At 39.6% G+C, this 57,671-nt stretch carries 46 protein-coding genes (2 of these 46 running past the window's edge); 24 read left to right on the forward strand and 22 right to left on the reverse strand.

The annotated features are described in order from the left end of the window. Positions 1–515, forward strand: the 3' portion of a protein-coding gene (locus tag BM291_RS01870) for a class I SAM-dependent methyltransferase (RefSeq protein WP_092894472.1). 106 nt of this gene lie to the left of the window's left edge; 515 of the gene's 621 nt are visible here — the last part of the coding sequence; its start codon lies beyond the left edge, outside the window; the stop codon is at positions 513–515. Between the two features lie 24 nt (positions 516–539). On the opposite strand, the gene BM291_RS01875 is transcribed toward BM291_RS01870, so the two are convergent. Further along, complete coding sequence (locus BM291_RS01875) at positions 540–2,996, reverse strand: non-ribosomal peptide synthetase (protein WP_092894473.1); 2,457 nt, start codon at positions 2,994–2,996, stop codon at positions 540–542. Beyond that, complete coding sequence (locus tag BM291_RS01880; RefSeq protein ID WP_139229021.1) at positions 2,986–3,585, reverse strand: hypothetical protein; 600 nt, start codon at positions 3,583–3,585, stop codon at positions 2,986–2,988. Before BM291_RS01880 ends, BM291_RS01875 begins: the two co-directional genes overlap by 11 nt. Positions 3,586–3,973: 388 nt before the next feature. Here BM291_RS01880 and BM291_RS01885 point away from each other — a divergent pair, with 388 nt between their 5' ends. Continuing rightward, the gene (locus tag BM291_RS01885) at positions 3,974–4,576 is read left to right on the forward strand and encodes a trimeric intracellular cation channel family protein (RefSeq protein ID WP_092894475.1); all 603 of its coding nucleotides are present in this window, start codon (positions 3,974–3,976) and stop codon (positions 4,574–4,576) included. Between the two features lie 57 nt (positions 4,577–4,633). On the opposite strand, the gene BM291_RS01890 is transcribed toward BM291_RS01885, so the two are convergent. Next, the gene (locus BM291_RS01890; protein WP_092894476.1) at positions 4,634–5,212 is read right to left on the reverse strand and encodes a methyltransferase family protein; all 579 of its coding nucleotides are present in this window, start codon (positions 5,210–5,212) and stop codon (positions 4,634–4,636) included. Between the two features lie 157 nt (positions 5,213–5,369). On the opposite strand from BM291_RS01890, the gene BM291_RS01895 reads away from it, so the two are divergent. Continuing rightward, positions 5,370–6,578, forward strand: coding sequence for an NAD(P)-dependent oxidoreductase (locus BM291_RS01895; protein WP_092894477.1), 1,209 nt, complete (start codon positions 5,370–5,372; stop codon positions 6,576–6,578). Further along, positions 6,571–7,245 carry a deoxyribose-phosphate aldolase gene (gene deoC, locus BM291_RS01900; protein WP_092894478.1) on the forward strand — a complete coding sequence of 225 codons (675 nt, stop codon included), beginning with the start codon at positions 6,571–6,573 and terminating at the stop codon, positions 7,243–7,245. The genes BM291_RS01895 and deoC overlap by 8 nt, the downstream gene beginning before the upstream one ends. Here the strand turns inward: deoC and BM291_RS01905 are convergent. Next, a complete protein-coding gene (locus BM291_RS01905; protein WP_092894479.1) occupies positions 7,227–8,336 on the reverse strand; it encodes a Na/Pi symporter in 1,110 nt (369 codons plus the stop codon). The genes deoC and BM291_RS01905 overlap by 19 nt on opposite strands. Positions 8,337–8,579: 243 nt before the next feature. Here BM291_RS01905 and BM291_RS01910 point away from each other — a divergent pair, with 243 nt between their 5' ends. From BM291_RS01910 to BM291_RS01925, 4 genes are all read left to right on the forward strand, one after another. After that, positions 8,580–9,710 (forward strand): hypothetical protein, encoded by a 1,131-nt coding sequence (locus BM291_RS01910; protein WP_092894480.1) that lies wholly within the window; start codon positions 8,580–8,582, stop codon positions 9,708–9,710. Between the two features lie 11 nt (positions 9,711–9,721). Beyond that, a complete protein-coding gene (locus BM291_RS01915; RefSeq protein WP_092894571.1) occupies positions 9,722–10,165 on the forward strand; it encodes a nucleoside deaminase in 444 nt (147 codons plus the stop codon). 104 nt (positions 10,166–10,269) lie between these two features. Then, positions 10,270–10,881, forward strand: coding sequence for a superoxide dismutase (locus tag BM291_RS01920; protein ID WP_092894481.1), 612 nt, complete (start codon positions 10,270–10,272; stop codon positions 10,879–10,881). 206 nt (positions 10,882–11,087) lie between these two features. Next, positions 11,088–13,520 (forward strand): TonB-dependent receptor domain-containing protein, encoded by a 2,433-nt coding sequence (locus BM291_RS01925; RefSeq protein WP_092894572.1) that lies wholly within the window; start codon positions 11,088–11,090, stop codon positions 13,518–13,520. 48 nt (positions 13,521–13,568) lie between these two features. Here BM291_RS01925 and BM291_RS01930 read toward each other — a convergent pair whose 3' ends face one another. Further along, a complete protein-coding gene (locus tag BM291_RS01930) occupies positions 13,569–14,729 on the reverse strand; it encodes a hypothetical protein (protein WP_092894482.1) in 1,161 nt (386 codons plus the stop codon). Positions 14,730–14,855: 126 nt separating this feature from the next. Next, the gene (locus BM291_RS01935) at positions 14,856–15,320 is read right to left on the reverse strand and encodes a MaoC family dehydratase (protein ID WP_086500781.1); all 465 of its coding nucleotides are present in this window, start codon (positions 15,318–15,320) and stop codon (positions 14,856–14,858) included. 188 nt (positions 15,321–15,508) lie between these two features. On the opposite strand from BM291_RS01935, the gene BM291_RS01940 reads away from it, so the two are divergent. The 6 genes from BM291_RS01940 to mtgA all read left to right on the forward strand — a co-directional run bounded on the left by BM291_RS01940 (position 15,509) and on the right by mtgA (position 24,840). Beyond that, the gene (locus BM291_RS01940; protein WP_092894483.1) at positions 15,509–17,371 is read left to right on the forward strand and encodes a DUF3857 domain-containing protein; all 1,863 of its coding nucleotides are present in this window, start codon (positions 15,509–15,511) and stop codon (positions 17,369–17,371) included. Further along, a complete protein-coding gene (locus BM291_RS01945) occupies positions 17,364–19,289 on the forward strand; it encodes a DUF3857 domain-containing protein (RefSeq protein WP_092894484.1) in 1,926 nt (641 codons plus the stop codon). The genes BM291_RS01940 and BM291_RS01945 overlap by 8 nt, the downstream gene beginning before the upstream one ends. A 138-nt stretch (positions 19,290–19,427) precedes the next feature. Next, positions 19,428–21,359, forward strand: a complete 1,932-nt coding sequence (locus BM291_RS01950) for a DUF3857 domain-containing protein (RefSeq protein WP_139229022.1) — start codon at positions 19,428–19,430, stop codon at positions 21,357–21,359. Then, complete coding sequence (locus tag BM291_RS01955; RefSeq protein WP_092894486.1) at positions 21,356–23,275, forward strand: DUF3857 domain-containing protein; 1,920 nt, start codon at positions 21,356–21,358, stop codon at positions 23,273–23,275. Before BM291_RS01950 ends, BM291_RS01955 begins: the two co-directional genes overlap by 4 nt. 65 nt (positions 23,276–23,340) lie before the next feature. Beyond that, positions 23,341–24,135: a class I SAM-dependent methyltransferase gene (locus BM291_RS01960; protein WP_092894487.1), complete on the forward strand. Its 795-nt coding sequence runs from the start codon at positions 23,341–23,343 to the stop codon at positions 24,133–24,135. 9 nt (positions 24,136–24,144) lie between these two features. Beyond that, positions 24,145–24,840 carry a monofunctional biosynthetic peptidoglycan transglycosylase gene (gene mtgA, locus BM291_RS01965; RefSeq protein WP_092894488.1) on the forward strand — a complete coding sequence of 232 codons (696 nt, stop codon included), beginning with the start codon at positions 24,145–24,147 and terminating at the stop codon, positions 24,838–24,840. Positions 24,841–25,280: 440 nt separating this feature from the next. On the opposite strand, the gene BM291_RS01970 is transcribed toward mtgA, so the two are convergent. Together BM291_RS01970 and BM291_RS01975 are read right to left on the reverse strand one after the other, a co-directional pair. Further along, complete coding sequence (locus tag BM291_RS01970) at positions 25,281–27,008, reverse strand: chloride channel protein (protein WP_092894489.1); 1,728 nt, start codon at positions 27,006–27,008, stop codon at positions 25,281–25,283. Positions 27,009–27,128: 120 nt separating this feature from the next. Then, complete coding sequence (locus BM291_RS01975; RefSeq protein WP_092894490.1) at positions 27,129–28,058, reverse strand: M28 family peptidase; 930 nt, start codon at positions 28,056–28,058, stop codon at positions 27,129–27,131. 69 nt (positions 28,059–28,127) lie between these two features. Between BM291_RS01975 and BM291_RS01980 the strand changes: the two genes are divergently transcribed. Then, a complete protein-coding gene (locus BM291_RS01980) occupies positions 28,128–29,114 on the forward strand; it encodes an NTPase (protein WP_092894573.1) in 987 nt (328 codons plus the stop codon). A 200-nt stretch (positions 29,115–29,314) separates the two neighbouring features. On the opposite strand, the gene yjjX is transcribed toward BM291_RS01980, so the two are convergent. Then, positions 29,315–29,881 carry an inosine/xanthosine triphosphatase gene (yjjX, locus tag BM291_RS01985; RefSeq protein WP_092894491.1) on the reverse strand — a complete coding sequence of 189 codons (567 nt, stop codon included), beginning with the start codon at positions 29,879–29,881 and terminating at the stop codon, positions 29,315–29,317. Between the two features lie 24 nt (positions 29,882–29,905). Further along, a complete protein-coding gene (locus tag BM291_RS01990; protein ID WP_092894492.1) occupies positions 29,906–30,613 on the reverse strand; it encodes a YebC/PmpR family DNA-binding transcriptional regulator in 708 nt (235 codons plus the stop codon). A 145-nt stretch (positions 30,614–30,758) separates the two neighbouring features. Here BM291_RS01990 and BM291_RS01995 point away from each other — a divergent pair, with 145 nt between their 5' ends. Next, positions 30,759–32,090 (forward strand): NAD(P)/FAD-dependent oxidoreductase, encoded by a 1,332-nt coding sequence (locus tag BM291_RS01995; RefSeq protein ID WP_092894493.1) that lies wholly within the window; start codon positions 30,759–30,761, stop codon positions 32,088–32,090. 94 nt (positions 32,091–32,184) lie between these two features. Further along, positions 32,185–32,607 (forward strand): DUF4890 domain-containing protein, encoded by a 423-nt coding sequence (locus BM291_RS02000; RefSeq protein WP_175499633.1) that lies wholly within the window; start codon positions 32,185–32,187, stop codon positions 32,605–32,607. A 76-nt stretch (positions 32,608–32,683) separates the two neighbouring features. Here the strand turns inward: BM291_RS02000 and BM291_RS02005 are convergent, their stop codons facing one another. From BM291_RS02005 to mutY, 5 genes are all read right to left on the reverse strand, one after another. Next, positions 32,684–34,156, reverse strand: coding sequence for a glutamate synthase subunit beta (locus tag BM291_RS02005; RefSeq protein ID WP_092894495.1), 1,473 nt, complete (start codon positions 34,154–34,156; stop codon positions 32,684–32,686). A 1-nt stretch (position 34,157) separates the two neighbouring features. After that, entirely contained in the window at positions 34,158–38,648 is a 4,491-nt protein-coding gene (gene gltB / locus BM291_RS02010; RefSeq protein ID WP_092894496.1) for a glutamate synthase large subunit, read from the reverse strand. Between the two features lie 393 nt (positions 38,649–39,041). Continuing rightward, entirely contained in the window at positions 39,042–40,391 is a 1,350-nt protein-coding gene (gldE, locus tag BM291_RS02015) for a gliding motility-associated protein GldE (protein WP_092894497.1), read from the reverse strand. Between the two features lie 73 nt (positions 40,392–40,464). Further along, entirely contained in the window at positions 40,465–40,926 is a 462-nt protein-coding gene (locus BM291_RS02020) for a single-stranded DNA-binding protein (protein WP_092894498.1), read from the reverse strand. A 45-nt stretch (positions 40,927–40,971) separates the two neighbouring features. Further along, the gene (mutY, locus tag BM291_RS02025; RefSeq protein ID WP_092894499.1) at positions 40,972–42,045 is read right to left on the reverse strand and encodes an A/G-specific adenine glycosylase; all 1,074 of its coding nucleotides are present in this window, start codon (positions 42,043–42,045) and stop codon (positions 40,972–40,974) included. Between the two features lie 145 nt (positions 42,046–42,190). On the opposite strand from mutY, the gene BM291_RS02030 reads away from it, so the two are divergent. The 3 genes from BM291_RS02030 to BM291_RS02040 all read left to right on the forward strand — a co-directional run bounded on the left by BM291_RS02030 (position 42,191) and on the right by BM291_RS02040 (position 45,098). Further along, the gene (locus tag BM291_RS02030) at positions 42,191–42,499 is read left to right on the forward strand and encodes an HU family DNA-binding protein (protein WP_057937110.1); all 309 of its coding nucleotides are present in this window, start codon (positions 42,191–42,193) and stop codon (positions 42,497–42,499) included. Between the two features lie 18 nt (positions 42,500–42,517). Then, the gene (locus tag BM291_RS02035) at positions 42,518–43,345 is read left to right on the forward strand and encodes a tetratricopeptide repeat protein (RefSeq protein WP_092894500.1); all 828 of its coding nucleotides are present in this window, start codon (positions 42,518–42,520) and stop codon (positions 43,343–43,345) included. A gap of 181 nt (positions 43,346–43,526) precedes the next feature. Further along, positions 43,527–45,098, forward strand: coding sequence for an Rne/Rng family ribonuclease (locus tag BM291_RS02040; RefSeq protein WP_092894501.1), 1,572 nt, complete (start codon positions 43,527–43,529; stop codon positions 45,096–45,098). A gap of 116 nt (positions 45,099–45,214) precedes the next feature. On the opposite strand, the gene BM291_RS02045 is transcribed toward BM291_RS02040, so the two are convergent. The 5 genes from BM291_RS02045 to BM291_RS02065 all read right to left on the reverse strand — a co-directional run bounded on the left by BM291_RS02045 (position 45,215) and on the right by BM291_RS02065 (position 51,280). Beyond that, positions 45,215–46,342, reverse strand: coding sequence for a DUF4221 family protein (locus tag BM291_RS02045; RefSeq protein ID WP_092894502.1), 1,128 nt, complete (start codon positions 46,340–46,342; stop codon positions 45,215–45,217). A gap of 186 nt (positions 46,343–46,528) precedes the next feature. Further along, positions 46,529–47,281, reverse strand: a complete 753-nt coding sequence (locus tag BM291_RS02050; RefSeq protein ID WP_092894503.1) for a LytR/AlgR family response regulator transcription factor — start codon at positions 47,279–47,281, stop codon at positions 46,529–46,531. A 42-nt stretch (positions 47,282–47,323) separates the two neighbouring features. After that, entirely contained in the window at positions 47,324–48,397 is a 1,074-nt protein-coding gene (locus BM291_RS02055) for a sensor histidine kinase (RefSeq protein ID WP_092894504.1), read from the reverse strand. A 76-nt stretch (positions 48,398–48,473) separates the two neighbouring features. Then, a complete protein-coding gene (locus tag BM291_RS02060) occupies positions 48,474–49,118 on the reverse strand; it encodes a hypothetical protein (RefSeq protein WP_092894505.1) in 645 nt (214 codons plus the stop codon). A 2-nt stretch (positions 49,119–49,120) separates the two neighbouring features. After that, the gene (locus tag BM291_RS02065; protein ID WP_092894506.1) at positions 49,121–51,280 is read right to left on the reverse strand and encodes a TonB-dependent receptor; all 2,160 of its coding nucleotides are present in this window, start codon (positions 51,278–51,280) and stop codon (positions 49,121–49,123) included. A gap of 275 nt (positions 51,281–51,555) precedes the next feature. On the opposite strand from BM291_RS02065, the gene BM291_RS02070 reads away from it, so the two are divergent. The 4 genes from BM291_RS02070 to recQ all read left to right on the forward strand — a co-directional run bounded on the left by BM291_RS02070 (position 51,556) and on the right by recQ (position 56,672). After that, positions 51,556–52,134: a YceI family protein gene (locus BM291_RS02070; RefSeq protein ID WP_092894507.1), complete on the forward strand. Its 579-nt coding sequence runs from the start codon at positions 51,556–51,558 to the stop codon at positions 52,132–52,134. A gap of 16 nt (positions 52,135–52,150) precedes the next feature. Further along, entirely contained in the window at positions 52,151–53,413 is a 1,263-nt protein-coding gene (locus tag BM291_RS02075; protein WP_092894508.1) for a hypothetical protein, read from the forward strand. 67 nt (positions 53,414–53,480) lie between these two features. Further along, a complete protein-coding gene (locus BM291_RS02080; protein ID WP_092894509.1) occupies positions 53,481–54,074 on the forward strand; it encodes a YceI family protein in 594 nt (197 codons plus the stop codon). 483 nt (positions 54,075–54,557) lie between these two features. Continuing rightward, positions 54,558–56,672: a DNA helicase RecQ gene (gene recQ / locus BM291_RS02085; RefSeq protein ID WP_092894510.1), complete on the forward strand. Its 2,115-nt coding sequence runs from the start codon at positions 54,558–54,560 to the stop codon at positions 56,670–56,672. Positions 56,673–56,799: 127 nt separating this feature from the next. Here the strand turns inward: recQ and BM291_RS02090 are convergent, their stop codons facing one another. Together BM291_RS02090 and BM291_RS02095 are read right to left on the reverse strand one after the other, a co-directional pair. Then, complete coding sequence (locus tag BM291_RS02090) at positions 56,800–57,186, reverse strand: VOC family protein (protein ID WP_092894511.1); 387 nt, start codon at positions 57,184–57,186, stop codon at positions 56,800–56,802. A gap of 14 nt (positions 57,187–57,200) precedes the next feature. Further along, positions 57,201–57,671 carry the end of a M14 family metallopeptidase gene (locus BM291_RS02095; RefSeq protein ID WP_092894512.1) on the reverse strand. Its footprint extends 1,332 nt past the window's final position, so 471 of the gene's 1,803 nt are visible here — the last part of the coding sequence; its start codon lies off the right edge, out of view; it ends in the stop codon at positions 57,201–57,203.

Here is a 57,671-nt window from a genome sequence, read left to right on the forward strand (position 1 = left end):
GTTGTGGAGAAGGAAGAAATGCTGTTTATTTCATCAATGAGGGCTACCAACTATTCGGAGTTGATCAGAACGAAACTGCGATTCAGTATTGTAGATATATGGCAAAAAGTCTGGATAAGAGTTATGACGCCCATAGATTTCAGGTAGCTGGTTTGGAAGAAATCCCATTTCATCCCCAAGCCTTTGATGCTATTATTTGTTCAGCGGTTCTTCACTTTGCGAAGGATGAGACCAATTTCTGGCAGATGATCAATGAAATGCTTCGTGTCTTAAAACCCGGCGGGATTTTATGGTTTCGGATGACGACAGCTTTTGGGGGCATAATAGAAAAAAGCCAAGAACTTGGAGGAGGAAAATATTTGCTTCCAGACGGGTCTGGAAGGTTTTTACTGACTGAAACTCATGTGGATAAATTGCAAGAAATGGGCTTGAAATTTCTGGAACACCCCAAATCTGTCTTGGTACATGAGCAACGGGCGATGGGAGTTTTTGTGATGGAAAAGGCGCTAGAATAAGTCTTCAGTTCTTCTTTAGATTTTTTATAAGGCAATCCCAGCTAGAAACTCATTAATCTTTCGTGCTACCAAATCACTATTAGCTTCAGATAAAGCATCTAAATGATCACCTAGAATATCTACAGCTGAAAAGCTACTGTCAGCGATTTTTTTCCAGTTTTCAACATCTTTCTTCGAAGTCATTGCAGATCCCGTTGAATAAAAATACACAAGGTTGGAGATTTTTGTTGGATGTACTGATTGGGATACAAAGAGACTAACACTCCGTTCAAAAGGACTTATTAAGCCTTTTTTAGGAGTTGCTTTTTTTATCCCATATCCTAAAATTAGTGATCCGACTTGCTGAATAGCTTGGCGAAATGGTAAGGAACGAAATCGATGATAGATAGGAAGGAGGCGATTTTGGATAGGGATTTTCACAAAGGCATCTTTCTTGTACCATGGCGAATCAATTAATATCAACGCTCCTCCAAGTTTTTGATTGATTTTGGCGGCTATGAATCCATTAAAACTAGTTGCTAAAAGTACTGGCGAAGAAAAGGGCTTCAGCACATCGAGAATTTCTTCCATGATTTTTTCCGAGTGATGACCTTGTAACACCTTGAAAAGATCGATTCTGAGGTATGCTAGGTTGTAGTTGTCAGAAGATATCTGGCTTGCCAGTAAATTTTTGAAAGAACTAAAATGACCTATTTCTATAAAAAATAAGTAAGGCAAATGAGCTTTTTGCTCAGAGTTAATCCAATCAATGAGTGGTAAGGGCTTTTCCTCATTTGTGTTGTTCAAGAATTGAGCAAGCTTGCTGATAGTTCTAAATTGAAACAGTAGATGACTTTCCAAGTCTTGATCAAACTTCCGGGCTAGTTCATCCACCACAAACAAACTAAGAAGAGAGCTACCTCCGAGATCTGTAAAAAAGTCCGCGTCTAAATTAGAAATACTCACTCCTAACTGCTGACACCATATCTGGTGAATCTGTTGAGTAATTGGGTCTTTAATCTGATCCGAGATGTTGGAGAATTCTTTGTCTTGAGCCATCTCGAGCATTTTATTTTTGTCGATTTTTCCATTTGCATTCAGTGGAAAATCTTTAAACTCAAGATAAAATCGTGGTAGAACTTCAGATTTGATTTGGGTATTTATTGAGTTACTAGGTGCGTTATCGGAGCCAAGATCCTTTACCTCCAGGCAAGCGATTAAATAGTCAAAGCCATTTTCATCTTTGTTCCTGAGGATTTTACAATTTAAGGAATGACTGACGAGGCAAATCATATTCTCCAGCTCATTAAAACTGACCCACTTACCATTTACTTTTTGCATGGAATGCGTCCTTCCTGTCAGTCGTATAGACCCATCTGTAGAGAAGAAACCACAGTCTCCCGTTCGGTAAACTCGGTTTTCACCTTCTTGTTTGTGTGGATGTAGCGTTCCATTATTGTAATAGCCTAAACTGATATAAGGAGAATAGATTACCAGCTCTCCTTCTTTTTCGGCAGGACAGTCTTTTCCATTTTGATCCAGAATCTTAATGGTTTTATTCCTTACCGGGAAACCATCATGGATTAATTCTAATGGAGTATTTTGATTGATTCGCAGTTGGCTTAGAGTTCGGGTCTCCGTACTGGCGTATGCTAATTGGATTTCAGAGTTATCTGGGAAATAAGATACGAAAAGCTGAAGATCACTTTCTAAAACAGGCTCTCCGCCCAAGCATAGAAATCTAATAGATTTCGTGAATGAGGCTAGGTTTAGGGTGCTGATTCGAGCCAAAGTTCTAAAAGCGGAACTGGTCAAGGTAGCGAAGGTTACTTGTTGATCTAGCCAAAACTGAGGAATGTCCTTTAGGTTTTTAGGGCTTAGATCGAAAATGGCAATACTTGCTCCGGAGATTAAAGCTGGAAAAATGCTTGCCAAGGACGAGCTAAAAGAAGAGGCGAATATGAAGTCTAATGTGTCTGACTCTGAGATTTTATTCTCATCCACTTGCCTATTGGTATCCTCTGCGATGGATTGGTAGTCATGGACTACATACTTTGAGCTACTTGTACTTCCAGAAGTACAATAGATACAAAAGAGCTTTTTAGCTATGTCTTCATGTTCCCACCATTGATCAAGCTCTGAGACTACGGTTTTTTTTATAGTATTGAAATCAAAAGCTGGAATAGCAGTTTTTTTTATCTGATCTCGATCGGTGATCATTAAGCTGACAGGAACCTGTTCCCACCAAGCGTCTTCAATTCCTTCTGGGATAAAAAAAAAGTGATTGTTAGAGAGTAATATTCCAATGCAGGAAATCAGTTCATCTGTTTTGCTTTTCAAAGAAATACCGATGCACATCTCTTTTATTCCTTGGTTTTGAATACCTGAAGAGACGACTGATGCCTGCTTCATTAATTCTCCATAGGTAAGAGAGTGGCCGTTAGCTTTGATCGCTATTCGGTCAGGAAATTGATTGACCTGATAGAGGAACCTATCCAGCATGTTGATAAATGAGTAATTCCTCAGAAACTGTCATACCGGTTTTCACCATGTTTTGGTAACTAATGCTATCCTTATAAGCCCATGAAAAAACAGGTTTACTCCCGTTGATGGCTTCTGATCTTTGGATTCTCCAAGAAAGTGCCGACTTGTGTATTCCTAAAAACCTATAGTCTTTTAGTATAGCTCCGACAGATAAAATAGTGAATTGAGGATGAAAATATAAACCAGTAATGCCAACAGGTTTGTTTTTATAGTGGATAAAATAAAACTCAAGACCTTCCACATTTAGTTTTAATCTAAAATTTTCCTCAACAGATTCTTCATGTCTATTTTCTGCTTCGAAACAAGACAGGTAAAGCCAAGCAAATTCTTTGATATTTTGCTTGGTAACAAGAACTAATTCCACCTCTGGAAGTATGGGGTATCCAGCAAAATTTTCTGGTATCAATTTCATAATAGAAATCTTTCCTTCAGGCTTATAATCAGGAGATTGTTGGATGATTTCACTAGATAAGTAATCCCCTGAATCAATCAGAATCTGATGTTTGTTTTCTGCAATATCGGAGTAGAATTTTTTGATATAATCCAATAATTCTAGACTATTGATTTTGCCAATACAATAGTTAAAATAGTTGATTGGAGTAAACTTAAGAAGTGTCAATTCACCGAAATCCTCTACAGCAATGTGGTTACGAATGGATAAATTGTTCTGAAATGCATCTAGCCTTAATAGGTCATAGTGTAGCAGAGTATTCATAGTGAAGCTAGTGTGAGGCTGAGACAGAATCTATTTCGTTCGGTCAAGTATTTTGCTCCGCGAAATACAAGATTTAATTAGTATCTATTTTAAAGAATTAGAAAAATATTTAGTGTTTTTGAAAGAAATTTGCTTCAATGTTCAGTTTCGAGACACTACTCTTGTACTTGGATGAGTTTTTGCGAAAGTTGTTTTTATGCTAAGGTTAAATATTTCTTAAATGGATTTACAATACGGATTAGAGCTGGTTGGGACATTTGTATTTGCGATTTCGGGAGCTTTAGCCATCCGTGAACAGGAGCATGATATGTTTGGGGCCGGGTTTACAGGATTTATTACTGCTATAGGAGGGGGAACTTTAAGAGATATTTTGTTGGATAGTTATCCACTTGTGTGGATCGGTGACGTAAATTTTCTCTATTCCATATTGGTTGGCGTTTTGGCGGCATTTACCTTTCCCAAATTCCTTAGCAAGCTTCGCCGGACTTTCTTTCTTTTTGATACCCTAGGTATAGCTTTTTTCACTGTTTTGGGTGTAGAAAAGGCCTTGAGTCTAGGAGTGAGACCAGAAATCGCTGCGATTATGGGGATGTTTTCTGCCGTAATGGGAGGTGTAATCCGTGATACCTTGACGAATACTTTACCGATCCTTTTCAGAAAAGAGGTTTATGCCTCAGCTTGCTTGGCAGGAGCAATATTTTACCTGATTCTCAATTCTTTTAATGTTCCAAGAGATATCAATCTGTTGGTTTCCATTGTAGTGATCATTGCCATTCGCATGCTTTCTATGAAATATAAACTGAGTTTGCCAAGGCTGGACTAGAGGAATTTTCAATAGACAAATTCAAGGCTCAATTTTCCTGACCAAACTTTGTAAAGCTTACCAGAAGCTTGGGATAAGTGAAGGTACTGCCAACTTGTATTTTTGGTATGCTTCGCCAAATTGGTTAACCAGCTTTTTTTCCTCAAAATATATCCCAAATGGTAAGTATAGAAGCAAGCAGGCTAGATGAACAATGGCTGTGACGGTTCCAGAAAACAGAAAATATCCAAGGAATATCAACACCAATCCTGCATAAAGTGGATGGCGAATTTTTGAGTAGAGCCCTGTCGTCACTAAGGTTTCATCTTCTTTTGTAGAAGGTTCAAATCCCAGAAAACGCTTCAAAGAGTAGTTTTTGCTCGATTTGGTAAGGATGATAGTGCCGAATCCCGCAAACATATAACCCAAGTAGTCTGTCAAATCCCCTTTGGGAAACAAAATGCTTTTGGGAATTAACAAGGCCTGGACCATGATGCCCAGGAATAGTAGTATCGAAACTAGGGTATACCCTAAGCGATACCATTTGTAAGCATTTCTCAATTTTCCCTCCAGAATTCTTTTTATCTTGGATGCAGCCAGAACAGAATGAAGAGTATAGAAAATGATCCAGCTGAGAGCCAGGAGTAAATAGTTCATCGAGGTATATTAAATTTCAGAGTAACTAATATTTTTATGAATTCGAGCATGACAAAGATCGTTGCACGCTGGAGTGATTATCTGCTATACGAGATTCCCCGTCCGACTGGCGTTAGCCGGGCTGGCATTTGGCCTTTGAAAATCAAATTATAAACACATGAAAATCGGAATAATCCGCGAAGGAAAAAACCCTCCTGACAAACGAGTTCCTTTTACTCCGGATCAACTTAGGGCTATTCAGAAAGAACATGCTGGTAAGATTACCATTCAGGTGCAATCCAGTTCATTTCGTGCGTTTTCAGACCAGGAATATCTTGATGCTGGAATTGATGTATTCGAGGATATTTCTGACAGTGATGTGCTTTTCGGTGTGAAAGAAGTACCCGTTGATCAGTTAATAGATGGTAAGACATATTTTTTCTTTTCTCATACTATCAAAAAGCAGAAGTCTAATAGAAAGTTACTGAAGGCAGTTTTAGAGAAAAATATCAGGCTGATAGATTATGAGGCCTTAAAGGATGAGGAGGGAAAACGCGTGGTTGCCTTCGGAAGATGGGCGGGGATAGTAGGAGCTTATAATGCTTTTTGGACCTATGGAAAGAAGACGGATCTCTTTGAAATCAAGCGGGCAAATGAATGCGTAGATCTTAAAGATCTTCATTTAGAGCTTTCCAAAGTGCAGCTTCCACCTGTGAAAATTATCCTGACTGGCTCTGGCCGTGTGGGAAATGGGGCAAAGGAAGTCCTGAATTCTTTGAAGATTCGCGAGGTATCTGCGCATGATTTCTTGCATATGTATTTTGATGAGCCGGTATATGTGAAGTTAAGTTCTGCGGATTACAATAGAAGAAAATCAGACGGAGGCTTCGATAAAGAAGAGTTCTACTCCTTTCCAGAGAAATATGAAAGTCACTTTCAGAAGTTTGCGGAAGCGGGAGAAATGTTGATTTCAGGAGCGTATTGGGATCCGGATGCTCCACGCTTGTTTGAGTTGAAGGATATAGCAGCCGAGGATTTTCAGCTTTCCGTGATTGCCGATGTGAGCTGTGATGTAGGAGGCCCAATACCTACTACGATTACTTCTTCTACTATTGCAGATCCAGTGTTCGACGTGGATAGGCAATCTGGGGAGAAGATTCAGGCATTCGGAAAGCAAACAAGTATTTCTGTGATGGCCATTGATAATTTACCCTGCGAACTTCCACGTGAATCAAGTAAGGAGTTTGGGATTCAGTTGTGCAATTGGGTGATTCCGGCACTTTTGGAAGAAAACTCAGGAATACTGGAGCGGGCAACCATTGCGCGTGATGGGGACTTGACTATAGAGTTTATGTACTTGACAGACTTTGTGACTGAGCATGAATAAGTTAAATCGATTTCTAGAATCCACACTTTTGAAGCCTACAATGACTGGCGGAGAGGTGGATATCCTAATCAGAGAAGCAATTGAAGAGCAATTTGTAGGCGTCTGTGTTCCTCCATTTTGGCTAAAAAAAGTAAGAAGAGACTTAGGAGAAGAGAATGTGCAATTGGTGACGGTGATAGGATTTCCCTTTGGCTATTCGGATACCGCTACCAAAGTGTTTGAAACCCAAGAAGCAATCCGACAAGGCGCAGACGAATTGGATCTCGTTTGGTCACAGACGGCCTATCTCTCCGGGATGAGCTGGCCAAAGATAGAAATCGCTCAAATCGCAAAGATTTGTCATGAAGAGGAGAGAATTCTCAAAGTCATTATCGAAACAGCTAATTTGGATGACAAGCAAATTGTAGAGGCATGCTTGATATGCCAGGATGCTGGAGTGGACTTTGTGAAAACATCCACTGGCTACGCGGCAACAGGGGCAAAAGTAGAAGACATCCAGCTGATGCGAGAGAATTTATCTTCATCTGTAGGCATCAAAGCTAGTGGAGGAATCAAAACTCTGGATTTTGCACTTGAGCTGATTAGCGCTGGCGCGGATAGAATAGGTACTAGCTCAGCTAAAGCTTTGATGGATTCCTGGAGAGGTTCTCAATCGTTGCTGAAATAGATCAGCAAGAAAGGAATAATAAAGAAAGTCAGAAGGATGTAGGCAAAACCCAAGAATCTACTTTTTACGGATTTTTTGCCCATATACATGGCCAAGATCACTGGGATGTTTCTCAGTTTAGGAAAAGGCAAGAAAATCAAAGCTCCTATAAAATTGAAAAGGAAGTGCACTATAGCTAGCGCTATGGCTGCTTCCGTCTTATAAATAGCGGCAATGGCTGCTGTAATCGTAGTTCCTATATTGGCGCCTATGATGAAAGGAAAGGACTTTTTTACAGATACTTTCTTGTTAGCGACCAATGGAACCACAAGTGAGGTAGTGACAGTGCTGGACTGTACGGCTGCCGTGAAAAAAGTCCCATAAATGAATGCCATGTATGGATTCTTGAAGATGAGCTTATTTATATCGTGAAAGCTATTCAGGATAAAAGCTTTATAAACAGCCGTTGACAATATCTTAATAGCAGCAAATACTAAGAAGATCGAAAGTATCATTGTCAGGAATGGAATATCTATGGTATTGGAGATCCATTCTGTGATTGGTCTGGTAAAAACCTTATTGTAAACGATGGGACCGGAGTATGCATCATCTTGGATAAAAAGGTGTGCTATGGAGATTGATAGTTTGGATAAGAAACCAAAATAGATCTCCAATGGTAACAATATGATAACAGTGAATATGTTAAAAATATCATGGAGCATACCAGCAGAGAGTGCTCTCTTAAATTCTCTCTTATTCATAATATAAGAAAGAGAGACAAGGGTGGAGGTCAAAGTTGTTCCGATATTGGCTCCCATTACCATGGGTACAGCCTGCTCCAGTGTAAGGTGCCCTGAGGCCACTACTGCTACGATGCTGGCAGTGACAGTGGAGCTGCTCTGAATTAGAGCAGTCATCAGCAATCCTATGAAAAGACTAACAAAGGGGTTTCTGGTAGCCATAAGGATACTTTCTGCTACCGCACTGTTCAGATGACTCATTGCCACAGTGAGCAAATCAATCGCGAAGATGAACAGCATAAGTGCCAAAAGCATCATGAGATAGCTTTTAGTCTTATTTACTTTATTTTTTTCCTGCTCTAAGCTCTCCATCTACCAGATTCAGAATTTATCCTGTTTTACTTATTTTATCTCAGGATTAATGGCTTATAAAAGAGGGCGGAACTATCCGAGAATCCAAATTTTTGATAAAATATTGGGCAAAAGTTGAAATTTTTTTGCGAAAAACAAGGCGAAACTAACTTTTAGAAGTGGAATTGTATTTACTTAACAATTTGATAACATGGGGAGAAGGATATCTTCTTTAATTTTGCGCCACCGACCAAAAGCCAAATCATGGCCAAGAAAAAAATAGACCAAAACATTAATCAGGATAAACTCTCCAAAGGAGCTTACTCACTGTTCGATTTTACTAAAAAAGAGAAATCTTTTCTAATAGTCATCTGTGTCCTGATTTCCATCGCAGGATTAATCACGCCATATACCTACGCTGCTATGTGGTTTGGGTTTGCGCTAGCTGCTTATTCTGCCATTGCAAATGATAGTATCCAGACCATTGGTACCTTCATAGCCTCAAACCACAACAAGAAGTGGTATTGGCTATGGTTATTTATGGGGGTGATCTTTGTAGGAACGGTTACTTATAGCTGGTTTACCTTCAATGGTGACGTCAGTTATCAGCGACTAAGTGTTCCAGGATTGGACAAAGCGCCAACTAGCTTTGTTTTCCTTCAGCTTGCTGCACCGATTGTGCTCCTTATTATGACTAGGCTGAGGATGCCAGTTTCTACCACATTCCTTTTGTTGAATGTATTCACTTATAAAGCAGGAACTATCGTAAGTGTGATGTTCAAGAGCTTTGTAGGATACCTTTTGGCTTTTTCTATCGCTATAGCGGTATGGTTTATACTTGAACGATTTGTCAAGAACTACCTTAAAGGGAAACCTGCTCCATATTGGATTTACTTGCAGTGGATCACTTCTGGTACGCTTTGGGCAGTTTGGATCATGCAGGATGCTGCCAACATTGCAGTTTTCCTTCCAAGACAGTTGAATGCAGTAGAATTCTCTGTATATGCTGGTTTTGTATTTATAGGATTAGGATTCCTTTTCTATATGAAAGGTGATAAAATCCAAGGTATCGTTAATGAAAAGTCCAGTGTGACTGATGTACGAGCCGCGACGATTGTTGATTTTGTCTATGCAATTATCTTATTCTACTTCAAACTTTATAGCCATGTACCAATGAGTACTACTTGGGTATTTATAGGTTTGCTTGGAGGTAGAGAAATAGCGATTGCACTTGGTAAACATGCCAAAGCAGAGAAGAGGAATGCTTGGTTGTTTAGAGCCTTTAAAATGGCTAGAAATGACGTGTCCAAGGCATTCATCGGATTGGTGGTGTCCTTGATTCTCGCATTCATTATCAATGATGGGGTGAGAAATGAGATTCTGGACTTTTTCTAGGCATTTTGGAAATAGAACTTTATAGTCACGAGTACTTCATGAATGAAGCCTTGAAGCAAGCTAAAAATGCTTTCGAAGAGGGGGAAATTCCTGTGGGTGCCGTGATCGTGTCTAAGAATAGAATTATTGCCAAAGCCTACAATCAAACGGAGAAGCTCAATGATGTAACTGCCCATGCAGAAATGCTTGCGATCACTTCTGCGGCGAATTACATGGGAGCAAAATATTTAAATGATTGTAGACTCTATGTGACCCTCGAGCCATGCGTAATGTGTGGCGGTGCACTTTTTTGGTCCCAAATAGGGGAAATCCATTATGGAGCATCCGATCCCAGAAGAGGGTATTTGCAAAGCAATCCGGGTATTTTGCACATAAAAACTAAAGTCTTTTCGGGGACGCTTGCCCAAGAATCTGAACAGCTTTTAGTGGAATTTTTCAAAAAACTGAGAAAATAGAAGGAAATTGGAGTCGTAAGAACCTTTTTCAATCTCACGTGGTTGCTAAGGCAGATTATTTGTATGATTTTTAATCAATCTTTTAACCTTAAAATTAAAACAAAATGGCTTTCGAACTTCCTTCTTTACCATATGCCACTACGGCTTTGGAACCAAACATTGATGCAAAAACTATGGAAATCCACCATGGTAAGCACCACAATGGATATGTAACTAACCTTAATAACGCTATTGCAGGAACTGACCTTGAAGGCAAATCATTGCTAGAATTGCTTCAAGTAGCTGGATCTAATACTGCTGTAAGAAATAACGGTGGTGGGCATTATAATCACAGCCTTTTCTGGAAAATCATGTCTCCAACAGGCGGCGGAGCTCCAACAGGCGATCTTGGAAATGCTATCAATGCTAAGTTTGGCAATTTTGATGCATTCAAAGAAGTTTTCAACAAAGCAGCAGCTACAAGATTCGGTTCAGGTTGGGCTTGGTTGATTTTGACTGCAGCTGGTACACTTGAAGTGGTTTCTACTGCAAATCAGGACAATCCATTGATGGATGTGGCTGAGATCAAAGGAACTCCAATCATCGGACTTGATGTATGGGAGCATGCATACTACTTGAATTATCAGAATTTACGTCCTAGCTACATTGCAGCTTTCTGGAATGTGATCAATTGGGATCAAGCAAACACGAACTACTCAGAAGCTTTGAAAAAATAAGCTTTGTAAGGAAAATTATAGGATCCTCGGGCAGCTTGTCCGGGGATTTTTTTTGTCCAAAGCTGAAATTTTACTGTTCGATTCCGATACAGTCGTTTTTAAGTAGAGTTTGAAAAGTTACTCCTAGAGCTAATTTAAGCACTTTTCAAGCCTTGGCATTTCTTTTTCAATAGGTGGCACAGAACGACACACAAAGTACTATTGAAATGAAAACTACCAACCTACTATTTTTAACGCTTTTCACTTACCTATTTGGTGTAAGTAATTTGGCGGCAAAAGATGTCAGCCGGATTACCGGTAAAATCATCGACCAAAATGAACAAGCAGTGCCTTATGCAAATGTGGCATTGATAGATGCTGTCAGCGGCCACCTTGTGGATGGAGCCGTATCTGATGAAAATGGAGTTTTTCTCATCGAATCTACGAAGACTGCCAAGGTGAAATTGGTGGTTTCTTCTATAGGTTTTACCTCTTTTGAATCGGAAGTATTTGCTCTGGCTCCAGGATTAATCAAGGCTTTCGGGGCAGTTTCTGTTCAAGACGAAATGACTGGATTAGATGAGGTGACAGTGAAATCTACGCGTCCGGAAATCATCATAGAAGCGGATAAGACCACAATTAATGTGGAGGGAACTGTAATGGCGGAAGGCTCAAATGCACTGGACGTGATCGGGAGATCTCCAGGGATCTATGTGGATCAAGATGGGATAATCAATCTAAACGGGCGTACAGGTGCTACAGTGATGATCAATGACCGACCTACCTACATGAGTGCCACTGATCTTGCCAACTTCCTTCGTGCTATGCCAGCCGATAATATCAAGAGCATAGAAGTGATCAATAATCCATCCGCTCGATTTGATGCGGAAGGTTCTGCTGGGGTGATTAATATCAAGCTGAAAAAGAATACGGTAGATGGTATGTTTGGAAATATTCAGGCTGGTTCATTGTATAATGGACAATGGCTACCGAATACTGGCGTAGCACTGAATGTGAAAAAAGGTAAGTGGAGTACGAATGCTAATTTGAATTATAATCACTTTGGAAACTTCAACGATTTGGAGATCAATAGAAATTTCAGCTTGCCGGAAGGGATTTCAAAATTCAGTCAAGATTCTAGAATTACTACCAGAAACAAAAATCTGTTTTTCAATGGCGCTGCCAATTACGAGATAAATGCGAATCAAAATATTGCGATAAATGTCCAAGCTTCCGGCTCGGATGATAGTGATGATAGTAAGTCTTTGACAGATATTATCACTCCTGGCCTGTCTGATGTTAGCTATTTGGATTCTCGAAATGACTCTAGAGGAACGGGAAATCGAATCTTTGCCAACCTTCACTACGATGCGAAGCTTGACACTTTGGGTACCAAGATTAGCTCAGACATTGACTTTACAAGGATGAATTCTGACAGTGAATCGTTGCTGACTAATATGCAATGGGTGGGAGAAAACACTTCTCAGATACTGAATAGTAAGATTTTGACCCTTAATGACATGTACTACAACATTTTCACTGCAAAGGTTGACTTTGTAAAACCTGTAGGAAAAGGAAATACCATCGAAACTGGAGTAAAAGGTAGCTGGGTGAAATCTGACAATAACCTGAACTTAAATAAATCTCAAGAGGAAGGTCCATTTATCCCAGATCCATCTAGCAATAGCTTTATTTACAATGAGAATGTGCTTGCTGCATACATCTCTTACAAAGGGAAATTCTCTGATAAGCTTTCGTATCAAGTAGGCTTGAGAGGCGAGCATTCTGATATCACAGGTAATTCGGTTACGTTGAATCAGGTGAAGAATCAGAAGTATTTCAACTTATTCCCAAGTGCTTTCATCCAGCATAAAATAAGTGACAATTATCAAATCGTCTATAATGTCAATCGTAGGATAACTAGACCGAATTATCGTTTGTTGAATCCTTTTGTGTACTACATAGATCCACTGACTACCGAAACAGGTAATCCTAATCTGAAACCACAGTATTCTAATAACTTCGAAATGAACCATGTGGTGAAAGGTATGTACCAATTCACCCTCGGTTATAGTGAGACAGAAGATGCATTTATGCAGGTATTTATGCAAAATGAGGATGAACGCACGACGACTACCTTCACTGATAATTTCGACAAGACAAGAAATGCCAATTTCAGAGCAATTATTCCGGTAGATATCAAAGAATGGTGGGCTGTATCCAATATGGTGCAGGTAAATTATAACCAATACAAATCTCAGATTGGCGATGATTACCTTAACAATGCCAATACCTCATTTATGGTACGCTCGCAGCATAACTTTACCTTGCCAATGGGCTTTAAGGCTGAAGTAATGGGGATTTATCTAGGTCCGCAGATTTGGGGACAGGGGCAGATCTCAGGCTTCGGCTGGGTAGACGCTGGTGTGACCAAGTCTATATTGAAGGATAAAATCACGCTCTCCGTTAATGGAACTGATATATTCCGGACGCAGGTGATTAAAGCCAAAATTGACTTTGCAGCTATAGATACCAATTTCCGACAGTATAGAAGTAATCAGGGAGTACGATTTACACTGAAATATAATTTCTCCAAAGGAGAAAGCTTCCGAGTAAAAAGTAACTCAGGAAGTTCTGAAGAGCGAAATAGATTGGATTGATATAATTCAAAAACGAGTGGGAGAGCCAGGTCTTAGACCTGGCTTTTTTCATTTTATCTTCACCTTATAAAGAGTGAAATAATCCTCTTCTATTTCAGGATTTACTTTACCCATAAACCATACTGCTCCTTCTCGACCAACGAACACATCCCCTAGCTTTTCAGGAATTTCAGAATCGCTCAGCAGTTTGCCATCCAGATCAAGAACCTGATAGCGGAGTTTATATTTATTAGCTATGCGGGTATTAAAAACCTTCCGTTCATCATTCGCCATTTGCTCATGGTATCGGAGAGCATCTTGAGCGTCATAGCCAGTATCATACGTGAGGACAAGCTTGTCTCCCACGATGACTAATTTATGAATAATGCCAAAAGAGGGGTCATAGCTTATGGCTCTAGGATCAGCTTTTTTGGGGTCTTCCCCTTGATTTAGTCTGTAATCTTTAAGCTGAAGCGGAATTCTTTTAACCTTGTTATAAGGAAAATCAAGCTCATAAATATTCAAAAATGGATCAGTTCCACTGATAACATAGAGCTCGTCATTTACCACTTCAAATGTTGTGGAGATAGTCGTTGGCTCATGGGACATGTCATTTTGGAAGATACTTTCAGGGTCAAGGTTCAGAAACTGCTCATAGTTTCCCGTCTTAGGATCTGCCTTAACAAGTTGTAAAAATGTATCGTAAAACTCCGGTTGAGTTTTGTTAAACTCTCCTCGTGCGACTGTGCCTGTTACGAGAATTTTTCCATTTACAAATTGGATCTCGCGCTTAGCGTCAATTCTTCCGCTGAAAGGCTTTATTTGATCTCGTGGAACTTTGGTGCTATTGAGCAAATTGCCCTCTAAGTCGTATTCGAATATTCCTGTGGCTGAAACGACTTGAATGTTTTTCGAAGCATTAAACTTGCCCGCACCCATAGGATAAAATCCGAATCCGTCTGGCGCATCTCGGTCTTTGCTGAATTCGCCCAGAATATTTCCTTCAAAATCCGTACTGACAAATTTCATGTTCTGTGGATCAAATAATAGAATCCTCTCGAATTCTGGATTGACATCCATCAGGTTGAGCTTGCCAATGTAGGCTACACGAATCGAATCTGTGATTTCTAATTTGAAATCTGACTTCTCATTAGTTTGTGAGGTCTTGGGTGATTCACAGCTGAAAAATGAAGTAACTAGTAGGGCGAGAAACCAGTGCGATAATTTCATTGAGTTGGAGATTAGTTCCAACTAATATATCTATTCACCTACCAATAATCCAATTGTAATGTTATGTCTTTCCAAAACTAGCCCATTTAGGGGATGGTTAATAGGTCGCCAAGCGCGGAAAACTGCCTATTGGAAATGGTATAAAAAGATCAGAACTCCTGTAAATGCTGGCTTTTTTTGATCTTTGATTTCGAGTTTCACTTCTACCTCAGCTTTCACGGTTCCTCGTAGGTTTGCTACATTTTTGAGCTTAGCGGCAAGTCGAACTTCACTATCTACCAATACTGGAGTAGCAAATCTTAAGGATTCGATTCCGTAATTGATCATCATTTTTAGATTTCTCACGTCTACGATTTGCTCCCAAAGATGAGGGACAATACTCAGTGTGAGGTAACCGTGTGCAATGGTGTTTCCAAATGCTCCTTCTACCTTAGCTCGCTCAGGATCGGTGTGAATCCACTGATGATCATGCGTAGCTTTTGCGAATATATTTATCTGTTCCTGAGTGATATGGAAATATTCAGATGTGCCTAGACTTTGTCCGTTATGTTGTTCGAACTCTTCAAAACTACCAATGATTACAGGGGACATGTGTTATTTTTTTTGGTAAAAAACCAAATTAGGGAAGTTTTAGCGGGATTTACAAGTGCATTAGTGAGTCAAGAAGTGAAATTAACTTTTAGTTGTTTAGGTAGATTTTACTAAAATTATATTTTAATATGACTTTAGTTTTACTAAAAAAAAGACATATTTTGTGTAAAAATACTTAACAGTTCAGCATGTCTATACTCTTTGTAGCTACCTATTTATTCTTTGGTTTTCAGGCTCCAATTGATTCTATTCCGAAAAAGGATACGACCCCTATTTATTCCATTCTTACAGAAAATCAGCGAATTGAAATTTCTGAAACCTATGAAGTAGTTCATAACATAGAGCGGAATTTTACTATCCTTTCTCCTGAGGGATTAGCTCATGCGTTTACTTCTGTTTTTTACGACAAGCTAAATAAAATAGAAAGTGTAGAGATAGAAATTACTGATCCTTTAAGTGGAAAAACTATTGAGAAGGCTAAGACAAAAGATATGACAGATGCGGCAATATATTCCAGTAGCAGCATTTTTGACGACAACCGACATAAGTATTTTGAAGTAAAAAGCAGCAAATTTCCAGTTCAGGTTACCATTAAGATTGAGACAACGTCTGCTAGTAATTTCCAATTGAGGGATTGGGTTCCTGTACACCGGTATAACCAAAAAGTGATTAAGTCTAAGCTCACGGTAGCATATCCTGAACATATTGGCTTGCGCTATAAAGCGGTCAATTTACTCGGAGAAAAGTCTGAAAATAAAGTTGATAATAGACTTGAAGTGACTTGGGAGGAAACAAATTTGCCTGTGCAAACTCCTGACATGAAAAAGGAAGACGATCACAAGCTTTTACTAGCCCCGGTCGGATTTGCTATGGGTGACTACGTGGGTAAAATGGAAGATTGGTCTGGGCTAGCTGCTTGGCAGTTCAAACTTAATGAGGGGCGAAAAGCTCTTCCCGCCAATTTCGAAGCTAAGCTAAAAGGAATGGTGGCCAATGTAGATACCGACTACGAGAAGATCCAAATTCTTTATGAATATCTACAAAAAAACTACCGCTATGTCAGCATACAGCTAGGCATCGGTGGGTGGCAAACTATGACAGCTACAGATGTGGTGAAATATGCTTATGGTGATTGCAAAGGATTGACAAACCTGATGCAAGCAATGCTAAAGTCAGTAGGGATTGTTTCCAACTACACACTGGTTCAAGCAGGAAAAGATGCTGATGATATCGAAACTGATCTTCCTTCCAATCAATTCAATCATGTGATTTTGCAAGTGCCTATGGGAGATGCAGCGAGTCCAGTTTGGTTGGAATGCACGTCAAATTCTCTTCCAGCAGGATTTCTAGGTGACTTTACCAAAAATAGGCATGTGCTCGTGATCGATGGACAAGGTGGCTATCTGACTAAAACCCCATCCTATAATTCCTTCGATTGGAATACAATTCACAGTAAAAATACGGTGAAAATAGACCTAGAGGGAAACGCTACTATTTCTACGAAAATCAAAGTGGATGGAAACTTTGCAGAGGATATGTTGATGGTCAAAAATTATCTTGACACCAGACAGCAGCGAGATTATTTCAATCGTAATTCACCTGTAGCCGGATTGATTATCAACCAATATGAGCTAAGTGTAGATCATAAAGATTCCCTCTTATTAGCGGATCTAAGCTATGAAGGGGTGATTCAGAAGTTTGTCCAAAACACTGCTAAGCGAATGATTCTAAAACCATTTCTTGGGAAACTTACCGATGAAATGCTGCTCAATAATTCTTTAAATCAGATTGATGAATATCAGATTGAGCTTCCAGAGGTGATGGAAGCAGAGAATTTGGCAGAAAATCTAATTCTCGAAGAAGAAGGTATTAAAGTGACTTTGAGGACATCTTTAGAAGGGAAAAGCCTTAGTGTAAATAGAGAAATTCATCTATCACTGGGGGAGGATATTTCTGAGGAATCTAAAACTGAACTCATCAAACGAATTAACGCCTTAGGATCTTCTAACTTTTATTTTATCAAAAACACAGCTGCACTTAGACATGATTAAATCTTCACTAACTCTTTTTTTTCTACTCCTTACTACGCTTACTTTTTCTCAATCTTATAAACTGGGAGAGTTTGATGATAATGAGATTTCATTGTCAGAAGTAGCTTATGAAACAGATGCTCCCGCAGTGATATTAGTATCCGAAGGGAATTCCAGGTTTTTATCAGGATTCTTAGAGACTACCTATTTTGTTCGCTTAAAAATACTTTCCGAAGCGGGAAAAGAGTATGCAGACATTCGTATTCGATATTACGCTGGGGATAATAACACGGAAAGCGTCAATGGAGTTAAGGCTCAAACCACAAATTTCGTAAACGGAAAACCAGAAACTGTCAAGGTGTCAAAAGATGGGATTTTTAATGTTGACCTTGATGATGGGTACAAGGAGATGCGGATATCTTTTCCAAATGTACAAGTAGGATCTATCATAGAATATCAATACAGGAAAACTGACAAAAACCTTACGTTTATCGATGGTTGGACCTTTCAAAGTAAACTTCCTACACTTTTCAGCAAGTACGGAATCAACATGGTTCCGACCTTAGAATACAAGGTGTTGGGTCAAGGTGAGAACTATAATGCGGGTGTGGAAAAAACCACCGACAATGATAAGTATAGCTGGACCTTGAGAGACTTGCATTCACTCAAAGAAGAGCCTTACATGAAGAATTATCGTGATTACGTTGATCGTATAGAATTTCAGTTATCACGTTATGAAGTGAGAGGTGATTATGGACCGAAATGGGAGTTTGTGCTTAATACTTGGGAAGTTCTTGGAGATGAAGTCATCTCCATGTATTCTCAAAAGGGTTTTTATAGAAGTAATCCCATTGAGAAAGAATTCTTGGATGTTGATTTGAAGGGCGATACACAGCTGGAAACTGCTGAAAAGGCTTATTATTTTTTGAGGAATAACTTTAGGGTCGTAGGGGAAGATTGGATATATCCAGAGCAGAATCTTAATCAACTTCTGAAATCCAAGGTAGGTAGCCCGGTAGAGCTAATGTTGACATTGATGGGTATTTTAAAATCTGAAGGAATTACCTGTGAGCCTGTATTAATCGGGAGTAAGGGATATGGACGAAGTGATATAGTGCCTTTTCCATTTCTTAATCAGTTTGATGAAATATTATTGCTTACTGAACTAGATGGGAAGAAGCATTTTATCGATTTATCTCAAGCTGATGCTCCTTTTGGTTATGTAGATCTAGATAAACACGTGACAGCAGGATTGTATCTTGAGAAGGAGAAGAGTAAGCTTGTGCCGATAGATATTCAGCATGCTTCCAATTCTATTTATTTCTCACAAGTGAGCATGAATGAAGATGGTCAGTTAGCAATTACAAATTCTCATAGAAGTTATAGATACAGCGGACTCAGATTGGCTCAGCAGATAGAAGGGATTCAAAAGAGAAATGAATCCTTAGAAAAGTTGTTTGATGAAGAGGAGGGAGTAGTTTTCGAGAATTTCAAGGTGGACAATTACCTGGAAGAAAAAGACGTTTTGATGGTTAATTTTGAAATGAAATTTCCTGAGACTGAAGGTCAAGAGATGATTCTTTTTAGCCCGCTCAAATTTTCCTCTTTTGCGGAAAATCCCTTTACCCAAGAATACCGCATGTTCCCGGTAGATTTTGGGTATGCATTTTCAGAAACATTTAATACCGTAGTGACTATTCCTGAAGGGTATGAGCTAGACGACTACCCATTAGAAGCTGGTTATACGATTGATGGAGAGTATGTTGTTTTCATATATTCTCCTACAATAATCGAAAATAGCCTTAAAATCGCAGCAAAATTTATGGTGAAGACGCCTCTTATCCCTGCAAGTGAGTATGAAAATCTCAAGTATTTCATGGAAAGTGTAGCTTCTAAACTTTCTGAACCGGTGATCTTAAAAAAGAAGATAAGTATATGATTGCAGAAATCATCTACTCACTTAGAGTAAGTGAAATCACTTTGGTAGAGTAAATGAGTAAGGTTTAAAATCAGGACTTTGGAAATACGTCTATTAGCAGCGCATGTTACCCTACTAAAACAGCCTCAGAAAACATTTATGAATAGAGCTTTATTCTTCCTCACGTTTGTTCTGCTTTCCTTTTCAGCTCTTGCCCAAACAGCTAAGATGGGACAAGCTAATCAAATTGAAATTTACCTCAATGAGGTCCCTTTCGAGCCAGATGCGCCAGCTGTGATACTAATGACACAGGGAGAATCTAAGTTTTTTGGGAGTGTTTTTGAGACCACTTATTTCGTTCGGATGAAGATTCTGGCCGAAGCAGGCAAGCAATACGCAGATGTACGTATTCGCTATTACGTCGGGGATAAGCGCTATGAAGAAATCAGTGGTGTCAAAGCCCAAACGGTGAATTATGTAAGAGGCGTTAAAACAGAAGAGATCAAAGTAGAGAAAGAAGGCATTTTTGATGTTGCGATGGATAATGGCTATCAGGAAATGCGTATCACCTTTCCAAATGTTCAGGTGGGTTCTATTATTGAGTATACCTATAAGAAAACTGATAAGAATATCACCTTTATAGACGGATGGACCTTCCAACAAAGCATTCCAACGCTTTTCAGCAAGTATCAAATTACTATGACTCCCTATTTACAATATAGAACAATAGGTCAGGGAAGTAATTATGCGAACAAAGTAGAAAAGACAGATTCTAATGGAACCTATAGTTGGACATTGAGAGATCAGTATTCTATCAAGGAAGAGCCTTTCATGAAAAACTTCAGAGATTATGTCGATCGAATAGAGTTTCAGCTTACTCAATATCAAACTCGTTCAGCTACAGCTGGAGTAGAGTGGGAAAAGGTGTTGAATACCTGGGAGGCACTGGGAGATGATATGATTACTTATTATTCTGATAAAGGGTTTTACCGAAGTAACCCAATAGAAAAGGAAGCATTAAATATTGATTTGTCAGGAGGGTCTCAAAAAGAGCAAGCAGCGAAGGCATATTATTATCTCAGGGATAATTATCTGATAAAGGGTGACGATTGGATTTATCCTAAACAATCGTTGAATCAGCTGCTGAAAAGCAAAGTTGGTAGCCCTGTGGAATTGATGTTGACTCTCATGGGAATTCTTAAGTCTATGGGAATAAAATGCGATCCGGTGCTGATTGGTAGCAAAGGTCATGGAAGAAGCGAGCTAGTCGAGTACCCTTTTCTAAATCAGTTTGACGAAATATTGCTATTGACAGAGCTTGATGGATCTCTCCAGTTTTTAGATGTTAGTGACCGAATGGCGCCATTCGGATATGTGGATCTCGACAAACATGTCTCTGGTGGGCTTTATTTGCAAAAGAAACAGAGTAAGCTAATTCCAATTGATATTCGTCATAATTCCAATACTGTCCATTTCAATCAGGTAAGTTTAAATGAAGATGGTCAGCTGCAGATGCAAAGTTCTTTTAGAAATTATTTTTATAAAGGACTTGATCTCGCGCATTTGATCGATTCAAAAGAAAGAAAAAGTGAACCTTTGGATAAAATATTCAAGGAAGAAGATCATGCCGAATTCAGCAATTTCAAAGTGGATGATGCACTTCGGGAGAAAAACTACTACACGCTGAATTATGAGGTAACTTATCCTAAGACTGCTAACAGTAACTTGCTTTCCTTTAGGCCATTGAAATTCTCTTCCTTTTCAGAAAATCCATTTTCAGAGGAATACCGTGTGTTCCCAGTTGATTTTGAATATGCATTCTCAGAGACTTATAATACCAATGTGATGATCCCTGAAGGATATGAAGTAGATGATTATCCGTTGCAGGAAAGTTTTACTATTGATGGGGGATATGTGACTTTTATGTATTCTCCGACCATGATGGATAATATGCTGAAAATAACGGCAAGATTTGAAGTCAAAATACCTTTGATTCCTGCCTATCAATATGAAAATCTCAAGTTTTTTATGGAAAGTGTAGCCTCTAAACTTTCTGAACCGGTAATCTTAAAAAAGAAGACCAGTCTATGATGAAACTGTTTTCTTGGAGGATTTCTATTCTCTGTATTCAGATCTTATTTATTCCCGTTTTGTGCCAGGCACAGCTGGTTTTTGGTGAGTATTCTGAAGAAGAGCTGGCGCTTGAAATTGTTTCTTTTGAGCCAGAAGCCAAAATAGTAGCATTGTATGAAGGTGGAGTTTCGAACCCAATAGTTGATGCTCAGCCAGGAAGAGTGAGTGTATTGGGAATCGCTACCCAGTACCATTATCGGTACAAAATTCTCCACGATAATGTGTTGAACTTTGGAGATATAAGAATTCCTTTTACGCGTGGAGGAGATTTAAATCTTGAGCAGATATTGGAAATACAAGCCCAGGTAAGTTATTTGGAAAATGGTCAACGAGAGGTAAGGGTTCTCTCTGATGAAGACATCAAATTGGTGAAGCTGGATGATGGTTCGGCAGAATACCGTCTTATTTTTCCCAATGCGAAAAAAGGCTCAATCTTGGAATGGAAATATGTCAAATTGGATCGAGTGTATTATTCGCTGGAAGGTTGGGCGTTTCAAGGTACAGTTCCCAAACTGAAAACGATGTTTTCTCTTCTGGTACCTAGTTTTCTTAAATACCAACTTGTGGTACAAGGAGCTCAGGTGCGCAAAGCGATGCAGGTTTCAGATGAGAGAGATACTTTTATTTGGGAGCTGGACAGTGTTCGATCCTTTCAGACAGAGCCATATATTCTTAATCCTTTAGACTATCTGGATCGTGTGGAGGGTTTTTTGTCCACGGATCTTACGCAGCAAAATTCGATTGTCTATTCTACATGGGAAGAGTTGGGTACGCAGATACAGTCGATGAAGGCTTTTGGGTCCTATTTCAAAAAGAATTCATTCAAAAAGATAAACATCGAAGATGATTTGACGGGTGCTACGCAGCTTGAGACTGCCAAGAATATTTATGCATTTGTCTCAAACCAATTTGAATTGATGCCAACAGTTTACCCTCTTCCAACACAGGATTTTAATTCACTTTTAAAGTCAAAAAAGGGAAATCACCTGGATATCAATTTATTGCTGCTAGTTGTTCTTCAGCAATACGGGGTAAATGCCAATCTGGTAATGATCAACCAAAAGGGTGAGAACAGGACTAATCTAATACCTAGCCCATATCTGGATCAGTTTTCCTCATCCTTAGTTAGAGTGGTGATTGAAGGTAAGTTATTTTGGCTAGACGGAACAGCGAAGGATATTCCCTTTGGATTGATCTCTCCGAATAAATTAATGCCTAAGGGATTCATGATCGATGGTGCAAATTCTAGTTTGATTCCTATTAGCCTGGCTCATACTTCCGGTTTTGAAATAGAGATTGGGCTCGGAAAGGATTCGGTAAATAACCTAGTCTATCAAAATTCCGCGAAGATCTTTGGCCTAAGTGTTCAAAGTTTGAAAGAAATACAGCTTAATCAAGAGCAAGAAGTAGATGAGGAATACAGCGCTTATGACGTAACGTTTGAGGATAGTTTCCTTGAAAAAGAAGTTGTGCAGTCTATCTACAAATTGCAGATTAAGGAGTCCAATGATCAGCTAATGGTGTTAACTCCATTCGAGCAATCGATATTCTTTGATAACCTTTTCATAGCCGAGACAAGAAAATATGCGGTTGAATTCGAGTATGGATTTTCGGAGCGTATTAGTTTCCGGTTGGATATTCCCGAAGGCTATGAGCTGGATGAGTATCCAGAATCGAAATCAATTTCAATGGGTTCGAATGAATTGGAATTCACTTTTCAAGTCACTGATAATGATGGAGTTCTTACTTTTGAAAGTAAGGTTTTGGTCAATCAATCTGAAATTCCAGTTTCCAAATACAAGGATCTCAGGAGATTCGCAATAGTCGTTTCTGAGCAGTTGAATTCGCCTATCGTGCTAAAAAAAGTACATTAAACTTTGAGGTGGCTAGGTAGATCATTGGATAACTTTGATAATTTCGATACCAAATACTCCAGCAGATGACAGCATATTTACATGGATTCATTCCCGAAGAGCAACAGCGATTGATGGATCAGGCAGGAGTGTTGGGTTCTCTTATTTATCCTCGAATTGATTTTGGTGGATGCAAAAAACTCCTCGAAATCGGGTCCGGAGTAGGTGCGCAAACGGAGACTTTGCTAAGATTATTTCCTGATCTGCAGATTACCTGTGTAGATTATTCCCAAAGTCAACTGGATCGAGCTAAGCAGAATTTGGCATTTGCTGGTGATCGGGTGAGGTTTGTCTGTCAAGATGCGAAGGAGCTCATTTTGGAAGAGAAATACGATTCGGTATTCATTTGCTGGGCTTTGGAGCATATCCCCAATTCTCATTTAGTTTTAGAAGCTATGAAGCCGTATTTGCTATCTGATGCAAAATTGTGGTTTACCGAGGTTTTCAATTCCAGTTTTTACTTCAATCCACCGCTGGAAGGATTGTCTAAATACTATGTTGCCTACAATGAATTTCAGCAATCCTTAGGGGGGGATCCTGATATTGGTGCGAACCTTGGTAATCTGTTGTTGCAAGCCGGATATAGCCAAATAGAATTGTTTCATGGAGGGTTTCATTTGGATCAGCGAAACTCTGAGGAGCTTAGAAAGATCACTCAGTATTGGAAGGGATTAATGAAAAGTGCTGGGTCTGGTATGATCACTGCAGGATTGATTTCTGATGGTGATTTACTGGCTATGGAAAAAGACCTGGATATAATTGCAGAGGATGATAATGCCGTTTTTTTCTATCATTTTGTACAAATAAGTGCTACAGTTTAATTTATAATTATGAAGCTTATTAAGAGGTTATGGCGTTTGGTCTGGAAAACTGCGATGTGGTTTTTGATTATTTCAGTTGGGTTGACTGTGGTCTATCGCTTCGTGCCTGTGCCGATTACTCCCTTGATGGTTATTCGTGTTTTTGAACAGGCATTTGATTCAGAGAAGGAAGTTAGACTTTACAAGGACTGGGTGCCTATGAGTGAGATTTCAAAGAATGCTCCTCAGGCAGTTTATGCTGCAGAAGACCAGAAATTCATGGCGCACGATGGTTTTGATATTGAGGCCATGCAAAAAGCTTGGGAAAATAATAAAAAAGGTAAGCGGGTAAAAGGAGCAAGTACGATCACTCAGCAGACCGTTAAAAATGTCTTTTTATGGCCATCCAGAAGTTATGTCAGAAAAGGTTTTGAAGCGTATTTCACAGTTTTGGTAGAGTTAATATGGCCAAAAGAGCGCATAATGGAAGTTTATCTGAATGTGATAGAAATGGGTGATGGTATCTATGGGATCGAAGCAGCATCACAGGCTTACTTCAACAAGCCAGCCTCCAAACTCAACCGTAACCAAGCTGCCGCAATTGCTGCTGTTTTGCCAAACCCAAGACGATGGTCTCCTGCCAAACCGACCTCCTATATTATCGGTCGTCAAGGTTGGATTCTAAGACAGATGAATAACCTAGCCCCACTGGAAATGGGTATTTAGTGGTTGGGTTTGTCCTGTTAAATTTGCACTATTCGGTGGTAAAGTTGGGGAAAAATTAAAAACACAGTGATTGGAGATGTTATGCTCAGGTTTTTCAAAGCGAAAAAAATAGTGTGCAAAATTTTCTATTCCAATTGGGCGATATCGGGCACTTTTCTATACTACGTTTCAGGGGTAAAGTTGAAATGAACAAGACTTGAAAATCGTTGTTTGGAGCGTCCATTTGAGGTTTAAAAAATGCAAGTGTTTTTTATCCACATTTTCGATAATTTATCCACACTCCGTAATATTGACATTCTAACTATCATTAAATCAGATAATTACATGCTGTTCTCTAAAGGTAATTTTGTGGATAAAGAAGGCTAACTTCAAAAATGTGTTCAAAAACTGTATGAGAAAAAGTGGATAAATTTCTCTTCCAAATATTATTCTTAAATCGATTAATCTTGCTTCTGTTTAATAAGACGTTTTCGGTAGGCATTAAAGATTCTTGACTTAGAAACGAAGCCTAAATATTTGCCCTCTTCGATTACAGGTAGATTCCAAGCTCCAGATAGCTCAAATTTTTCCATAGCTTTTTGCATATTCTCAGTTGCTAATAGGATTTCTGGAGGACTGTGCATCAGTTCCTTTATAAGCATTACTTCCTGCTTTTCTTTATCAAACATAATGTCTCGGATATCATCCAAGGTGACTATTCCTCGTAGAGCTTTATGCTCATCTACTACAGGGAAAATATTACGCTTGGATATTTTCACTAGACTTATCAAATCTTTCAGTTTTGAATCGGGATGTATAGGAAGCAAATCTCGTTCGATTACATTGGTAATCGTGATGAGTTCCAATAGTTCTTGATCTTTTGATTCGGGTAAGTGTCTTCCTTTTTCCTTCAGTTGTATCATGTAGATACTGTCTTTCTGATAGGCTGTTTTGGTCACATACGAGATGGCGGATACAAACATTAAAGGAATGAACAGCTCATACCCCCCAGTGATTTCTGCTATTAAGAATATAGCGGAGAGCGGCGCGTGCTGGGCACCTGCCATTACGCCGCACATGGCTACTAGAGTAAAATGAGCCAAAGGAAGAGGAATAGTGAAATTAAAAAGATTACTAGAATAGGCGAATAAGAATCCCAAAATTCCCCCTACATAAAGCGAAGGTGCGAATATTCCACCACTACCACCTGCCCCTAGAGTAACGGCGGCAGCTATAGGTTTCACTAGAATTATAAACGCCAAGAAAATAATGATCAAGTAAGGATTCTCAATCAGTGAGAAGAATGGACTTTTTTCGAGCAATTGACTGGAGTTTCCATCAATCAATGTATTAAGCGTATCATAGCCCTCTCCATAGATTGGGGGCAGGAAGAAAACCATAATACCCAATATAGCGCCACCATAAAGAATACGTAACGCTTGGCTATCGAGGCTCTCCATGAGTGATTCAGTTTTTCTTACAGCTTGGCTGAAGTAGAGAGAAACCAAACCACATGCAATCCCCAGAAGCAAATAATAAGGCATGTGAGAAGCTTGAAAGTTCTCCGTCAGTTTGAAATTGAAAACGGAGTCTTTCCCAATAAGAATCATGGAAGTCAGTGATCCTGTCACACTGGCTATCAGCAGAGGAATAAAGCTCGCTGTGCTGATTTCCATCATGATTACCTCAATGGCGAAAATCACTCCACCGATAGGAGCTCCGAAAATGGATGATATCGCTGCTGCAGCACCGCAACCAATGAGTAGGGTCCGTTTCTTTGCATTTAGATGAACCAGAGAGCCTACGTTGGAGCCGATGGCCGAGCCTGTTACTAGCATGGGAGCTTCCAAACCTACTGATCCACCAAAACCAACAGTAATTGCTGAAGTGAAAACACGGCTGTAGGTCTTTACACGTTTGATGATACTCTGTTTTTTGGATATTGTAAACAGAATATCAGGAACGCCATGCCCTCCTATGTCTTTAAAAAGGAATTTCCCTATAAGATAGGCAGCCGAAATACCGATAAGCGGATATAGGATATAGAGAAAATTGGCATACTCTTTATAAAAATCCTCTGTAAGAAAATGCTGGATAGCATGTACACCTTGTTTCAGAATTACCGCAGCAAGACCAGAAAAAACTCCTATTATCCCACTAAGAATAAGGATGAAGGTTTGGTTGCTCATATGTCTGAGCCTCCATATTAAGAGCCTGGTGATAATGTCTTGTTTAGGCAAAATATCGCGTTTGTAGCGTGCTTTAGATTATAAGTTAAATAAGTTGTGAATCAAACAAAAGAGTATGGCTTACTCTTTAGGTAATTCTGCATCCAGCGCTAAGGTACACCTCAAGATAAGATTGACCGCATTGATATAAAATTGCTGATCAATATTCTCGAAAGAATCACTTGGCTTATGATAATCTGGGTGATCCTCTACGCCGAAATAGATATGCGGAACCTGCACATCGAAGAATGCGCCATGATCTGAAGACTTAGTCCAGTTATCTCTGCCAGTGTTTGGTTCATCATGACCGAATAGCAATTTAGGAGTAGACCCAGCTGCTGCAGTTTCGAGAATTGACTTTAAAATTGGGTTGTAATAGGTGCCCGAAGCGTATAACTCACCTTTTTCATTTCTTGAAATCATGTCCATATTGATATTCAATACGATTTGCTCTATAGGAAATGGAAAGTCTTTTACCAGAGCTTTTGCGCCCTGTAAGCCCATTTCTTCACCATCCAATGCAGCAAACATGATAGAATGTTCGGGTCTGTTTTCTTTGAAATATTTAGCTAATTCTATCAAAGCAGCTGTTCCAGAAGCGTTGTCATCCGCACCGTTGTAAATAGAATCTCCTTCTGTATTCGGTCTGCCAACACCGACGTGATCATAATGAGCCGTAATCACTATTAATTTTTGCGAAGAGCTTCCAGCTATAAATCCAACAATGTTTACAGAATTTTCATACGGCTTATTTTCTCTTCTATTTTCAAAGTCAAATTTCTGCTGGTAGTCTGGATACTGAGTTTCGAGTCCTATGCTTTTGAATTGCTCTAAAATGAAAGCTCGAGCCTGTGAATTCCCTTCACTTCCTGTTTTTCTGCCTTTGAGCTCATCTGAGGATAGATACTTAATGTTTTCAAGGAGACTTTTGCTTGCAATACTTTGCCCGTTTGTCTGAAAAAAAACTAGAAATAATAAACAACTTAGTGTGCTTTTGATTGAGAGTTGCATCAAGGGAAGTATTTTGCGTTATGTATATTGGTAAAATTAATAAGCTTAGCGGATCACACCTCTGAATTCATGAAATATAATATCCTTCTTATTTTTATTCTTTTACTAAACCTTCAGCAGGTTTCGGCTCAAGGTAGCCTACCTCAGTCTTTTTTTGACGGAAAATCTATCGTATTTGTCTCCACTGATCCCGGGTCGAGGCCTATTATGACTTGGGAAGAGGTGGCAGATAGTGTTCATCATTCCCTGGTTCAGGCAGGGGCTGACCCTGTAGCATACTTTGAATTGGAGAAGGTTGCACTTTCCGAAGCAGTTCAGGCAGATTATGCCAAAAGCTTTCAAAATCGACTAGTTAAAAATATTATTCTAGTCACGAGGCAGAAAAATCAAATGAGTATTCATGTCGCACCATTTTCAGGAGATGGAAAAATTATTCCTACTACAGCCTTGTTTGGAGTGAGCGCTGCAGATATCGGTGCTACTACAAGCCAGTTTGCACTCATCGGTCAAAACCAGCCCTCGCAAAACCTACTTGTGCTAGATGTGCCGGAATTCCTAAGTATCAACAGTTCCCAAACTTCGTCTAGCCAGAAGTTTTTGGCAGCGAATCCGCTCAACCTTGACGTGTTCAAATTGGGAATTACTATTGAAGGCTCGTCAGCCGAAACAGGTTTGCTCAGCTATTTCAGGTATGATATGTATGGAAAGTCACCAAATACGATTTTAGCAGAACAGGCGGCTCAGAAATCAGGAATTGAACAAGTATTGAAACAATCGTATCCTTATCAGATAGAGTGGCTTACAGAGGCAAAGACGGAGCAAGAGTTAATTCGCGATAGAGTACAATTTCTTTTGATTAAAGTTGAGGGAAGAGAAGCTGATTTGATGAAGAGTATGGGGTTGGAGCCAAACGCAGATCCATCAGCTTCGCGTATTGTAGTGAAATACTATATCAAGCTATTAGTGCGTGACGAACTCTATATAGGTCCTGAATGGGATGCTGATACAGATTGGAGAGTTGCATTGAATAATTTCTTGGAAAATTTAAAAAAATAGGCCTCTCGGATGAGAGGCCTATAGTTACTTAATGATAGGGGTGATTCAAGCAACTTCTACTTCTGTCGATTTCTAAAGGGCATTGTAATATTCTTAGCCTTTTGGATAAATCAAAGTTTTAAATTTCAATTATTCAATGATAATCAAATTTTTTTCGAATAAAAGACACTTAAGTGAAAAAATTGCAAAAATTAGGCTCCTTAAAATAACTCTTCATTCAAAAATGGAATCAAAGCCAATATAATTGCTTGATTATAATAGGTTTGTCTAGTTATTGCCCCGTGGGTGAGAATTCCTACAGATCCGCCACATTGCTTAGAATTTTCTTGGGCAAAAAACTGATCATCAGCTGCACCAAGTTCCATACCTGAGTGGATTAAGTCAGCAATAGCTTTTGGAAGGTAGAATGTTCCAGTTTTCGCTTTGCCTTGAAGACCCGATTTATTTTCTATATAGATCCAGGCAAAGGCATACATCCCGCGGACATCTTCACCAACGCCCCCTTCTATTCCTACCCAATAATCTGCTTCGGGGAAAGATTTTTTGGCATTGATTACTCGGTTTCTTGCACCTAAATAAGTCTCTTCATCACCTTTTGGTTGATCAGATACTTGTGAAGCAGCAGTGATTCCGTTTACGACAAATCCTTTGTGGAATGCTTCAGTAAATGCCGACTCAGTGCAGGCGACTTTAACAGGGTTTTTACTACCAACAATTATTAATGACTTTTCTGAAGTCTGGAAATTCTCTCTTTTGGGGAAATTCATAGAATAAAAAAACCTAGGGGATGCCTAGGCCATGTTTGTGAAAATTTGATTTACATCTTCGTCTTCTTCCATTTTTTCGATCATCTTATTGATGATCTCCTCCTGCTCTTCATCGAGTTCGGTAAGTGTAGAAGGGAAGCGCTGAAAATCTGCGCTGATTACGTCTATATGTTTTTCTTCAAGTGCTTTTTGCATGGTACCGAAGTCCTCAAATTCAGTGTAAACGAAGATTTCACCTTCATTCTCATCAATATCAACTAGACCGAAATCAATTAATTCGAACTCCAGTTCTTCCAAGTCATATTCGCCTTTTGCAAAGCGAAAAACGGCTTTTCGATCAAACATAAATACAACTGAACCCGAAGTTCCCAGTGATCCACCCGCTTTAGAGAAGTAACTTCTTACGTTAGCTACTGTTCTATTGATGTTGTCAGTAGATGTTTCCACTACGACAGCGATACCATAAGGGCCATAACCTTCGTAAACTACTTCTTCGTAATCTTTCTCGTCTTTATTTGAGGCGCGTTTGATTGCTGCTTCGATTCTATCCTTAGGCATTTGAGCACCTTTGGCATTCTGGATTATAGTTCGAAGCCTGGGGTTAGATGCGGGGTCGGGACCGGCCGATTTTACCGCCATTACGATTTCTTTCCCTAGACGCGTAAAAACTTTGGACATTTTGTCCCAACGCTTGAATTTTCTCTCTTTTCTGAATTCAAAAGCTCTTCCCATGATTATAAATATTAGGGTGGTAAAATTAGCAATTCTTTTGGTTTGGCTAGAATTAGAACTATTCTATGTCTAGATTTTGTTGGAAAGTGTGCCATTTTTATAGTGACATTTTTCTAATTCAACTCGACTAAAAAACATTTCAAGTATGTCGGAATTTCTCTCTACCCCTCTTCCAAATATTCCCAAATCAGATTTACCAAAAGTAGTAATTGTAGGCGCAGGTTTTGGCGGCTTAAAGCTTGCTATGAATTTGATGAATAAGAAGTTTCAGGTGATTTTGTTGGACAAGCATAATTATCATCAGTTTCAGCCACTATTTTATCAAGTTGCTACTGCTGGATTGGAGCCTAGCGCTATTTCATTTCCGCTTCGAAAGATTTTTCACGGATCAAAGAATGTGACTTTCCGAATGACTCGAGTTAATCATTTTGATCCAAATATCAAGCGTATCTATACAGATATGGGCTATATAGATTATACCTATCTAGTAATGGCTATGGGAGCAGACACTAATTATTTTGGTTCCAAGAGTATAGAAGAATCTGCTTCTCCGATGAAGACTGTATCAGAAGCGCTTTACATACGTAATAAGATAATTTCGAATTATGAACGTGCTATAAATATTGAGAAAGCAGAAGATCGTAAATCTCTAATGAATATGGTAATCGTGGGCGGAGGTCCTACAGGTGTAGAATTAGCTGGTGCAATGGCGGATCTAAGAAATACGGTGTTGCCAAAGGATTATCCTGAGCTGAATTTCCACAACATGAAGATTGTACTCATAGAGGCTGGCCCAGAATTGCTCGGAGCGATGTCCAAGGAATCTAAGGAGAGCGCTTTAAAATACCTTCAGGATCTAGGAGTGGAAGTGATGCTGAATACTATGGTAAAAAATTACGATGGTAATGAAGTACTACTTGCAGACAATGAACCTATTCAAACTCAGACGTTGCTTTGGGCTGCGGGAATTAAACCAAACAGGATTGGAGGGCTGGAAGATGCTAATTATGCGCCAAATGGAAGATTATACGTCGATGACTTTTCTGAAGTTAAAGGCTGTCCCGATGTCTACGCACTTGGAGATATCAGTTTGATGACGCAAGAAGCTTATCCAAAGGGGCATCCGCAGGTAGCGCAAGTTGCAATTCAGCAGGCGGTTTGTCTTGCGCATAATCTTCATAATATGGAGGAAGGGAAAGAGAAGAGAGTTTTTAATTATAAGGACTTAGGATCTATGGCAACTGTAGGAAGAAAACTCGCTGTGGTCGATTTACCATTTATTAAGTTTCAAGGTATATTGGCTTGGTTTACCTGGCTTTTTGTCCATTTGATGGCAATTCTTGGAGTGAAGAATAAGGTTTTCATTTTCTTAGATTGGTCATGGAACTACCTAAGTTTTGACCCAAGCTTAAGGTTGTTGATTAAGCCGAAGGCGGTAAGAGCTAGCGAGCGGAAGGAGCTGACAGAGGAGAGATAGTCTATTTGGATTTGTTAACAAAAACTATTTTAAGTCAGATTAAACTGATATGCCTAAGTTCTGTCTAATCCATATAACTTTAAAAACGAAACACATGAAAAAATGGATTTTCGCTGCAGGCTTGATGGTAATGGTCAGTCTGAGCACTTTTGCACAAAGAAATGGCGGACAAAGACAAAGCGCTGAAGAAAGAGCTAAAATGAATACTGAGCGCATGGCAGAAGAGCTTAAGCTCACGGATGCTCAGAAAAAGCAGATTTTAGATATCAATCTAGAATATGCTAAAAAGAATGAGGCTGAGATGGCGGAAAGAAAAGCTGATTCTGAGGCTAGAAAAGAGGAGATGGAAGCTAAAAAAGCTGAATTGTCAGAGCAGGAGACTAAAATACAAGCAGTTTTGACTGAGGAGCAAAAAGTAAAATGGGCTGAACTTCAAGCCAAAAGAACGAATGGTCAAAGAGGAGGTCCTCAAGGTGGTGGTGATTCTCAAAGAGGAAAAAGAGGCGGCGGTAATTAATTCGCTATGTGCCTTTATACAAAAGAAGCCATCCCAATATCTTGGGATGGCTTCTTATTTTATTGAAGTTTTTCTGTTATTCAGCAATTTGCTCTTCTACCTGGAAGAACGATTCGTCCTTTTGTGGTAGCGTAGATGATCCCATAAGGAACTCATCCACTTTTACTGCTGCTTCACGACCTTCCGATATAGCCCATACAACCAGGGATTGACCTCGGCGCATATCTCCAGCTAGGAAGACTTTAGAATTAGTGCTTTGGTAATTTTTTGACTTTGGAAGGGTATTTTCCATAGTTTCAGCACCAAATGCCTCCAGCAAACCATTTTGAGCAGGACCAGTGTAGCCGATAGCTAGAAATGCTAAATCACAAGGAACTGTACGTTCGGTACCAGCGATTTCCTCGAAGACCATACGGCCATCTTTATGCACCCACTCCAGATCTACTAGACTCAAACCTGTCACTTGACCTTCGGCATTTACCGTAAATTCCTTTGTAAGAACAGAGAACACCCGCTCAGCTCCTTCGTCATGAGAACTTGAGGTTCTCAAAGTCATAGGCCATTCTGGCCAAGGGTTAAGCGTATTTCTTTGCTGTGGAGGCTTAGGTAGCAACTCAAGCTGTGTAATCGAAGCTGCACCATGTCTATTGGATGTACCGATACAATCACTTCCTGTATCACCACCACCAATTACAATCACATGCTTTCCTTTGGCTGAGATTGGATTTTCTGTGATCTCTTCAGATACGACCTTGTTCTGCTGACCAAGAAATTCCATCGCAAAATGAACACCTGTGGCATTCGCTCCTTTGATATTTAATCCCCTAGGTTGTCCAGCTCCAGTAGAAAGTACTACAGCATCGAAGTTTTTGAGGATATTTTCCGCCTTGATATTGAAACCAATTTCGGTATTGCATGTGAAAATCACTCCTTCTTGCTTCATGAAATCGACACGGCGATCAATTACCCATTTTTCAAGCTTGAAATCCGGGATACCAAATCGAAGTAATCCTCCTGGCTTGGAATCTTTTTCGAATAGCGTCACCTCATGACCTGCTTGATTTAGCTGATCTGCCGCAGCAAGTCCTGCAGGGCCTGAGCCAATTACGGCTACTGACTTACCAGTTCTTGTTTTTGGTGGGTTCGCTTTGATCAAACCTAGTTCATAGGCTTTTTCCGCTATATTTTTCTCGATTAACTCGATCGCAACTGGATCTTTATTGATGCCGAGTACACAGCTAGCTTCGCATGGAGCAGGACAAATTCTCCCTGTAAACTCAGGGAAATTGTTTGTGCTCCTCAATATATTGATCGCTTGCTCCCATTCATTTTTGTAAACCGCATCGTTGAAATCCGGGATTACATTACCTAATGGACAGCCATTGTGACAAAACGGAACACCACAGTCCATGCATCGAGCTGCCTGATTATTTAACTTTTCGCCTGCAAAAGGCTCATATATTTCCTTGTAGTCACCTATTCTAGCTTTCGCGTCACGGGTAACCGGAGTTTCTCTTTTGAATTGAATAAATCCTTCTTTCGCTCCCATTTTACGCCAATGATTTTGATTGTTCTAATGCTCTTTTCTCTAAAACTGCCTTATAATCTCTTGGAATTACCTTGATAAATTTCTCTTTGGTTTTATCCCAATCTTCAAGGAATCTTGTTCCTAGACCTGATTTTGTCAGTTTTATATGTCTTTTGAGGAATGTTTTGATCGTGTTGAAATCCTCATCTTCTAGGTTGTCTATATCTACCAGTTCAGGATTGATCTCCGTGATATACTCCTTTAGAATATAGGCGATTCCACCGCTCATTCCAGCGGCGAAGTTTCTACCAATTTCTCCAAGATTCACTACTAATCCACCAGTCATATATTCACAACCGTGATCGCCGATTCCTTCTACTACGGTCTGTACACCAGAGTTTCTTACACAGAATCTCTCGCCGCCTTTTCCATTGATGTATGCTTCACCTGACGTTGCTCCGTAGAACGCTACGTTACCGATGATGATGTTTTCTTCTGGAACGAATTTGGCATTTCTGCTTGGGTAGACGATCAATTTTCCACCTGAAAGTCCTTTTCCGAAGTAATCATTCGCTTCTCCTTCTAGTTCGAAGTTGACTCCTTTGGTAAGGAATCCACCGAATGTCTGACCTGCAGAACCTGTGAATTTGAAGTTGATCGTATCCTCAGGCAATCCTGGGCTACCGTATATTTTTGAGATTTCATTGGAAAGCATCGCTCCCACTGATCTGTCAATATTCTTAATTGAGAAGCTTCCTGATGATGCAAGAGCTTGTTCAAGTGAAGGAAGAGCAGCCTTTATCAGCTGGCGATCCAAGACTCTTTTCAACTCAAACTCCTGATCGATTTGCTTGTGAATACCTACGTGATCCGGAACTTCCACTTTGTGGAAAATAGGACTTAAGTCTACTTTATCCCACTTCCAGTGATTTAAATGGCCTGTAGATTGAAGAACGTTGCTTTGTCCTACCATTTCGTTCACGGTGCGGAAGCCAAGTGAAGCCATGATCTCTCTAAGGTCTTGCACTAGGAATTGGAAGAAATTCACTACGTGATCAGGATCACCAGTAAATAGTTTTCTCAAGTCCGGGTTCTGAGTTGCAATACCAACTGGACAAGTGTTCAGGTGGCATTTTCTCATCATAATACATCCTTCTACTACCAAAGCCGCTGTGGAAATTCCCCATTCCTCAGCTCCCAAAAGTGTCGCAATTGCAAGATCACGACCAGTTCTAAGTTGACCATCGGTTTGAAGTACTACTCGACTACGTAGGTTGTTTTTCACCAAAGTCTGATGAGCTTCAGAAAGCCCAAGTTCCCAAGGCAATCCTGCGTGACGGATAGAACTCAATGGAGAAGCTCCTGTTCCGCCGTCAGCTCCTGAGATCAGGATTACATCAGCCATGGCTTTTGCCACACCTGCTGCTACTGTACCTACTCCTGCTTGAGAAACAAGTTTTACGTTGATTCTTGCTTTTCTATTCGCATTTTTAAGATCGTAGATCAGCTGAGCTAGATCTTCAATCGAATAAATATCGTGGTGAGGTGGAGGGGAGATCAATCCTACTCCAGGAGTAGAATGTCTTACTCTACCTATCCAATCATCCACTTTATGTCCAGGAAGCTGACCACCTTCTCCAGGCTTAGCTCCTTGCGCCATTTTGATTTGAAGTTCGGCAGCATTCGTTAGATAATTACTCGTAACGCCGAATCTACCAGAAGCTACTTGCTTGATTGCTGAGCGCTCCCAGTCTCCGTTTTCTTTTTTGGCAAATCGAATTTCATCTTCTCCTCCTTCGCCAGAGTTACTTTTAGCACCCATTCTATTCATGGCTATCGCCAAAGTAGAGTGAGCTTCGTGAGAAATCGAGCCAAAAGACATCGCTCCAGTAGCAAATCTTCGCATAATGGAAGATGCAGGTTCTACTTCATCGATTGGTACAGAAATACGTTTTTTGAATTCAAATAAACCTCTCAATGTCAAGGCATCTTTGCTCTGCTCATTTATTTTGGCTGCAAATTTCTTGTACATACCAAAATCATTCAAACGAGTTGATTTCTGAAGCAAGTGGATTGTTTCAGGATTGAACAGGTGTTTTTCACCTCTTCTCTTCCACTGATATACTCCTCCTTGCTCTAGTATCGGGGACTCTGTCTCGTAAGCAGCTCTATGACGGATCAGAACTTCTTCTGCTAATTCATTAAATGAAATACCACTAATTCTAGAGATTGTGCCTTTGAAACATCTGTCGATTACATCAGGGCCCAAACCTAAAGCTTCGAAGATTTGTGCACTTTGATAGGACTGAAGTGTACTGATTCCCATTTTGGAAAGTACTTTAAGAAGTCCTTTACCTATCGCAGATTGATAGTTTGAGAATAGTTTCTTCTGGCTTTTAGCATTTGGTAACTCACCTTTTTCATACATGTCTAGAAGTGACTCTAATGCCATGTATGGATTGATAGCTGATGCTCCGTAGCCAATAGCAGTTGCGAAATGATGTGTCTCGCGAATATCTCCAGATTCTAATACCAAGCCGGCACTAGTTCTGATTTTCTTTTTGACTAAGTGATGGTGAACAGCTCCTATCGCCAAAAGAGATGGGATTGGTGCATAATCTACCGTGCTATTACGATCGGATATAATGATTACATTTTTTCCTTCATTAATCGCTTTTTCCGCTTCGTCACAAAGTTTGTCTAATGCTTGCAAAAGTCTTCCTGGCTGATGATCTGCAAGGAAATGACTCGTGAGAGTAGCACATCTATAGCCTTGCCCCTCCATATTTTTTACCTTTTCCAGATCTTCATTAAGTAGAACTGGTTGGGAAATATGGATTTGGCGAGTATGCTTTGGACTTTCCTCCAAAATATTCTGGCCCACACCTAGACGGGTAAAAAGAGACATTACTAATCTCTCACGAATAGGATCAATAGGTGGATTACTTACCTGAGCAAATAGCTGCTTGAAGTAATTGGATATATGCTGACTCTCTTTGGATAGAACGGCAAGAGGAGTATCTGCTCCCATAGAGCCGATTGCTTCATAGGCAGTATCTCCCATTGGGCTCAATACTACTTTTAGCTCCTCAGACGTATATCCAAAGATTGTTTGATGCTTTTTAATATTCTCAGTAGAGTATGGATGAGTCAGCGTTTTAGGATCATCTTCCATACGAAGTTTGATTCGCTGATCGGCTACCCACTGTTCGTAAGGCTGCTTGCTACAAATCTCTCCTTTTACTTCTTCATCAAATAGTACTCGACCTTTTTCCAAATCAGCCCAAATCATTCTTCCTGGACTAATTCTACCTTTTTCTAAAATAGTAGCTTCACGAATAGGCAAAGCTCCAGCTTCAGAAGAAAGAATAAGTCTTTTGTCCTGAGTGATAAAGTATCTCAGTGGACGCAGACCGTTCCTATCCAGCGTAGCACCTACAGATTTTCCATCTGTAAATAGCAAAGCAGCTGGGCCATCCCATGGTTCTACCAGAGAAGCATGGAATTTATAGAAAGATTTTCTGTCTCGATCCATGACTTCATTGTCCTGCCAAGCTTCTGGCACGAGCATCATCATGGCATGGGGAAGAGATCTACCGCTCAAAGTCAGTAGTTCCACCATAGCATCAAGATTCGCTGAATCCGATTTTTGCTTGTCAGTGATTGGCATCAATCTGGAAAGCTCCTCATCAGTGAAATACTTTGATTTCATGAGGTTTTCCTTTGACTTCATCTTGTTTAGATTACCCTTGATCGTATTAATCTCACCATTGTGAGAAAGAAAACGGAAAGGCTGAGCCAGTCTCCAGTTAGGAAACGTATTGGTAGAGAAGCGGGAGTGAACTATAGCAAAGGCTGACTCTATTTTGGAGTTTTGAAGATCCTTGTAAAAGGCCAAAACTTGATCAGTTCTCAACTGTCCCTTATATATAAGTGTCTGGCTGCTCAAACTCGCAAAATAGAACGACTGATTTACGCCAGGAATCTTAGTATTGATTTCTGAAGTAGAGTAGTTTCTAAGTACATAGAGCTTACGCTCCAGTTCGATACCGGTGAGTCCTTTTTTATGCTTAACAAAGAGCTGCTCTATATTCGGCATCACTTCAAGTGCTCCAGAGCCAGGGACTGTCTCATCTACAGGTACTGATCGATAACCGATCAATTCAAAATCTAACTCTTCAATCAGTTGATTGAGAAGTTCTTTTGAGCGGTGAAATAGCTGCTTATTCTTTGGGAAAAAAGTCATGCCTACACCGTAAGATCCAGCTTCGGGAAGCTCTATCTCTGTACGCGCTGTGATATCCTTTAGGAATTGATGTGGTACCTGAATTAGTATGCCAGCTCCATCACCAGACTTAGGATCAGATCCACGTCCGCCACGGTGCTCCATGTTGCTTAGCATATATAAGGCATCGCTAATCGTCTCATGAGATGGAACTGCACTCAGATCGACAACCGCACCTATACCGCAGGAGTCATGCTCAAACTCCGATCGATACAAACCTTCTTGCATTTTTATAGAATTTATTAGGTTCAAAATTTCCAAAAATTACAGAAAAAATTTGTCCTATTAAAATTACGGCAACAAAACAGCTGCTTTAGTGCCTTATTTTTTATGGATTTTGACTTTATTAATATTTTGGTAATTGACTTTTTGGTGTGATAAACTGAACTGCCCAGTAATATTTATGGCAGTATTTGAAGAAATAGGGTGCTTTTTAATTCAAATCTGAAAAAAAATGTGTGAATCCTTTGATTTTAGGATGCTAAAAAATACCGCTAAAAAAAATAAAATTATTTTTTGTGAATTTTAGTGTTGACTTGTCTGATCAGCTCTCAAAAAAATGCGTGTAAAATTATATTCTGAAAAAATGGATAAACTAAATATATTATAATATCCTGTTCCTCAATCTGTATGTGGGCCAAGTGTATCCTTGTCTAAAGAATTGATGTGAACCTTCACTTTTTTGATTTTCCGGGCATCTACCGCCAAGATGGTAAACTCGAAATCTTGAAAATTTATCTTGGTGCCATTCTTAGGAAGCTTCGAATTGAGCTCTAGAAGTAATCCGCCTAGAGATTCACTTTCGCCTTTGACATCTTCAAATACCTGAGAGTCTAAATCAAGCTTTTTGCAGAAATCATTCAGTGAAACTTTTCCCTCAAAAATAAAGGTAGATGAATCAATTTCTTGGAAGAATATATCGTCGTGGTCATCGAACTCATCGTTGATTTCTCCGATTATTTCTTCGATTAAATCTTCTAACGTGACCAACCCTGAGGTTCCTCCGTATTCATCCACCACTATAGCCATGTGAACTCGCTTAAGTTGGAAATCCTTCAGTAGGGTATCCACTTTCTTATTTTCAGGAACAAAAAAGCTTTTTCGTATCAGTTCATTCCATTTGAAATCTTCATCTCGTTCGATAAAAGGCAAAAGATCCTTGATATACAGTATGCCTTGAATATTATCTATGGTCTCTTCGTAAGCCGGGATTCTGGAGTACCCACTTTTATTGATTTTGTCCATCAACTCATGAAAATCCATTTCCATATCGATGGCGGTGATATCCATACGGCTTTGCATGACTTGCTTTACGGTGAGTGTACCGAAGTTTACAATACCTCTTAGGATTTCTCTTTCTTCACTAGGAGCATCTTCAGTAGTCAGTTCTAAAGCCTGATTTAGTTCATTTACTGAAAGTGAATACCCTTTCTTAACAATACGTTTTTCCAGAAGGTTGCTAAATGCCATCAAGAATATCGAAATGGGCTTGAGCACAGAGGAGAAAAAAACTATGGTAGGAGCCATGATCAGACTAAACTCCACCTTAGCATTGTTAGCATAGACTTTTGGGACAATTTCTCCAAAGAAAACTATGGCAAAAGTGATTCCCACTGTCTGAATTAGGATGATCACAATGCCTGTTGCGTTCATTCCAAAAATAGACCAAGTTACAAATGTGGTCAGCGTCACAATCCCAATATTGATAAGGTTATTGAGGATAAGGATGGTGCTGAGTAATTTTTTGGGAGATTCTACCAGGCTTATTACTTTTTTGCCTCGTGGTGTGTTTTCTTCTTCGATATTCCCTAAGTCTTCATTGCTTAGAGAGAAAAATGCAACCTCTGAACCTGAAACTAGGGCAGAGCCTATCAATAGTAGTATAAAAAGCAAACCATTTAAAATCAGATAACTTACCGAGGGTGAGCTAATCTGAGCGAGTAAATGGTAACTCGGGTAGGGATCGTCCATGTATTAAACCGCAATGGTTAATGCAAAATTAAAAAAAAATTCCCCTGAAAATAACTTTCAGAGGAATTGATTATTAAAATGGCAGATCGTCATCTTCCGTATCTGAAACCATTTCTTGTGCTTTAGGTGCCGATGTAGGCGCCGAAGATGCAGGCCTTTGCTGAGTGGACTGCTGTGGAGCACTAGGATTCCCCGCTCCATCAGGTTTACTACCCAGCATAGTGAAGCTTAAAACACGAATTCTGGTTCGATAGCGATTTTGACCTTGTTCATCCTGCCAGCTATCTGTTTTAATTTTTCCTTCTACATAGATCTGGCTGCCCTTTTTGAGGTATTGTTCGGCAATTTTGGCCTGTGCACCCCACATTTCTAAGTCATGCCATTCTGTTTGTTCAACTCGTTCGCCATTCCTGTTTTTGTATGCTTCGGTAGTTGCAAGTCGCAGATTTGCCACCGTATTATCGCCTTCCAAATACTTTACTTCTGGGTCAGCGCCGAGATTTCCTACTAAGATTACTTTATTTACTCCTGCCATAATTAGTTTAATTTAAGGTTGAAAAAATCTAATACTTGAAGGTACTCAAATCTCTTGATCGTTCAAAAAGTTCACAATTAACTTTGGCTTTGCTAGATATTCGATCTTCTCTTCTGCTACGAGCATGAAACCTTCCTCTTCACACCAGTTTTCGAGCTGTTCCAAATTTTCTTCTTTTATTTCTACTTCAGAGAAAACGGCATTTAATCGTTGATGTGACAAGATGTGTCTGTAATTTTTTGGAAAGCGCTGGGTATTTTCCGCTGCGGAGGATGGGATATGCATTGGAGGAGAAGTAAGACCATCAGGTGTTTCTGTCTGAGGAAAATCAAAAAGTCCTTCCCAAATATCCCCTGAGGTCCGTTTTTTCCAGACCCATTTTTCCCCACACTTAATTACATAATAATGGAAATGCCTTTCTCTTACTTTTACTTTATTAATCTTCACAGGCAGATCCGACACTATATTATATTGTAAAGCGAAGCAGGAAGCCTTGAGAGGACATGATTCACATCCTGGGTTTTTGGGTGTGCAGAGTCTAGCTCCAAAATCCATCATTGCCTGGTTGAATTCTCCAGGCTGATCTTTTGGTATAATCTGATTAGCTAAGGCTTCAAATTCCTTCTTGGCTTTTGAACTTGCTATGTCAGTCTCGATCCCGAAGTAGCGAGCTAAAACCCTAAATACATTACCATCCACAACTGCTTTTACTTCACCATAGGCAAAACTTGCTATTGCTGAAGCAGTGTAACTACCGACTCCTTTTAGTTTAAGTAGTTTATCATAGGTGTTTGGGAATTCGCCATCCATTTCAAACCAGATGCTTTTTGCACAAGCATGGAGATTCCTGGCTCGGCTATAATACCCCAATCCTTGCCATAGTCTTAGCACTTCTTCTTCGGGTGCCAAAGCTAGGTCCTTAATAGTGGGGTAAGTCTCCGAAAATGCATAATAATAAGGTAACCCCTGAGCGACTCGAGTCTGTTGAAGAATGATCTCTGAGAGCCAAATTTTGTATGGATCATCCGTTCCTCTCCATGGTAAATCCCTTGGATTTTCACGATACCAAGTTAGTATTTGATGCGAAAAAGCCTGATATTCAGTGGTTTTGTGATCCATGGTCAATTATTGTCTATCATACAAATCAAGCTAATTTTTGTGAATATGTTTTTTAATTACAATGGTTGTCTTACATTTGCAGTCCCAAAAACACTTGGTTAATAGGTCGTTAAGCTTATTTCGTAATTTCTAAATTAATATTACAGTGACTAAAGCAGAAGTAATCACTAAGATTTCGGACAAAACAGGCATCCAAAAGGATGATGTTACACAAGCCATTGAGGCGTTCTTCAAAGTAGTGAAGGATTCAATGTCCGAAGGAGACAACATCTACGTGAGAGGATTTGGTAGCTTCATCAACAAGAAGAGAGCTAGAAAAATCGCCCGAAACATCTCCAAAAACACAGCAATCGTGATCGACGAGCATTACATCCCGGCTTTCAAGCCATCAAAGGTGTTTGTAGAGAAGATCAAGAACAGCAAAAAAATCAAGGAATTAGCTCCTCAGGACTAAGTCCGAAGAGTTTATGACATGAAAAGATCTCAACTCATTTTAATCGCTATAGGAGTCATCGCAATCGCAGGATTGTATGTCCTTCCTACTGTGGTCGTGGACAACGAAAGCAAGGCAGATGGAATTTCTCAGGAAAATTCATCATCTTCCACTCAATCCACTGATCCTGTGGCGATGCATGAGGCTGAGCTAAGTACTGATCAGAGACTTCAGTTGAATACGCTGAAACTTCAGATCGCTGAGAATTCTTCGAAAGAAGAAGTAAAGTCTTCAACGGAAGAAATTGCTGCGATTTATCAGGAACTTGGGAAGTACGATAGTGCAGGATATTATCTAAGTTTGACAGCTGATAAGCAGTCGGACATGGAACTAGCAGAAAAAGCAGGAAACGCCTACTATGAGGCATTCAGCTTTGCACTAGATCCGGAGAAAGTAACCTACACTGCCGAGCAGACCCGAAAGTATTTAAACAAGGTGCTGGAAAACGATCCCACCCGTTTGGATTTGAAAACCAAGGTAGCGATGACTTATGTGTCCTCGTCCAACCCAATGCAAGGAATCACGATGATGAGAGAAATCTTAGAAGAGGATCCGCAGAATGAGGATGGACTGTTCAACATGGGCGTACTATCTATGCAATCAGGCCAGTACAAGCGTGCCACTGAGCGATTCGAAGAATTGATCCAATATCACCCGGATAATCTTCAGGGGCAGTTTTACTTAGGCGTGAGCTATTTCGAAGCCAAACAAAACAACAAAGCGAAAGCTCAGTTTGAGAAAGTAAAAACGATGACCAAGGATGAAATGATCCTTGGAAGTATCGAAAGCTATCTCGAAAAGCTATAATTTATTTGTATCACTACTAAATCCAAAGACTATGCCTTGCGGAAAGAAAAGAAAAAGACATAAGATCGCTACGCACAAGCGTAAGAAGAGACTAAGAAAAAACAGACATAAGAAGAAGTAATACACTTCTTCTTATTGTCATTTGAGTAAACGTTCATTTACATAATAATAAGACGAGATTTTGAGTACGGAATTGTTAATCGATTCTGCTCAAAACGGAAGTCGAATTGCCCTCCTTCAAGATAAGAGCCTGGTTGAGTTGCATTCCGAAGGAATGGACAATCAGTTTAAAGTTGGAGATATTTATCTCGGTACGGTCCGCAAAATCGTCAATGGGCTCAATGCAGCTTTCATTGACGTAGGTTATGAGAAAGACGCCTTTCTTCATTACCAGGACCTCGGGGCAAATTTCAACAGCTTGACGAAGTTCACCAAAATGGTGCGCAACAACAACTACGGCAATTATAATTTGAAGGGTTTTGAAAACGAACCTGAAATCGACAAGATTGGAAAAATCTCCAATCCACTATCGAAAAATCAACAGATTTTAGTTCAGGTCGTCAAAGAACCCATCTCTACGAAGGGGCCTCGACTATCCTGTGAGCTCTCTCTACCAGGTCGCTACCTCGTGCTAGTTCCTTTTTCGGATTCGGTTAACGTGTCCAAGAAGATCCGAAGCAACGAGGAAAGAAGACGTCTCCTGAGACTCATCAATTCTATTAAACCAGCCAATTTCGGAGTAATTATCCGGACAGTGGCAGAAGGTCAGTCCGTTAGTGACTTAGATAAAGACCTTCGCAATCTTCTCAGTAGTTGGGAAGAAGGCATGGCCAAATTGATGAAAGCCAAGAGTCGCGACAAAATTATCGGAGAGATGAGTATGGCCTCCTCACTTGTGAGAGACCTGCTCAATGAATCATTCGACGCAATCACCGTAGAAGAAGAATCTACTTACGATCAGATCAGATCCTACATTAGGAATATAGCTCCTGAAAAAGAAAAAATTGTCAAGCTTTACAACGGTAAAGCCAAGCTATTTGAAAGTTTTGGAATAGAAAAGCAGATCAAAAGCCTGTTTGGACAGACGGTCAGCCTTCCGCAAGGAGGGTATGTGATCATCGAGCATACAGAAGCCCTGCACGTCATTGACGTGAACAGTGGTAATAAGTCCAACCAGGAAAGTGACCAGGAATCAACGGCATTAAAAACCAATCTGGTCGCAGCTAAAGAAATTGGCAGACAGCTACGCCTCCGAGATATGGGAGGAATCATCGTGGTCGATTTTATCGACATGAAGAAGGCCGAGAATAAAAAGGCCATCTACGAAGCGATGAATAACGAGCTTAAGTTTGACAGGTCTAAGCATACTGTTTTGCCATTGAGCAAATTTGGGCTCATGCAGATCACCAGACAGCGAGTAAGGCCTGAGGTCAATATTGTGACTAAAGAGACTTGCCCGGCATGCAACGGAACCGGCAAAATTCAGGCTTCTATATTGATAGCCGATAAGCTGGAAAAAGACGTAGATCATATTGCGACTATCCAGAATGTGAGTAAAATACAAATTGGGCTGCATCCCTACCTGCACGCTTACTTTACTACCGGTATAATTAGCCGAAGAGTGAAGTGGTTTTTCAAGTATAATAAGTGGATAAAACTGATCAAAGATTCTTCCCTACCCGTGACGGAATACAGATTCTTAGATGAATCTGGAGAGGAAATCGAACTACTAGTAAAAAGCGAGACTGAATAGTCTCGCTTTTTTTTGTGCTTTATAAAAGGGTTTTATCCGCGGAACTCACAAAGTTTACTTATAGTTGCAACATTTTATTTGACTTGTGAATTTGCCTAGATTTTTGATTGTACTTCCTATTTGGTTTCGGTCTTAGCATTATTAATTTTCGAGAAATCAATTACTGCATATGCCACGATATCATCTGTTGTTTTGGTATAAAGGCTTAAGGCATATCCTTTTGGTGTATTAAACCCAAATTTGGCAAGTTCATCAATATTGAATTTTATTTCAGCTTCAGGATTAAACTCTTGATCAAAAACTAAAAGGCGGTATTCCTGTCTGTCCGGGTAATCTTTATTGGGTCCCTTTAATCTAACCCAGCGTATGATTTTTTTAGCATAGGTGTCTAAATCTAATGCTTCATATTTGCTGCTTTCATGATTTGGTTGGAATACCGTGTATTCACCACTCGGAATAGTTTCTCCTTTTTTGAATTCAAGCGGACTTGTTGTTCCTGCCCATTTCCAACTTTGCTTTCCATTTTTCACGATAGCTATCGAATCTGAGATAGAAAAACCTATAAGATGTTCTTTTGATTTTGGGTTGAAGACATGGCTAAATAACCCCAACTGATCATCCTGGGTATATTCTGTGATAGATCGAGGGTAAAGAAAATGGTAATTAGAAAAACTATCCGTTTCAGTATTGAACACCATTCCCCACTTGTCGTAGTTTTCAAAACCATCCTGGAAAACAAATGGGATATCAACAAAATACAGCTCATTTCCTGATTTTTGTAGATTATTGTACAAATAGCTTGAGTAGTTCGCATACTTCCTTTCGCTAGTTACGGCTGGTAAATCCCATCTCTCCAGTACATTTCCATTCAAATCTGATTGAATCAATTCCTTCTGCTGGGAAAGAAAGTAAATGCTATTCTTATCTATGAAATTTCCGGTAATGAAGGAGCCAATGCCATCTGGGCCTTCTTTTTCGAAAGTTTGACTTTTTAGCAATTTTCCTTCTGGATAGCTATAGACTAATAATTGATGGTTTAAATAAGTAGCTAATATTTTTCCGGAATCAGTTTCGTAAAATGAAAAGTGTGAGCCTAGATTTTTGGTCAGTGTATCCTTTTCCAAATACAAGGTATCCACGATCAAATCCTTCAGATCAAGAACAGGAATTTGTTTTGTAGTCTTAGTAGAACATGATCCAAGAATACATAAGGCTAAAAAATTTAGTAGAGTCAATTTTCTCATGGAATTGGAATGAATGTGTTTTGTAAATTAAGTAATTCGGTACAAAAAAAAACTTACCGTTTTATAAATTCAATTTGCTTCTGCCTTGCCTAATGTATCAATTATCGCTCGCTCTTTTTTGCAGTTGAAGATTACTTGCTAAGTCTATCGAGACTTTTAGCCATGGCTCAAAAAATTCTATCAAAATTATTGATCTAGCCATTCTTTGAAATCACTTACTTTCTCACGACTTATTAGAATGTCAGGATCAGAGCAGTTTTCTAATGTGACTTTCAATCTACTATTCGAATAGGAAAAAATCCCTTCGATAGCTTCCAGACTGCTGAGGTATTTTCTATTGAGACGAAAGAAATTTGCTGGGTTTACCTGGGCTTCAGTTTGCTCCAACGTGCTTTCGAGTACGTACTTTTTTCCTTCCTTCGTTTGTAAAAATGTGACCCTTTCTTCGCTGTTAAAAAAAGAAATATCCTCCGTAGGAATACTCTGAATTTTCTCTCCAAATCGAACTAGAAATCTTGATTTGAAGCTTGTTTTATCCGGGATTAGTAAGTTTTTCAGTACATCCAATTCAATGGTTGATCTAATTAGATTTGCTTTAAACTTATCCACAGCCCTTTCCAATTCCTTTGGATCAATTGGCTTCAGTAAGTAGTCAATTGCATTAACCTGAAATGCTTTTATTGCATATTGGTCATAAGCGGTCGTGAAAATTATAGGTGTTGATAACTTGACTTTGTCAAAAATTTCAAAACTAATTCCATCTGCTAATTGTATATCGCATAGTATCAAATCTGGTTGTGGATTTTGGGTAAACCATGCAATACTTTTTGAAATACTATCTAAGTTTCCGAAAAGTTCTGCATCTGGAAAATGTTGCTTGATCTGCATCTTCAGCAAATTTGCAGCAGGTTTCTCATCCTCTATGATTAAGATTTTCATGTGCTTATAATTTGTTTTTAATCCCTGTTATAGTCCACTATTTCATGTGGATAACTCCAGAATAGGAAGCTTGACCAAGAATTCATTATCAGTCTTAATAATTTCAATAGAGCGATCAGAAAGAAGTTGATATCTCATTTTTATATTGTTCAACCCTACTCCAGTAGATGGTTCAGTTTTACTCGTTTTTGGTTGAAATGTGTTGCTGATCCATAGATTATTCTCCTTCCGGTATATGTTGATAAACAAAGGATCTTCCTCACTTACAATATTGTGTTTGATTGCATTTTCTAGCAATAGCTGCAATGAAAGAGGAGGAAGAAAGCCACCGGTATCTCGAATTTCAATTGAAAACTTCAAGCTTTCTTCAAATCTGATTTTTTGTAATTCAAGGAAGTTTTCTGCGAAGCCTACTTCCTTTTCTAACTCAATTAATTCCTCTTTTTGTGCCTCTAAAACATAGCGGTAAATGCGTGAGAGTTTCTGTATAAATGCCGCAGATTTGTCGGCACTTTCATAAACTAAACTAGAAAGTACATTTAGAGAATTGAACAAGAAGTGGGGGTTGAGCTGATCCTTCAATGATTGATATTGACTTGCTAGTTTTTCACTTCGAAGTATCTCAGCTTCTAATGCTGACTTTCTCCATTCTAACAGCCAGGATCGTGTGGTGAACAAAGCCATGAATCCCAATGCGATTCCCATCGGCATTAGAGAATATTCAAAAATTAAACGAAATGGAATGTTATCGATAGTAAATCTTCCTTTTACTAGGGAATAGAGGAATATTAAGATGTAGGAAACTAAGAAGGCATAACTCAGGTAAGTCACACTTGTCAAGAGAAATCGCTTTGCTGGATGATGAATCCAAGAGATTCTCTTATCGTAAAATGTCTCGACTGCATTTCCTCCGAAGCTCATAGCTACAGTGATCGCAAATGAAAAGACAAAATCTGGCGCCATGCTTTTGATTCCCGCCCAACTCAAAAAACAGCTGGGACAGAAATACAGCATGAGTATCATTACTATTCCAAAGTTGATTATCAGAAAGCTTGGAATAGTGCCCCAGATATCGCCTTTGGTTTTGCAAATTCCTTTTTCGTTATTTTCTGGCATATTGGGAAATTAATTAAAATGAGGCAATTCCTTTCTCTCACGTTTGAAAGAAAGGAATCTGTAGATTATGTTTTAATTAATTACATTTTGATGCAACCTGATCAGCCTGCATTTTGCCCCATGTAGGAAGGAGGTACTCATCTGTGATTTTTGCTTCTTCCTTTTTGTATAAGTCCAGACTCATTCTAGCCATTCCACAAGCTTTTTCGGGACCTGTTCCGAAAAACTCTGCCATCCCTAGTTCCATTTGTGACATGAGGGAAACTGCTCGTGGATTTTCACGATCCAAATTTATCGCCTTTCCAAAAAGCTGCATAGCTTGAGGGCTCATGCTCTGTCCGCGACCTGCAGGATCCAAACTGATTTTTCCCATCAAAATGTACCCGTTCAAGGCAGTGATTTCAGAGTTTCCGGGAGCTATTTTATCAGCTTTTTTGACCAATTCCAGCGCTTCATCCAGACTTTTGTCTTTTTCTATATCAAAGCGAAAAGCTGCCTCTGTCTTCAGTAAAGCCGCATAATAGAAAGGTAGCCATTCTGAATCTGAAGCATCAGCAATTCTCAAAAATCCGTTGGTAACTTCCTGCGATTGCTCGTAATTGGCAATCGTCTTTTTTGCTTTCAATTGCTTTTGCATGGCTGCGATGAATGCTGGGTCGGATGCTTGCGCAAAAGCTATCCATACTAAAGAGAATGCGAGGGTTAAGATGTACTTTTTCATAATTATAAGTTGTTTAAGTTATTTGCTGTTTTGTCTTTTGAAAGCGTAAGGAAAATCCCCAAAAATAGGAACCTCGGTGCTGGCTGTCCGGTTGGAAGTGATTCAAATACTCCTTGCTCATTTGGATTGCTTGCATAGGAATAGCCGAATATATTTTCTCTACCGAGTACATTTTGGACCGCGAAATGAATGATCAGATTTGGCCTTGGTAGGTAGCTCCAAGAGAAACTCAGACTTTGGTAGCTTTTGGTTTTGGAGTTCATTTCTCCAGACTCATTTGGATCGGTGAAGGTGTAGCCATCATTGAATGAGAATGTTGTTCCTAGCTGGGATTTTAGCGTCGGAATGAAATGTTTGACCACTAAAGAGAAATTGTGCTTCGGAGCGAAATTTGGCTGAACTTCAGTTTCATACTGGTTGTAAGATCGCTTGCTATCCACGAAACTGTAAGAAATCCAGTAGTCTGTATTTTTGATACTGTTCCGATCTCTGAGGAAGAAGTCTACCCCACGAGCGTAACCAGCGCCAGCATTTCGAAGCCCGGTAGGATTGCTAGGATTTCCTTCAAATCTGATTAGCTCGTCATAACTTTTGTAGAAAGTCTCCGCTCGGAACATTAGGCCATCTTTCTGAAACAAATAGTTTAAGATCAGGTGTTTTGCTTTCGAGTTGCCGATAGTGGGGTCAATTGCTCGGAAATTCTCGATAGGTAGTTGATGAAACTGACCTGAGGCAAGGGAAACTTGACCAAACTTTGAGACTTGATAGGCAAGTGAAAGGCGAGGATCCACCCAAGACTGTTCTGCCAGCTGGCTATTACCTGCTCTCAATCCGCCTCTTAGCACTAGTTTTTTACTCAGATACCAATCCCATTCAGTGAAGAAATAGGTTTCCTGTTCGTCAAAGCTTCTTTCTTCATTTTCCAGTTGGAGTTTTTCGGAGTAATTATGAATGAAATACTCTGTCCCAACTTTCATGGATACACGATCCGAGAAATCTTTAATTGCAGTAAATTTGGCATGGGACAGCAGGTTTTTTCTTTTTATCGGAGTGGCATCAATGATCAAGTCATCTTTGTTTGAAGAGACCGAAAGACCTCCGAACAAAGACCAGCCATTGTCATAGGAATTCCTCCAATTGCTCTGTGCATAGGAGTACTTGTTATGAAGGTTTACATACATTCCTCGCCCATTTTCTCCTGGCTGAGTTTGCCAAAGTTCCATTCCCCCAGCCTCAGTTCTGGCGAGCACTTTCACGAGTCCACCTTTCTTTAGCTTTTGCTGAGCAGACAATTCCACATCCCATCCATTAGGAGCTCTTTCCCAATCAAAATCTTGCTTAACTAGGTTTTGGTAAGGTTTTAAGTCAAAATAATTCGCCGTAAGCGAGATACTATGCTTGTCATTAGCAAGCGTTTGAGAATATCCTCCGCCTACAGACATGATGGATACATCTCCTTGAGTTCTCAAGGAATGGTCCTTAGTATTCAGCGACAAAGCTGAGGAAAGGGCCTGACCGTATTCCGCGGAATATCCGCCTGTGCTGAAAAATGTTCCTTTGAAAATATTCGGATTAAAGCGGGTTCTGGTAGGCACATTTGCGGTGGAGCTTCCATAGGCATTTCCTACACGAAGCCCATCGATGTAGATTCCCACTTCGCTGGCATCACCTCCGCGAACAAATAGACGACCGTCATTTCCCACGGTACTAGTTCCGGGTAGAGTTTGCAAAGCACCTACTATATCTCCCATCGCGCCTGAGGTAGTGACGATATCCAGTGGTCTGAGTACTACAGATTTCTTCTCATCCGAAGCCTCCATTGCTCCAGCAGAGATCGTCACAGAATTCATTTCGGTTATTTCTTCGATCAATTTGATCTGTTGAATTTCCAGCGAATTCTGATCAAGTGTAATTGCTAGTTCTTGAGTTTTAAAGCCTAGAAACTTGAAAACCAAAACTTGAGATCCTGTCGCTGAAGTTTCAAATCGGTAGCTTCCGTCTTGTCCGCTGGTCGCTCCATCATAGCTTCCTTTGATTAGAATATTTGCTCCCGGTAGAGGAACACCCTTTTCATCCAGAACTTTTCCGTGGAGACTTGCTTGCGCAAAAGCTTGGGTTTGCAGAAGGATAAAAGTGATAAAAAGTAGAAGTCGTGGATTCATTTCGTTTCAGATTTGAATCAAAAGTGCAGGTCTAGTCCCAGTGAAAAAATTAAAGCTTACTGAAGTGTAGATAGCAAAGACTGAAGCGTAAAAAATGGAACCCGAAATTATTGGGAATATTCACTCCGCTTTACTTTGTATCACTTTAAAGTTCCTTCTATTGACTCTGTAAAAGATGATTTTAATCATTCCCTCTTAGCATATAACTCACCATTCGTGCGAGCTGAGAAGAGTACTTTTGCACTAGCAATTAGTGCAACCAACTATATACTACAATGAAAAGGTATCTTTTTACCAAGTACCTCATCCCAGCAGTGATGCTGTTGATGTGGTTTCCGAGTTTTGGACAACAAGCTTACTCTCTTTCTAGTGCACAGCAATTCACCGTGGCTGGAACTTCCACTATTCATGACTGGGAAATGGTAGCTAAGGTGGGCAGTACCGGTGCGGCTCAACTGAGTTTAGAAAACGGAAGGCTTTCAAAAATCACCTCTCTCAATCTTGTTATACCAGTGAAAAGCCTAAAAAGTGGTAAAGGGTCTATGGATAATAACGCGTATGAAGCTTTAATAGAAAAAAAGCACCCCACCATCAAATTTGAGATGACCGAATGCATAGCGATCACCGGGAATGTGGTGAAAACGAAAGGCAAACTTACCATCGCTGGGACCTCCCAAATTATCCCACTAGAGGTGACTTATTCTACGAGCGGAAATAGTATCAAATTCACAGGAACCCACGCTATTCTGTTTAGTGATTTTAATATTGACGCTCCAACAGCAGTCTTCGGGACAATTAAAACGGGGAATGAACTCACACTAGTTTTTGAAACTAGTTTCTCACCAAAAAATTAATTTAAAGTAAGCCATCATGAAATTATCAACTCTCACCTTGTTGTCCTGCGCAATGCTGACATCGGGTATAGTCCTAGCTCAAGAAAAAACAGAACTTCAATATTTCCGTCAAAACAGTAAGGAGGGGTTGAATGTTTTTGAAACTCCTAAAGAAAAAGGAGGCGATTTTGACAAGGTTCGTGTATTTATAGGAGGCGATTTTGCACTGCAGTTCCAATCTATCAATCACTCCAATTCGCTGAATAATCTAGTAGAATTGGGCTCAAACTTCAACTTGCCATCCGCGAACCTGAATATCAATACGCAGCTCGCTGATGGGTTAAGATTGCACTTACGAACGTATCTCTCGGCTAAGCATCACAACGAGGCTTGGGTAAAAGGTGGATATCTACAAATTGACCGATTGGGATTTATCAAAGAAGGCTTCCTGGATGGAATTATGGATTACACCACCTTAACCTTTGGTATGGATGAGTTTAATTACGGGGATGCACATTTCCGTAGATCCGACAACGCCCGGGCAATCTATAATCCCTTTATCGGCAATTATATAATGGACTCATTTGCCACTGAAGCTTTTGGGGAAGTGACAGTTCAAAAAGATGGATTGATTGCTATCGTAGGTCTTACGAATGGCAAACTGAATCAAAGTGTCGTAGTAAACGACAATACGGATAACAAACCATCATTTTATGGAAAACTAGGTGTGGATAAGCAATTGAATGATGACCTCAGATTCAGACTTACAGGATCATGGTACTTAAATAAAGGGACTACTACTGGTACTTGGTTGTATGGGGGTGATAGAGCTGGCGGACGTTATTACAATGTTTTGCAGCCTTTGGAAGGAGCTTCAAATGATTTTGAAGGCAGATTTAATCCTCGCTTCAAACAAATGACGGCGTTTCAGATTAACCCATTTATTAAATATAAAGGGCTGGAATTCTTTGGGATTTTAGAATCTGTAGGTAATTCTGAGGAGCAGGGCGATGGTAATTTCACTCAACTTTCTGGAGAACTTCTTTACCGTTTCGGTGGTACTGAGCAATTTTATCTAGGTGGGAGATACAATACTGTAAAAGGCAAAAACAAAGCTTCCGATACTTCTGACATTGAAATAAGCCGTTTGAATATAGGTGGAGGATGGTTTATGACAAAAAATGTGATTGTCAAATTAGAGTATATGAATCAAGAGTATAAAAATGGTTTTAATGCAACTTCCATTTATAATGGAGCAAAGTTTAATGGTGTTAACCTAGAAGCTGCTATCAGTTTCTAATGACCATAACAAATTGCCTAGTCTATCTTTCTTAAGAGCAGACTAGGCAGTTTTTATATAAATTACCATGAAGATTGTACTTCTAGCACTCCTTACTTATTTCTCTTTTTTCTATACAAAGAGTGAATTGTCCGATGAGAAAATCTGGAGAATAGCCTCAGATAGCGTAATCGAAATTGCAGGAAGTACCAACATCTCCAGCTTTCGCTGTGAATCCAATCTATATCAAGGAGGGGATTTGTTGAAGGAAACTTATTTCCCCGATCTCCATATATCTAAATGGAGTGGAGAGATTATTCTCAAAACCGTCAATTTTGATTGCTTCAATGCGATCATGACTAAAGACTTCAGAGAGACACTTCAGATCGAGGATCATCCTACTATCAGTGTGCGATTTATCAATCTGATCAAAGAATCTGAAACTATAAATCAGGAAAATTTACGAGGAGAAGTGGAAATCACACTGGCAGGCGTATCTAAAATCTACCCGATTTCTTGTGTATTTCTTGCAAAAAATGGTGGAAAAGCACTTTTAGCTGGAGAACGTACGCTGACTTTTACAGATTTCAAGTTAGATCCACCAGTGAAGTTCTTAGGAACAATTAAAGTGAGGGATTCAATAGAGGTTAATTTTGCACTGGTGTTGGAAGAGCACAGTTAGGGAAGTTTCTACTACTCCTTTCCCACTGGTATCACTTCCCAATTCCGATCGAAGGAGGGAGATTTAAAATAATTGATTTGATTGAAGATTTAGCAGATTTAAAATATAGTGTGCGGAAGTAGCCTGCAGGTAATTAGTGAGCTAGTTGATGTAAAAAAATAGCAGACTTTTTCTTCGACTTTGCAAACTAACAGTCCATTATGTAAGTACTTATTTTTTGAGTTGCGATCTAATGCGATTAGTATAAAAGATTCTAGTTAGGGTATTAATCAGGTTTGTGGGCGCAAGTATCTCTGTGTATCCCTAATTGATCCATCTCTCTCTCCCTAATTAGAACTCAAATTAAAGATGTTCAAATTGAGATATCTACCCATGACCGCCTAGATCGAGGGATGTTTCCATTAAATTTGTGGCAGAATCAAATGAGGTAAGCTTTTTTTAATAGCTCTAGAAATAGATGTTATCAAGAACAAAGAGGTAATCATGGAAATTAATCCACATACACTATTAAAGAATGTATTTGGGTACGATGAATTTCGTCCTTTACAGCAAGAAATTATTGAGCGCACCTTGGCAGGAAAGGACAGTTTTGTACTCATGCCAACTGGCGGGGGAAAATCGATGTGCTTTCAGATTCCAGCTTTGTGTTTTGATGGAATTACGATTGTTGTCTCGCCTCTTATTTCATTGATGAAAGACCAAGTTCAGGCATTGCAAGCCAACGGAATAAAAGCAGATTTTTTTAATAGTTCTATTTCTCCACAAGCGGAAAATGAAGTGATTGCTCGAGCTACAAAGGGCGAAATTAAGTTGCTTTATTTATCGCCAGAGAAATTGATTTCTGTGAGCAATACCTGGTTGAGGAATTTGAACATAAAGTTAGTAGCCATCGACGAGGCACATTGTGTCAGCATGTGGGGACATGATTTCAGACCAGAATATACCAAGCTAAAAGCATTTAGAAATTCCTTGTCCCAAGTTCCTTTTATGGCGCTAACGGCCACTGCTGATAAATCTGCAAGAATAGATATTGAGGAACAGCTGGGCTTGAATGATTCCAAGCTGTTTATCTCATCTTTTAACAGGGAAAACCTGAGTATTGAGGTTAGAGGCCAAGTTCCTAAAAAGAAAAAACTGGAAGAAATTGGGCGTTTTGTAGAGAAAAAAAAGAATGAAAGTGGCATCATTTATTGCCTTAGTAGGAAGAATACCGAGGAAGTCGCCGATTATTTGAAGTCATATGGACATTCGGTAGCGTATTATCATGCAGGGATGAATCCCGAGGAAAGAGAGCGAGTTCAAACAGCGTTTATTTATGACGATACCAAAATTATCGTAGCGACGATTGCTTTTGGGATGGGGATTGACAAATCTAATGTGCGTTGGGTAATTCACTTTAATTTGCCAAAAAACCTAGAGGGATACTACCAAGAAATAGGTAGAGCTGGTCGTGACGGACTGCCTGCTGAAACAAGGCTATATTATAACATGAGTGATTTTGTGATGTACAGTCAGTTCGCGGAGGATGGGGCAAATTCAACTATGCAAAAGGAGAAACTGAATCGCATGTTGCAATTTGCTGAGGCGAAATCTTGTAGAAGAAGAATACTGCTTTCTTATTTTGGAGAGCATTTACCCAAAGATTGTGGGAATTGTGATGTGTGTGACAATCCACCCAAAGATTTTGAAGGCACTGTTCTGGCTCAAAAAGCGCTTTCCGGAATTGCCAGAATGAAAGAAAAGGAAGGAATTGCCATGTTAATTAATGTATTGAGAGGTTCCAATAATGCTGAGGTACATGCGAGTGGATATTCACAACTCAAAACCTATGGAGCAGGGAAGGACATTAGTTATATAGATTGGAGGGATTATATCATTCAATTGGCTAATCAAGGCTTGATTGAGATTATGTATAGTGAAGGTTCGGCATTAAAGATCTCACCCGTAGGATGGAAAGTGCTGAAGGGAGAGCTGTTCATAAAATTGACTTCACCAATACTAGCTGAAGAGAAAGTCAGTAGAAGGCCAAACATCGCTAAAATGGCAGATGAAGGAGAAGTAAATACGGATTTATTTGCAGCATTAAAGAAGTTGAGGTCTTCAATTTCCCGTGAAAAAAATGTGCCGTCTTACGTTGTTTTTAGTGACAAATCATTGAAACAAATGACGATAGATTTGCCTGTCACAGAAAACCAGTTCTTGGGAATTTCTGGAGTGGGAATGAACAAGATGGAGCAGTATGGAGAAGAATTTATGGACGAAATCCGAAAGTTCAAATCCGTAGCAAAACCAAAAAAGACTCCGACTATTATGGACACTTTTGCGATGTACAAAGAAGGGCTTAGCCCCATAGAGATCGCCAACAAAAAAAACATACAAATCACCACTGTTTATTCCCATTTATCGCAGCTATATACTGAGGGGAGAGAGGTGGAATTAGAGAAACTTGTATCGAAAGACGTGGTGGATAAAGTACGAGTTGCATTCAATGAATTGGACAGAGCCATATCTCTGAAGCCCATTTATGAAAAGCTAAACGAAGCTGTCTCTTATGGAGAAATAAGAATGAGTTTGACAATAATTCTTAAGAATGAATGAATTAGCTCATATAGGTGATTACTAGAAATTATACTTAAATCTGCTGGCTACGAAGGGATTACTATGCTGACAAGTATTGTTTGCCTATACACCAATCTAAGGATTCATCTAATTCGCCTTTAGGCATTTAACTTGTAATCTCTATCCAATTACCCTCTGGGTCTTCGATCACACTTTCATAGTATCCATCGCCAGTAGTTCTCGGTTCACCTATAATGGCTATCCCAAGAGTTCTAAAATCAGAAGTCATTTGATCTACCGTCTCTTTTGAACCTACAGAAATAGCAAAATGCGCCAATCCTGATACCATACCTCTAGGCTTTTGAGCTTCAGCAATATTGTTTCTCTTCATGAGTTCGATTCTGGAGCCAGTGGAAAAGCTGAGAAAATAGGAGCTGAAGCCTTTTGTGAGGTTTTCATATTTTTCACCCGCTGACATTTTGAATGACTGGCAATACCAATTCTTCATGAGTTCTAAGTCATCGACCCAAATTGCAAGATGTTCAATTTTCATAGTATTGCTTAGACTTACCGTTCTCTTCCAATAGGAATCACTTTCCAATTCTGATCGAAGTAAGGCGTTTGCTTGTAAAACCATGAATAAACAGTTCTAGGGGATTTAGTAAACTCTGGATTGGATGCTTTTTCTTCCTCAAATCGCTTTTTTAAGTCAGCATCTTCGGACAGCATTTTAGCGATCAAAGGTTCCATGATGTAGGTTTCCATGTATTCAGTTTGTGCCAAAATCGAATTGAAATATCCCCACTGGAAAAAGCTGTCGATCGACTCAGGCTCCATCAAAATGACCACTAGTTCTGCAAGCGATTGGTCTGTACTGATACGCGCAGAACCTGGCTGAAGTGTGACGGTTCTCTTTAATTTATCTAGCTCTACTGATTGAATGCGCAATAATCCCTCGTAGGGCTGACTACTCATTTTATATTCTCCTACAGTAGAAAACTCTAGATTCAATTCTTTCTCTTGGGTCAAGATTTCCAT

It is taken from the genome of Algoriphagus aquimarinus, from assembly GCF_900112005.1.
Classification (GTDB): domain Bacteria; phylum Bacteroidota; class Bacteroidia; order Cytophagales; family Cyclobacteriaceae; genus Algoriphagus; species Algoriphagus aquimarinus.

Excerpts from the sequence above, each read along its gene's own strand:
- BM291_RS01875 (WP_092894473.1), bottom strand. The coding sequence starts at position 2,996 with ATGCTGGATAGGTTCCTCTATCAGGTCAATCAATTTCCTGACCGAATA.
- BM291_RS01885 (WP_092894475.1), top strand. The coding sequence starts at position 3,974 with ATGGATTTACAATACGGATTAGAGCTGGTTGGGACATTTGTATTTGCG.
- BM291_RS01890 (WP_092894476.1), bottom strand. The coding sequence starts at position 5,212 with ATGAACTATTTACTCCTGGCTCTCAGCTGGATCATTTTCTATACTCTT.
- BM291_RS01895 (WP_092894477.1), top strand. The coding sequence starts at position 5,370 with ATGAAAATCGGAATAATCCGCGAAGGAAAAAACCCTCCTGACAAACGA.
- deoC (WP_092894478.1), top strand. The coding sequence starts at position 6,571 with ATGAATAAGTTAAATCGATTTCTAGAATCCACACTTTTGAAGCCTACA.
- BM291_RS01905 (WP_092894479.1), bottom strand. The coding sequence starts at position 8,336 with ATGGAGAGCTTAGAGCAGGAAAAAAATAAAGTAAATAAGACTAAAAGC.
- BM291_RS01910 (WP_092894480.1), top strand. The coding sequence starts at position 8,580 with ATGGCCAAGAAAAAAATAGACCAAAACATTAATCAGGATAAACTCTCC.
- BM291_RS01920 (WP_092894481.1), top strand. The coding sequence starts at position 10,270 with ATGGCTTTCGAACTTCCTTCTTTACCATATGCCACTACGGCTTTGGAA.
- BM291_RS01925 (WP_092894572.1), top strand. The coding sequence starts at position 11,088 with ATGAAAACTACCAACCTACTATTTTTAACGCTTTTCACTTACCTATTT.
- BM291_RS01930 (WP_092894482.1), bottom strand. The coding sequence starts at position 14,729 with ATGAAATTATCGCACTGGTTTCTCGCCCTACTAGTTACTTCATTTTTC.
- BM291_RS01935 (WP_086500781.1), bottom strand. The coding sequence starts at position 15,320 with ATGTCCCCTGTAATCATTGGTAGTTTTGAAGAGTTCGAACAACATAAC.
- BM291_RS01940 (WP_092894483.1), top strand. The coding sequence starts at position 15,509 with ATGTCTATACTCTTTGTAGCTACCTATTTATTCTTTGGTTTTCAGGCT.
- BM291_RS01945 (WP_092894484.1), top strand. The coding sequence starts at position 17,364 with ATGATTAAATCTTCACTAACTCTTTTTTTTCTACTCCTTACTACGCTT.
- BM291_RS01950 (WP_139229022.1), top strand. The coding sequence starts at position 19,428 with ATGAATAGAGCTTTATTCTTCCTCACGTTTGTTCTGCTTTCCTTTTCA.
- BM291_RS01955 (WP_092894486.1), top strand. The coding sequence starts at position 21,356 with ATGATGAAACTGTTTTCTTGGAGGATTTCTATTCTCTGTATTCAGATC.
- BM291_RS01960 (WP_092894487.1), top strand. The coding sequence starts at position 23,341 with ATGACAGCATATTTACATGGATTCATTCCCGAAGAGCAACAGCGATTG.
- mtgA (WP_092894488.1), top strand. The coding sequence starts at position 24,145 with ATGAAGCTTATTAAGAGGTTATGGCGTTTGGTCTGGAAAACTGCGATG.
- BM291_RS01970 (WP_092894489.1), bottom strand. The coding sequence starts at position 27,008 with ATGAGCAACCAAACCTTCATCCTTATTCTTAGTGGGATAATAGGAGTT.
- BM291_RS01975 (WP_092894490.1), bottom strand. The coding sequence starts at position 28,058 with ATGCAACTCTCAATCAAAAGCACACTAAGTTGTTTATTATTTCTAGTT.
- BM291_RS01980 (WP_092894573.1), top strand. The coding sequence starts at position 28,128 with ATGAAATATAATATCCTTCTTATTTTTATTCTTTTACTAAACCTTCAG.
- yjjX (WP_092894491.1), bottom strand. The coding sequence starts at position 29,881 with ATGAATTTCCCCAAAAGAGAGAATTTCCAGACTTCAGAAAAGTCATTA.
- BM291_RS01990 (WP_092894492.1), bottom strand. The coding sequence starts at position 30,613 with ATGGGAAGAGCTTTTGAATTCAGAAAAGAGAGAAAATTCAAGCGTTGG.
- BM291_RS01995 (WP_092894493.1), top strand. The coding sequence starts at position 30,759 with ATGTCGGAATTTCTCTCTACCCCTCTTCCAAATATTCCCAAATCAGAT.
- BM291_RS02000 (WP_175499633.1), top strand. The coding sequence starts at position 32,185 with ATGAAAAAATGGATTTTCGCTGCAGGCTTGATGGTAATGGTCAGTCTG.
- BM291_RS02005 (WP_092894495.1), bottom strand. The coding sequence starts at position 34,156 with ATGGGAGCGAAAGAAGGATTTATTCAATTCAAAAGAGAAACTCCGGTT.
- gltB (WP_092894496.1), bottom strand. The coding sequence starts at position 38,648 with ATGCAAGAAGGTTTGTATCGATCGGAGTTTGAGCATGACTCCTGCGGT.
- gldE (WP_092894497.1), bottom strand. The coding sequence starts at position 40,391 with ATGGACGATCCCTACCCGAGTTACCATTTACTCGCTCAGATTAGCTCA.
- BM291_RS02020 (WP_092894498.1), bottom strand. The coding sequence starts at position 40,926 with ATGGCAGGAGTAAATAAAGTAATCTTAGTAGGAAATCTCGGCGCTGAC.
- mutY (WP_092894499.1), bottom strand. The coding sequence starts at position 42,045 with ATGGATCACAAAACCACTGAATATCAGGCTTTTTCGCATCAAATACTA.
- BM291_RS02035 (WP_092894500.1), top strand. The coding sequence starts at position 42,518 with ATGAAAAGATCTCAACTCATTTTAATCGCTATAGGAGTCATCGCAATC.
- BM291_RS02045 (WP_092894502.1), bottom strand. The coding sequence starts at position 46,342 with ATGAGAAAATTGACTCTACTAAATTTTTTAGCCTTATGTATTCTTGGA.
- BM291_RS02050 (WP_092894503.1), bottom strand. The coding sequence starts at position 47,281 with ATGAAAATCTTAATCATAGAGGATGAGAAACCTGCTGCAAATTTGCTG.
- BM291_RS02055 (WP_092894504.1), bottom strand. The coding sequence starts at position 48,397 with ATGCCAGAAAATAACGAAAAAGGAATTTGCAAAACCAAAGGCGATATC.
- BM291_RS02060 (WP_092894505.1), bottom strand. The coding sequence starts at position 49,118 with ATGAAAAAGTACATCTTAACCCTCGCATTCTCTTTAGTATGGATAGCT.
- BM291_RS02065 (WP_092894506.1), bottom strand. The coding sequence starts at position 51,280 with ATGAATCCACGACTTCTACTTTTTATCACTTTTATCCTTCTGCAAACC.
- BM291_RS02070 (WP_092894507.1), top strand. The coding sequence starts at position 51,556 with ATGAAAAGGTATCTTTTTACCAAGTACCTCATCCCAGCAGTGATGCTG.
- BM291_RS02075 (WP_092894508.1), top strand. The coding sequence starts at position 52,151 with ATGAAATTATCAACTCTCACCTTGTTGTCCTGCGCAATGCTGACATCG.
- BM291_RS02080 (WP_092894509.1), top strand. The coding sequence starts at position 53,481 with ATGAAGATTGTACTTCTAGCACTCCTTACTTATTTCTCTTTTTTCTAT.
- recQ (WP_092894510.1), top strand. The coding sequence starts at position 54,558 with ATGGAAATTAATCCACATACACTATTAAAGAATGTATTTGGGTACGAT.
- BM291_RS02090 (WP_092894511.1), bottom strand. The coding sequence starts at position 57,186 with ATGAAAATTGAACATCTTGCAATTTGGGTCGATGACTTAGAACTCATG.